54 protein-coding genes and 1 tRNA gene (1 of these 55 running past the window's edge) are annotated in these 55,613 nt (G+C 57.9%); 25 read left to right on the plus strand and 30 right to left on the minus strand.

The window, feature by feature from the left end; genetic code table 11:
* Positions 1-68 precede the first annotated feature (68 nt).
* The 7 genes from ACVWXF_RS03255 to ACVWXF_RS03285 all read right to left on the minus strand — a co-directional run bounded on the left by ACVWXF_RS03255 (position 69) and on the right by ACVWXF_RS03285 (position 2,992).
* Positions 69-344 (minus strand): hypothetical protein, encoded by a 276-nt coding sequence (locus ACVWXF_RS03255; protein WP_011433211.1) that lies wholly within the window; start codon positions 342-344, stop codon positions 69-71.
* A gap of 107 nt (positions 345-451) precedes the next feature.
* Positions 452-832, minus strand: a complete 381-nt coding sequence (locus tag ACVWXF_RS03260) for a hypothetical protein (RefSeq protein WP_457385996.1) — start codon at positions 830-832, stop codon at positions 452-454.
* Between the two features lie 106 nt (positions 833-938).
* Positions 939-1,277: a hypothetical protein gene (locus ACVWXF_RS03265; protein WP_457385998.1), complete on the minus strand. Its 339-nt coding sequence runs from the start codon at positions 1,275-1,277 to the stop codon at positions 939-941.
* Between the two features lie 102 nt (positions 1,278-1,379).
* Positions 1,380-1,452, minus strand: a tRNA-Ala gene (locus ACVWXF_RS03270).
* Positions 1,443-2,084, minus strand: a complete 642-nt coding sequence (locus ACVWXF_RS03275) for a Uma2 family endonuclease (RefSeq protein ID WP_457473619.1) — start codon at positions 2,082-2,084, stop codon at positions 1,443-1,445. Before ACVWXF_RS03275 ends, ACVWXF_RS03270 begins: the two co-directional genes overlap by 10 nt.
* Before the next feature lie 113 nt (positions 2,085-2,197).
* Entirely contained in the window at positions 2,198-2,515 is a 318-nt protein-coding gene (locus ACVWXF_RS03280) for a hypothetical protein (RefSeq protein WP_414342508.1), read from the minus strand.
* 177 nt (positions 2,516-2,692) lie between these two features.
* Entirely contained in the window at positions 2,693-2,992 is a 300-nt protein-coding gene (locus tag ACVWXF_RS03285) for a ferredoxin (RefSeq protein WP_011433206.1), read from the minus strand.
* A gap of 201 nt (positions 2,993-3,193) precedes the next feature.
* Between ACVWXF_RS03285 and ACVWXF_RS03290 the strand changes: the two genes are divergently transcribed.
* From ACVWXF_RS03290 to ACVWXF_RS03320, 7 genes are all read left to right on the plus strand, one after another.
* Positions 3,194-3,340 carry a hypothetical protein gene (locus ACVWXF_RS03290; protein WP_011430273.1) on the plus strand — a complete coding sequence of 49 codons (147 nt, stop codon included), beginning with the start codon at positions 3,194-3,196 and terminating at the stop codon, positions 3,338-3,340.
* 154 nt (positions 3,341-3,494) lie between these two features.
* The gene (locus ACVWXF_RS03295; protein ID WP_457473620.1) at positions 3,495-5,780 is read left to right on the plus strand and encodes a hypothetical protein; all 2,286 of its coding nucleotides are present in this window, start codon (positions 3,495-3,497) and stop codon (positions 5,778-5,780) included.
* A 254-nt stretch (positions 5,781-6,034) separates the two neighbouring features.
* Entirely contained in the window at positions 6,035-8,113 is a 2,079-nt protein-coding gene (locus ACVWXF_RS03300; RefSeq protein WP_457473621.1) for a hypothetical protein, read from the plus strand.
* A gap of 209 nt (positions 8,114-8,322) precedes the next feature.
* Positions 8,323-8,829 carry a pentapeptide repeat-containing protein gene (locus ACVWXF_RS03305; RefSeq protein ID WP_011430277.1) on the plus strand — a complete coding sequence of 169 codons (507 nt, stop codon included), beginning with the start codon at positions 8,323-8,325 and terminating at the stop codon, positions 8,827-8,829.
* Between the two features lie 48 nt (positions 8,830-8,877).
* Positions 8,878-9,483: a hypothetical protein gene (locus ACVWXF_RS03310; RefSeq protein WP_457473622.1), complete on the plus strand. Its 606-nt coding sequence runs from the start codon at positions 8,878-8,880 to the stop codon at positions 9,481-9,483.
* A 138-nt stretch (positions 9,484-9,621) separates the two neighbouring features.
* Positions 9,622-10,257 (plus strand): hypothetical protein, encoded by a 636-nt coding sequence (locus tag ACVWXF_RS03315; RefSeq protein ID WP_457473623.1) that lies wholly within the window; start codon positions 9,622-9,624, stop codon positions 10,255-10,257.
* Between the two features lie 523 nt (positions 10,258-10,780).
* Positions 10,781-12,511 carry a hypothetical protein gene (locus ACVWXF_RS03320; protein ID WP_457473624.1) on the plus strand — a complete coding sequence of 577 codons (1,731 nt, stop codon included), beginning with the start codon at positions 10,781-10,783 and terminating at the stop codon, positions 12,509-12,511.
* 141 nt (positions 12,512-12,652) lie between these two features.
* On the opposite strand, the gene ACVWXF_RS03325 is transcribed toward ACVWXF_RS03320, so the two are convergent.
* Positions 12,653-14,395, minus strand: a complete 1,743-nt coding sequence (locus ACVWXF_RS03325) for a peptidase M8 (RefSeq protein WP_457473625.1) — start codon at positions 14,393-14,395, stop codon at positions 12,653-12,655.
* Between the two features lie 223 nt (positions 14,396-14,618).
* Between ACVWXF_RS03325 and ACVWXF_RS03330 the strand changes: the two genes are divergently transcribed.
* Complete coding sequence (locus ACVWXF_RS03330) at positions 14,619-15,887, plus strand: class I SAM-dependent methyltransferase (protein WP_457473626.1); 1,269 nt, start codon at positions 14,619-14,621, stop codon at positions 15,885-15,887.
* A 128-nt stretch (positions 15,888-16,015) separates the two neighbouring features.
* On the opposite strand, the gene ACVWXF_RS03335 is transcribed toward ACVWXF_RS03330, so the two are convergent.
* From ACVWXF_RS03335 to rpmJ, 13 genes are all read right to left on the minus strand, one after another.
* Positions 16,016-16,456 (minus strand): Hsp20/alpha crystallin family protein, encoded by a 441-nt coding sequence (locus ACVWXF_RS03335; protein WP_011433199.1) that lies wholly within the window; start codon positions 16,454-16,456, stop codon positions 16,016-16,018.
* A 194-nt stretch (positions 16,457-16,650) separates the two neighbouring features.
* The gene (locus ACVWXF_RS03340; RefSeq protein ID WP_457473627.1) at positions 16,651-16,944 is read right to left on the minus strand and encodes a PepSY domain-containing protein; all 294 of its coding nucleotides are present in this window, start codon (positions 16,942-16,944) and stop codon (positions 16,651-16,653) included.
* Positions 16,945-17,011: 67 nt separating this feature from the next.
* Complete coding sequence (gene acnB / locus ACVWXF_RS03345; RefSeq protein WP_457473628.1) at positions 17,012-19,636, minus strand: bifunctional aconitate hydratase 2/2-methylisocitrate dehydratase; 2,625 nt, start codon at positions 19,634-19,636, stop codon at positions 17,012-17,014.
* Positions 19,637-19,738: 102 nt separating this feature from the next.
* Positions 19,739-20,821 (minus strand): peptide chain release factor 1, encoded by a 1,083-nt coding sequence (prfA, locus tag ACVWXF_RS03350; protein WP_011433196.1) that lies wholly within the window; start codon positions 20,819-20,821, stop codon positions 19,739-19,741.
* A 54-nt stretch (positions 20,822-20,875) separates the two neighbouring features.
* Complete coding sequence (rpmE, locus tag ACVWXF_RS03355) at positions 20,876-21,100, minus strand: 50S ribosomal protein L31 (RefSeq protein ID WP_011433195.1); 225 nt, start codon at positions 21,098-21,100, stop codon at positions 20,876-20,878.
* 76 nt (positions 21,101-21,176) lie between these two features.
* Positions 21,177-21,587 carry a 30S ribosomal protein S9 gene (gene rpsI / locus ACVWXF_RS03360; RefSeq protein ID WP_011433194.1) on the minus strand — a complete coding sequence of 137 codons (411 nt, stop codon included), beginning with the start codon at positions 21,585-21,587 and terminating at the stop codon, positions 21,177-21,179.
* Complete coding sequence (gene rplM, locus ACVWXF_RS03365; protein ID WP_011433193.1) at positions 21,584-22,039, minus strand: 50S ribosomal protein L13; 456 nt, start codon at positions 22,037-22,039, stop codon at positions 21,584-21,586. The genes rpsI and rplM overlap by 4 nt, the downstream gene beginning before the upstream one ends.
* 45 nt (positions 22,040-22,084) lie before the next feature.
* Positions 22,085-22,942 (minus strand): tRNA pseudouridine(38-40) synthase TruA, encoded by an 858-nt coding sequence (gene truA, locus ACVWXF_RS03370; protein WP_457473629.1) that lies wholly within the window; start codon positions 22,940-22,942, stop codon positions 22,085-22,087.
* 13 nt (positions 22,943-22,955) lie between these two features.
* Positions 22,956-23,306, minus strand: coding sequence for a 50S ribosomal protein L17 (gene rplQ / locus ACVWXF_RS03375; protein WP_011433191.1), 351 nt, complete (start codon positions 23,304-23,306; stop codon positions 22,956-22,958).
* 95 nt (positions 23,307-23,401) lie between these two features.
* Positions 23,402-24,409 (minus strand): DNA-directed RNA polymerase subunit alpha, encoded by a 1,008-nt coding sequence (locus ACVWXF_RS03380; RefSeq protein ID WP_457473665.1) that lies wholly within the window; start codon positions 24,407-24,409, stop codon positions 23,402-23,404.
* A 134-nt stretch (positions 24,410-24,543) separates the two neighbouring features.
* On the minus strand, positions 24,544-24,930 hold the full coding sequence (rpsK, locus tag ACVWXF_RS03385) for a 30S ribosomal protein S11 (RefSeq protein WP_011433189.1): 387 nt from the start codon (positions 24,928-24,930) through the stop codon (positions 24,544-24,546).
* An 84-nt stretch (positions 24,931-25,014) separates the two neighbouring features.
* Positions 25,015-25,398 carry a 30S ribosomal protein S13 gene (gene rpsM, locus ACVWXF_RS03390; RefSeq protein WP_011433188.1) on the minus strand — a complete coding sequence of 128 codons (384 nt, stop codon included), beginning with the start codon at positions 25,396-25,398 and terminating at the stop codon, positions 25,015-25,017.
* Positions 25,399-25,599: 201 nt separating this feature from the next.
* Entirely contained in the window at positions 25,600-25,716 is a 117-nt protein-coding gene (gene rpmJ / locus ACVWXF_RS03395; protein WP_011433187.1) for a 50S ribosomal protein L36, read from the minus strand.
* Between the two features lie 165 nt (positions 25,717-25,881).
* Here rpmJ and ACVWXF_RS03400 point away from each other — a divergent pair, with 165 nt between their 5' ends.
* Positions 25,882-27,870, plus strand: coding sequence for a carboxypeptidase regulatory-like domain-containing protein (locus tag ACVWXF_RS03400; protein ID WP_457473630.1), 1,989 nt, complete (start codon positions 25,882-25,884; stop codon positions 27,868-27,870).
* Between the two features lie 88 nt (positions 27,871-27,958).
* The gene (locus ACVWXF_RS03405; protein ID WP_457473631.1) at positions 27,959-29,020 is read left to right on the plus strand and encodes a carboxypeptidase-like regulatory domain-containing protein; all 1,062 of its coding nucleotides are present in this window, start codon (positions 27,959-27,961) and stop codon (positions 29,018-29,020) included.
* A gap of 722 nt (positions 29,021-29,742) precedes the next feature.
* Here the strand turns inward: ACVWXF_RS03405 and ACVWXF_RS03410 are convergent.
* Genes ACVWXF_RS03410 through ACVWXF_RS03420 form a run of 3 tightly spaced genes read right to left on the minus strand, consistent with a single transcriptional unit; the run spans position 29,743 to position 32,281 of the window.
* Entirely contained in the window at positions 29,743-30,318 is a 576-nt protein-coding gene (locus tag ACVWXF_RS03410) for a hypothetical protein (RefSeq protein WP_457473632.1), read from the minus strand.
* Positions 30,297-30,755: a thioesterase family protein gene (locus ACVWXF_RS03415; RefSeq protein ID WP_457473633.1), complete on the minus strand. Its 459-nt coding sequence runs from the start codon at positions 30,753-30,755 to the stop codon at positions 30,297-30,299. The genes ACVWXF_RS03410 and ACVWXF_RS03415 overlap by 22 nt, the downstream gene beginning before the upstream one ends.
* Complete coding sequence (locus tag ACVWXF_RS03420; RefSeq protein WP_457473634.1) at positions 30,719-32,281, minus strand: hypothetical protein; 1,563 nt, start codon at positions 32,279-32,281, stop codon at positions 30,719-30,721. Before ACVWXF_RS03420 ends, ACVWXF_RS03415 begins: the two co-directional genes overlap by 37 nt.
* 497 nt (positions 32,282-32,778) lie before the next feature.
* On the opposite strand from ACVWXF_RS03420, the gene ACVWXF_RS03425 reads away from it, so the two are divergent.
* The 3 genes from ACVWXF_RS03425 (at position 32,779) to ACVWXF_RS03435 (ending at position 37,149) form a co-directional block, all read left to right on the plus strand.
* Positions 32,779-34,881 carry a tetratricopeptide repeat protein gene (locus ACVWXF_RS03425; protein ID WP_457473635.1) on the plus strand — a complete coding sequence of 701 codons (2,103 nt, stop codon included), beginning with the start codon at positions 32,779-32,781 and terminating at the stop codon, positions 34,879-34,881.
* A 100-nt stretch (positions 34,882-34,981) separates the two neighbouring features.
* Positions 34,982-36,163, plus strand: coding sequence for a 3-dehydroquinate synthase (gene aroB, locus ACVWXF_RS03430; RefSeq protein WP_457473636.1), 1,182 nt, complete (start codon positions 34,982-34,984; stop codon positions 36,161-36,163).
* Positions 36,142-37,149 carry an aspartate-semialdehyde dehydrogenase gene (locus ACVWXF_RS03435; RefSeq protein WP_457473637.1) on the plus strand — a complete coding sequence of 336 codons (1,008 nt, stop codon included), beginning with the start codon at positions 36,142-36,144 and terminating at the stop codon, positions 37,147-37,149. The genes aroB and ACVWXF_RS03435 overlap by 22 nt, the downstream gene beginning before the upstream one ends.
* Here the strand turns inward: ACVWXF_RS03435 and ACVWXF_RS03440 are convergent.
* Positions 37,146-38,138 carry a DUF7933 domain-containing protein gene (locus ACVWXF_RS03440; RefSeq protein WP_457394360.1) on the minus strand — a complete coding sequence of 331 codons (993 nt, stop codon included), beginning with the start codon at positions 38,136-38,138 and terminating at the stop codon, positions 37,146-37,148. The two genes, ACVWXF_RS03435 and ACVWXF_RS03440, sit on opposite strands and share 4 nt — an antisense overlap.
* A 360-nt stretch (positions 38,139-38,498) precedes the next feature.
* On the opposite strand from ACVWXF_RS03440, the gene ACVWXF_RS03445 reads away from it, so the two are divergent.
* On the plus strand, positions 38,499-39,272 hold the full coding sequence (locus tag ACVWXF_RS03445; protein WP_457473638.1) for a ZIP family metal transporter: 774 nt from the start codon (positions 38,499-38,501) through the stop codon (positions 39,270-39,272).
* 34 nt (positions 39,273-39,306) lie between these two features.
* The gene (locus tag ACVWXF_RS03450; protein ID WP_457473639.1) at positions 39,307-40,089 is read left to right on the plus strand and encodes an alpha/beta hydrolase; all 783 of its coding nucleotides are present in this window, start codon (positions 39,307-39,309) and stop codon (positions 40,087-40,089) included.
* Here ACVWXF_RS03450 and ACVWXF_RS03455 read toward each other — a convergent pair.
* A complete protein-coding gene (locus ACVWXF_RS03455; RefSeq protein WP_457473666.1) occupies positions 40,055-40,747 on the minus strand; it encodes a DUF3598 family protein in 693 nt (230 codons plus the stop codon). The genes ACVWXF_RS03450 and ACVWXF_RS03455 overlap by 35 nt on opposite strands.
* Positions 40,748-41,099: 352 nt before the next feature.
* Between ACVWXF_RS03455 and ACVWXF_RS03460 the strand changes: the two genes are divergently transcribed.
* The 7 genes from ACVWXF_RS03460 to fabG all read left to right on the plus strand — a co-directional run bounded on the left by ACVWXF_RS03460 (position 41,100) and on the right by fabG (position 48,426).
* Positions 41,100-42,251, plus strand: a complete 1,152-nt coding sequence (locus ACVWXF_RS03460) for an ABC transporter substrate-binding protein (RefSeq protein ID WP_457473640.1) — start codon at positions 41,100-41,102, stop codon at positions 42,249-42,251.
* Positions 42,252-42,270: 19 nt separating this feature from the next.
* Complete coding sequence (locus tag ACVWXF_RS03465) at positions 42,271-43,392, plus strand: ABC transporter ATP-binding protein (RefSeq protein ID WP_457473641.1); 1,122 nt, start codon at positions 42,271-42,273, stop codon at positions 43,390-43,392.
* A gap of 28 nt (positions 43,393-43,420) precedes the next feature.
* The gene (locus ACVWXF_RS03470) at positions 43,421-44,314 is read left to right on the plus strand and encodes an ABC transporter permease (RefSeq protein ID WP_099813072.1); all 894 of its coding nucleotides are present in this window, start codon (positions 43,421-43,423) and stop codon (positions 44,312-44,314) included.
* 41 nt (positions 44,315-44,355) lie between these two features.
* Complete coding sequence (locus ACVWXF_RS03475; protein WP_457473642.1) at positions 44,356-45,186, plus strand: ABC transporter permease; 831 nt, start codon at positions 44,356-44,358, stop codon at positions 45,184-45,186.
* 8 nt (positions 45,187-45,194) lie between these two features.
* Positions 45,195-46,178 (plus strand): phosphotransferase enzyme family protein, encoded by a 984-nt coding sequence (locus ACVWXF_RS03480; protein ID WP_457473643.1) that lies wholly within the window; start codon positions 45,195-45,197, stop codon positions 46,176-46,178.
* 21 nt (positions 46,179-46,199) lie between these two features.
* Complete coding sequence (locus tag ACVWXF_RS03485; protein WP_457473644.1) at positions 46,200-47,537, plus strand: aspartate aminotransferase family protein; 1,338 nt, start codon at positions 46,200-46,202, stop codon at positions 47,535-47,537.
* A gap of 106 nt (positions 47,538-47,643) precedes the next feature.
* Entirely contained in the window at positions 47,644-48,426 is a 783-nt protein-coding gene (gene fabG, locus ACVWXF_RS03490) for a 3-oxoacyl-ACP reductase FabG (RefSeq protein ID WP_457473645.1), read from the plus strand.
* A gap of 35 nt (positions 48,427-48,461) precedes the next feature.
* On the opposite strand, the gene ACVWXF_RS03495 is transcribed toward fabG, so the two are convergent.
* From ACVWXF_RS03495 to murC, 3 genes are all read right to left on the minus strand, one after another.
* On the minus strand, positions 48,462-48,728 hold the full coding sequence (locus ACVWXF_RS03495; protein ID WP_414418112.1) for a hypothetical protein: 267 nt from the start codon (positions 48,726-48,728) through the stop codon (positions 48,462-48,464).
* Positions 48,729-48,832: 104 nt separating this feature from the next.
* Positions 48,833-49,819 (minus strand): UDP-N-acetylmuramate dehydrogenase, encoded by a 987-nt coding sequence (murB, locus tag ACVWXF_RS03500; RefSeq protein WP_011433172.1) that lies wholly within the window; start codon positions 49,817-49,819, stop codon positions 48,833-48,835.
* Between the two features lie 29 nt (positions 49,820-49,848).
* Positions 49,849-51,324, minus strand: coding sequence for a UDP-N-acetylmuramate--L-alanine ligase (murC, locus tag ACVWXF_RS03505; RefSeq protein WP_457473646.1), 1,476 nt, complete (start codon positions 51,322-51,324; stop codon positions 49,849-49,851).
* A 294-nt stretch (positions 51,325-51,618) separates the two neighbouring features.
* Between murC and ACVWXF_RS03510 the strand changes: the two genes are divergently transcribed.
* The 3 genes from ACVWXF_RS03510 (at position 51,619) to ACVWXF_RS03520 (ending at position 54,923) form a co-directional block, all read left to right on the plus strand.
* Positions 51,619-52,770 carry an ABC exporter membrane fusion protein gene (locus ACVWXF_RS03510; protein WP_414329074.1) on the plus strand — a complete coding sequence of 384 codons (1,152 nt, stop codon included), beginning with the start codon at positions 51,619-51,621 and terminating at the stop codon, positions 52,768-52,770.
* 9 nt (positions 52,771-52,779) lie between these two features.
* A complete protein-coding gene (gene devC, locus ACVWXF_RS03515; RefSeq protein WP_414342672.1) occupies positions 52,780-53,964 on the plus strand; it encodes an ABC transporter permease DevC in 1,185 nt (394 codons plus the stop codon).
* A 221-nt stretch (positions 53,965-54,185) separates the two neighbouring features.
* Positions 54,186-54,923 carry a DevA family ABC transporter ATP-binding protein gene (locus ACVWXF_RS03520; RefSeq protein ID WP_011433168.1) on the plus strand — a complete coding sequence of 246 codons (738 nt, stop codon included), beginning with the start codon at positions 54,186-54,188 and terminating at the stop codon, positions 54,921-54,923.
* On the opposite strand, the gene ACVWXF_RS03525 is transcribed toward ACVWXF_RS03520, so the two are convergent.
* Positions 54,920-55,613 carry the 3' portion of a GDP-L-fucose synthase family protein gene (locus ACVWXF_RS03525; protein ID WP_457473647.1) on the minus strand. Its footprint extends 278 nt past the window's final position, so the window shows 694 of its 972 coding nt (coding positions 279-972); the start codon falls outside the window, past its right edge; the stop codon is at positions 54,920-54,922. The two genes, ACVWXF_RS03520 and ACVWXF_RS03525, sit on opposite strands and share 4 nt — an antisense overlap.

Genomic DNA, 55,613 nt, shown 5'->3' on the forward strand with positions numbered 1-55,613 from the left:
CTAAATCTCCTCCTGGGAGAAGGATCCGGGGATGGTTACACTAGCAACGCAGAGCGCTTGGGCCCAAGCTACCGCCGTTCCAAAAAGTCGCGGCGCAGATCCCGAATCTCCTGCCGCATCTCCCGCATCTCTTGGGCCATCTCGTCGGTGCGCCGTTCCAGGGCTTCCGTGCGCCGTTCAATGGCTCGGGTGCGCTCGTCAAAGCGATCCAGTGCCTCCCGGAAAAACTGTGCCAGCATCGCCTGCCCTTCCCGCAGCTCTTGAATCAAAACCTGCTGGTTTTGCTGGGCAGCTTGCAACTCCTGGACGGCCCGAATCAGCCACTGCTCTTGCTCAGGTGTCATGGTTACCAAGGCGCTACAGAACAAGGAAATCCTACCACCCTAAATCTCCTCCTGGGAGAAGGATCCGGGGATGGTTACACTAGCAACGCAGAGCGCTTGGGCCCAAGCTACCGCCGTTCCAAAAAGTCGCGGCGTAGATCCCGAATCTCTTGCCGCATCTCCCGCATCTCTTGGGCCATCTCGTCAGTGCGCCGTTCCAAAGCTTCGGTGCGGCGCTCCACAGCTTCCGTGCGCCGTTCAATGGCTCGGGTGCGCTCGTCAAAGCGAGCCATCGACTCGCGGAAAAACTGCGCCAGCATCGCCTGCCCTTCGCGCAGCTCTTGAATGAGAAGCTGCTGGTTTTGTTGGACAAGACGCAGCTCCTGCTGGGCAGCTTGCAGTTCTCTTTGGGAAGCTTGCAACTCTCTTTGGGAAGCTTGCAGTTCTTTTTGGGAAGCTTGTAGCTCCTGGATGGCGCGAATCAGCCACTCCTCTTGCTCAGGTGTCATAGCTGGCGGGCGGTACAGAATAAAAAAATCCTAGCACCCTACATCTCCCCCCTCCCCTTAGAAGAGAAGCTGGGGGGAGTCGCGTCAGCGGCGCGGAGCGTTTGGGCTAGCGTCGTTCCAAAAAATCGCGGCGCAGATCCCGAATCTCTTGCCGCATCTCCCGCATCTCTGCCGCCATCTGGTCGGTGCGCCGTTCCAGTGCTTCTGTGCGGCGTTCGATGGCCCGAGTACGCTCGTCAAACCGATCCATTGACTCGCGAAAGAACTGCGCCAGCATCGCCTGTCCCTCCCGCAGCTCTTGAATCAAAACCTGCTGGTTTTGCTGGACAAGACGCAGCTCCTGCTGGGCAGCTTGCAATTCTTTTTGGGAGGCTTGCAGCTCTCTTTGGGAGGCTTGCAACTCTTGGATGGCTTGAATCAGCCACTGTTCTTGCTCGGGCGTCATGGTTACTGAAACACTACAGAATAAGGAAATCCTACCACCACTAACTCTTCTCTCCTCCTGGGAGAGGGATCGGGGGCAAGGGATCCAAATCCAAAACCTCAATGGAGAGTAGGGAACTCGAATCCCTGACCTCTGCGGTGCGATCGCAGCGCTCTACCAACTGAGCTAACTCCCCGTAGCTTTACCAGAATAACCCGAATCCGCAGCCAAGATCTCCCCCGCCTGCAACTCCAGCCCCACAAAAACCTTCGAGGGCAGCCGCTCGGATCCTTGCAGCTCCAGCACATCGTACCAGCCTTCATGAAGCAGCAGCAGGCTCACCTTCTCCTCCAAGGGATCCACAACCCAATACTCGCCGATCCCCAAAACGCAGTACTCTGCCCGCTTGGCCCGGTAGTCTGCTGCCCGGCTCGACTCACTCACCACCTCCACCACCAGCAGCGGCGGCGGATCCTCCGGGCGAATCAACGCCTCTCTGGATCCCATCTCCTGCCATTGCTCCAAAGGCAGCACCACCCCATCGGGAATCCGCACCGTATCCCACCGGTGGCTGCCCCGCGGCGACTGGATCCCCAAGCCTCCCTGTATCGTTGTCCAGGGCAACTGCTGCCGTGCAATCTCTGCCTCAAAGACTTGGCTGAGAAACTTTTGAATTTGCACATGCCGTCCGGTTGGAAGGGCCATGGGAACCAACTCTCCCGCCACCAGCTCATAGCGGGTATCCCCGCCATCCGAATAAACAAGGTATTCGGCCAACCTCAGGCGAGCTGTTGAGGGTGCAGAAACGGATCCCCTTGCCCAAGCCATACACCGTCTCGGCCAAAAGTTTCTCTGTTGCCATGCTAGCCCTGTATCTCACACAACCCCTCTCTTCCCCTGGGAGCGGGGCTGTGAGCGCTTGGGCCACGGTTGGATGGAAGCTAACGCCGTTCCAGAAAATCGCGGCGCAGATCCCGAATCTCTTGCCGCATCTCTCTCATCTCCTCCGCCATTTGGTCGGTGCGCCGTTCCAGAGCTTCCGTGCGCCGTTCAATAGCCCGGGTGCGCTCGTCAAACCGATCCATTGACTCGCGAAAGAACTGCGCCAGCATTGCCTGTCCCTCCCGCAGCTCTTGAATGAGGAGCTGCTGGTTTTGTTGGACAAGGCGCAGCTCCTGCTGGGCAGCCTGCAATTCTCTTTGGGAGGCTTGTAACTCTTGGATGGCTTGAATCAGCCACTGCTCTTGCTCAGGCGTCATGGTTGTCGGGTGTTGCAGAATAAGGAAATCCTACCACCCTGAATCTCCCCTCTTGCCCTGGGAGAGGGGCTGGGGGTGGCTGTGTCAGCGGCGCGGAGCGCTTGGGCCACCCAAAACAAAAACCCCTCTCTCTTTAATAAAGAGGGGCCGGGGGTGAGGACGGAAATTCAAGCTCGATCAGTAAAGGGCTTCTTCTTGGTGGGTGATGATGGTGCAGTCGGAAGTAGGGTAAGCCACACAGGTCAGCACATAGCCCTGCTCGATCTGATCATCATCCAGGAAGGACTGATCGCTTTGATCCACCGTGCCGCTCACCAGCTTGCCGGCACAGGTCGAACAGGCACCGGCGCGGCAGGAATAGGGCAGCTCGATCCCTTGCTCTTCCGCCACGTCCAAAATGTACTCGTCATCCGGCACATCGATGGTGACGTTTAAGCCTTGCTCCTCGTTGATCAGAGTGACCTTATAGGTAGCCATCCTGGTTGGGTCTCCAGAAAAAACATCCACTCCTCATCCTGCCACCCTTCTGCCCCAGATCAAGCACCCTTTTGTGAGGAAATAGGCAAATCTTCCGGTTTTTTGCAGGTGGATCCGGGAAAGCTTGCCGGGTAAGGGTTCTGGCTGCTCAAGAGGGCTGTTAGCCCGCAGCGTCTGCATGAAGGGTGAACCTCGGCTCCGATGGCAGAACTGCCGCAGATCCCACCGGTCATTCTTCCGCAATCCTCTCTGTTCAACTTGGACTTGGCAGGGATCCCTGTAGCTCCTGGGTTGCACCTGGAAAAAAAATGGCAAGACTTGCCAAGTTGGGCAGATCTGACGGTATGATTTACGGAGTAGCTAGAGCAAGCGCCGAACAGGCGTGTATGCGTCTCCCACCCGACCGTCGAGCCTGAGGCCTTGAGTTGCTTCAGGTCAGGTGATCGGGTAAGGTAAGGGAAGTGTTCAGCCGAACCCTACTTTTTTGGTTAAGAGGAGAAAAATGAACGGAACAATGCAGAGGTGGCTGCTGAAGTCACTTGGTTCTCTGACCTTGGCGTCTGCCGTGGTGCTCTTGCCCGTGATTCTAACGGGCTGCGGTGAAAGCAGTACTAGCCCAACTGTGCCGGTGCCTCCGCCACCGCCGCCCCCGCCTCCCCCAGCACCAACTCCTACGCCGACTCCCACGCCAACCCCGCCAGCAGGAACAGTTAGAGTTACGCCCGAAACCGACATTAACCGGATTATCGCCACTTCTGATCCCACCCAGCCTCTCACGATTGTCCTGGAGCCAGGCGTCTATCGCCAGAACATCGTGATCGACCGCAGCAACGTTAGGGTGCGCGGTGCCACTGGCTTGGTGAGCGATGCTATTGTGGTGGGTGCAGATAGCGGCGCTCCTGTTCAGGTCACTAGCAATGCCAGTGGCGTTGTTCTGGAGAACTTCAGCATTCTCAACACCCGCTCCCTGGCACCGATTGAGTACGGCATTAACGCTGAGGGGGCCACAGAAGTTACTATTACGGGCGTTGACATCGTTCTCTTCCCCACAGTAACCACTCCAGCTTCCCGTGGGGTAGCCATTAGCTTTGGCTCAGCTGCTGCTGGCGCCACCTCTAAGAACCTGACAGTAACCCGCTCCAACCTCTTTGTGGCTGGCGCAGCTGACTCAGCGGGTATTCGCATTGCCGGCGACAACGCAGGCATCAACCTGCGGGTGGAGGCCAACAACATCTTCTTGGGCTACGCCGCAGCTCCCGATGGCGTGCAAACTCAGTTGATTAACGTGGTGCCGCAGGATGTGGGTGCGGGCTCGGCGGCTATTTTCATTGAGCGTGCCGTTACAGGGCTGAGCTTGGTGGCCGTTGATGACAACATCATTGATTCCATAACCCCAACAGCTAACGTCTACGCCATTCGCGACGAGCGAGGCAGCGGCCTCAATGCCGTGGAGCGCCGTAACATCGTTGCTAGAGGCACGAGCTTGGCGTTTAACAGCAACACCAGCAACATTTACCTCTCCATTACCCGCGCCATTGCTGAGGCAGCAGGTCCTAACCAGACAGTAACGGCTGGTCCTGGATCCTTTGAGGATGAGGGCGAGATTGTTCTGCCTGCCGACAGGCCTGGCTTGACCTTGAACTCCGTTGATGGCACGAGCAGAGTGCAGTCAGTCAAGATCCTGGCCGCTGATGCCACGTTGGGCGGAACGGAGGGCAACGGCTTCCGGATTACTGGCATTTCCCCAGATCCGGACGCTATTGGGCCGGCTGCACCTTACCAAGTAGCCATTGGCGAGTGTGACCTAGCCAACCTCACCACCCGCAACGTAAAAGTCTCCTTCAACGATTTCACGCGGCCTCCTACGCAGGTGGGTCCCTACGTCTCTGTGCAAGTCTGCGACTTCTCGCAGGCGGAGGTTTACAACAACCTGCTGCGCGGCTTCACCGTTGCTGGCGTACATGTGGTGTCGGCTGAGCCCAACGCGGTAACCATTCGCGAGAACCTCTTTGAGCCTGCGATTGACAGCCCGGTCTTCATTGCGGCCATTGTGGATCAGCAGACTCAGGCACCGGGAACTCTGGCTCCTTTTGCCACGGCTTCGGTGAGGGGCAACATCTTCCGCCTGCCGCCGCAGGGCACTCTGGCCGTCTACGCTCGTCCCGGCGTTGACCTCACGCCAACCGCGGCGGAGGAGCTGGGCGGAGAAGGCACCATTCTCAAGGCTTTCTTCAACAACACCATCACGCCCACGCCCATTCCTGGCTTTGCCGTGTGCGGTCGCCAAGAAAGCTTGGCGGGAGCCCCGGGCAACCTTCTGAACTTCGTGGATAGCCCGCAGCCGCTGCAACTAGATCCTTTCGCCTCTACTGTCTTTGGCGAGGTGTCGGATGCCCTCTGCGCGGCAGTGGGCTTCGGCCCAGGGGCCAGTCTGCAGTTCCAGCCTGGAGGCGCGCCACCGGCAACGCCTACTCCCACGCCTACGCCTACGCCTCAGCCTGCCGGTGTGAGGATCAGGATCCCAGGCCTGCCTGCCAACGCGGTGGTGACGGTGACGGGGCCAGGCGGTGATCCGGTCATCACCACTTCCACCTCCGTGTCTGAAGACGAGGCTATCTTCCCAGGCCCATTCACCATCCCCTTTGGTGGCCAGATTCAGGTAACTCCCGCCATTCCTTCGCCATCGGCCATCATGGTCGGGGGTACTACCATCAACACCTTTGACAACACCACCAACCCCGGCAGCACCACCTACTTCAACTTCGGGCCTGCCATTCCGGTGAACTAGCCTTTGGCTAGCTTTGCGACAGCGGCCTGCTTCTATTGGGCTGACTGAAAAGTTGCTTGGTGGTGGCAGGTCGCTTTTTCCATCTCGCTTGGCTTGCGCATCTCTTCGTTCGATTGGTTTCCCTGTTGTACTTTTTGGCTTCTGCATGGGTATACTACTAGCAGCTAGGCCTTTGTGGGTTTCCCTGTAGTGAGTTGAGCTGCGCTTGCCAAGGCTTCAACCAGTTGTAGAGCCTTTCTTCTTGGAGATTGATGATGTCTAACCGCAACCTCAAGCACAGCTTGCGTTCCACGCTGGCCTCCTTGGCGCTGGCTTCTTCTCTAACCGGGGTGGTAGCGGCCTGCTCTGCCGACACGCCTACCGTTACGCAGGTTCCTTCCACCATCTCGGCTCAAGTTCCCGAAACCGCTGCTCCCGTTGCCGAGGGCCTCTCCTTCTACTACGACGGGGTGAAAACCTCGGTCACCATCAAAGATGCGGCAGTGCTTTTTGCCGCCTGCAGCCTCAATACTAGCGACACAACCAAGATCGTAGGTTTTGTCAACAACACTCTTAAAGCAGGGCCGATTACGGCCAGCGATGTCACCGGGCTAGGTGACCCTCTCAAGCCGGCCATCTCCGACTTCAACGGCAACGGAGTTGTCAACTGCGAGGATGCCGCCATTTTGTTTGCCGTGTCCACTGTGGGTGTAGACGCGGCCAAGGTCAACGCTTTTGTATCCGGCACCCTGAAGATTCCGGGGGTAAGCGTTACTCAAACTCAGTTGGATACCTTCTTCAAGACTCAACCAACACCGACCCCGACGCCCACGCCGACGCCCACGCCGACGATCAAAACAGTCCTGGTCACCCCTGACGATTTGAAGCTGCCGAGCGGCTCCAGCCAAAGCGTGACGGTGTCGTTGTCCAGTGCGCCACCAGAGAAGGTGACGGTAACGGTGACGCCTTCTAGCGGCATTACAGCTACCCCAACGACCCTGGCTTTTACTCCCACTGTTTTCAGCGGCACGGTGACGGTGGAGAGCACGGCGACCCCAGGCACGACTGGCACCGTCAAGTTCTCTGCTCCGGGCTATGCGGATGGAGTGGTCAATGTTACGGTTGACCAATCGACCAACCTTGTGGTGGATCCTGCCAGCCTGGAAATTCCTGCCAATGGGGCAGAGTCGTTTACGGTCAAGCTGGCCAACGCCCCGACAGCGCCGGTGACGGTAACGGTGACGACTTCTACGCCTGACCTGACCACCACTTCGGCTTCCCTGCTCTTTACGCCGGGCAACTTCAACATCAACCAGACGGTTTTTGTGAGCCCTGGACCGGGGGCCGTTCCAGGAGCGCAATCGGTTCTCTTGAAGGCGGGGCCGTTGGGTCAGTTCAAGCTGCCGGTAACCATTACCCCCGCCTCGAAGAATCCGATTTTCTTCATCGATCCTGTGAATGGGAACGACGGCTTCCCGGGCACGGGCACAGCGGCCAAGCCTTGGCAGACGGTTGCGAGCGCTTTGAACAGTAGCCAACCTTCAGGTTCGCAAGTGGCGGCGGTGGCCAGCGCGGGCAATGACGTGGTGGTTACTATTTTGGGTGGAGTCAATAATGAGCAGCCTAATGTTAACATTATCACACCGACTTTGTTGGCCGGCTCGGTAACGGTGCTGCAAGCTCCATTCCCGAAGACGTTTAAGTTGGATCTGGCGGCTAATGGTAAAACACTGACCCTGAACAGGGGCTACAAGCTGCAGGATATCCAAATTGACTCCAACCTCGGTGGTGGTGGAACGGCAGTAACAATCAATCATCCAACGGCTGGGCTAGCCAGTGTGGATGTCACGTGTGCTGGGGGGGCAGCCACTACATGCGTGGAGGTTAAGGGAGCTGGCTCCCATATCCTTAAGGATGTGAGGGTTGATATGGCGAATTTTGCGGGTAGCATTGGCATTCTGAATAATGATACCAATATCAACCTCACCATTATCGGTGGCAGAGTTCAGACTACCGGTAATGCCGCCGGCGCTGTCACTTTGATCGATTCCAAGGGGGTTCTGACTGTTACGGGCTTGACGGTGGATATGACTAAGGGCGGGCACGCGCAACCCAGTACAGGTATCGTTCTCAGGGCTCCCGGATCCTTTGTTACCGGCTCCACCATCAATGTGAGTAATGACACGGGTGCCAAAGGTATCGACGTCAAACCTTCGGCGAGCCCATCCACTGTTGAAGGTAACACCTTTATTGGCTCCGGTGCCGGAACTGGAGTTAGCGGTAACGTTAACCTCTCCTCTAATGCTCTTCTCAAGAACAACTTTTCGGGAACCTTTACAAACGAAGTTCAATAACAACTTTTTGGGAACCTTTACAGCAAAAGTTCTTCCGTAACTGGCGCTGGAAGCTGTTTCCCCCCCTGCCCCCCAGGGGGGCTTTTTTGTAGGCCCCGGTGCTCTGCATTGCCGACACAACCACCCCTTGCCCCTTTCCGGGAAGTCGGGCTGCAACGGCGGGAGAGGAATTGTGGTAGGCTAGCACCAGCTTGCAGGAAAAGGTGAGTATGGCCAAAAGGATTGTCTGGCTGTTGGGGGTAGGACTGGCGCTGGCAGCCTGTTCCGGCAGGGCGCGGGGCCCTTCTCTATGTGTCAATGCCCGCCAGGTAACGGCGGAGGAGGTATTGGCGGCCAAGGGCAAGAATCTCTCCGGCTGCCAGTTGATTGGGGTGGTGCTCGCTAACGCCAAGCTGGCCGGCGCTGATCTGGGCGAGGCGCTGGTGCAGGGGGGAGTCTTCCTGCAGGCGGATCTGTCGGGGGCCAATTTGGCGGGGGCCTATGTGGAAAACACCGCTTTCAACGGGGCCAAGTTGCGGCGGGCCAACTTGCAGAAAGCCAGGTTTCCCGACTCCAGCCTGGCTGAGGCCGACTTGACAGGGGCCAATTTGCAGGAGGCGGATCTGCGGCGGGCCAACCTCAGGGGGGCAATTCTCAAAGGGGCCAAGCTGGAGGGGGCGCTGACGGACGGGGAGACCATCTGCCCCGATGGGGAGCGCGGCCCCTGCCGCTGGTAGGCCAGGGATCCGGCTAGAATGGGATCCTAAGCCGGTGTAGGGAACCCCATGTCGGAGCGGTTGGAGCGGGTGGAGGCCATCTTGGAAGTCCTGGCCCAGCAGACCCTGGCCAATGCCCAGGCCACTGCCCGGAATACAGAAGCCATCGAGCGTCTTTTTGCAGCCACCGCCCAGAACACAGAGGCCATTGGGCAAGCCTTTGCAGCCATTGGTCAGAACGCAGAGGCCATTGGGCGTGTTTCCACAGTTACTGTCCAGAACACAGAAGCCATCGAGCGTCTTTTTGCAGCCACCGCCCAGAACGCAGAGGCCATTGGGCGTGTTTCCACAGTTACTGTCCAGAACACAGAGGCCATTGAGCGTCTTTTTGCAGCCACCGCCCAGAACACAGAAGCCATTGGGCAAGTTTTTGCAGCCATTGGTCAGAACGCAGAGGCCATTGGGCGTGTTTCCACAGTTACTGTCCAGAACACAGAGGCCATCGAGCGTCTTTTTGCAGCCACCGCCCAAAACACAGAGGCCATTGGGCAAGTTTTTGCAGCCATTGCCCAAACTAGGGAGTCCATCGCTGAGCTGCGGGCCAGCATTGCCGAGCTGCGCCAGGTGGTTGAGCAGCAAAACCGCGCCATTACCTACCTTATGAGCCAAGACTAGGCCCAGAGCCGTGGATCCCCTTCCTTCTCGGCCAGGGTTGGGGAATAATACCCGTTAGTTCCCCTGAGCTGGCCGGCGCCGAACCAAGACTGCAACCGCTACCCCAATTCTTGCTGATCCTTCGCTGGAGATTTGAGAATGTCTGACCGCAACTTCCCAACCAGTTGGCGTGTTTCCCTTGTTTCCTCAGTGTTGGCCGCCGCTCTGGCCGGGCTGATGGCTGCCTGCGGCTCTTCCTCAAGGGGTCCTCTCACGGTTGCCACGCCCACGCCAACTCCGACCCCCACACCAACACCTGTGCCCACTCCAACCCCTACACCAACTCCAACACCCACCCCCACGCCAACTCCGACCCCGACGCCCACCCCGACACCAACACCCACACCCACTGCAACACCCACACCCACTCCCACGCCAACACCGACACCCACGCCCACTCCAACTCCAACACCCACGCCAACACCGACACCCACGCCAACACCGACTCCTGCCGGCCCGCAGATTACGATCCCGGGCTTGCCCGCAGGGGCCACAGTAACCATTCGACAAGCAGATGGCACGGTGATCGCCACCTCCACCTCAGTGTCTGGGAATGTGGCCACCTTCCCCACTTCCTTTACCATCCCCTTTGGCGGCCAGATTCGCATTACCCCTGCCATTCCTTCGCCATCGCCTCTTACGATAGGAACCACCACCCTTAGCACTTTTGACAACACCACCAACCCTGGCAGCACCACCTACTTCAACTTCGGGCCGGGCATCTCAGTGAACTAGCTTGGGGCTGGCCCTAGAAGGGCAATCGGTTTCCATTCAGGAGCATGACTCTAACCCCCAAAACCCTGAACTTTGCTGAATTTACTGAGCTTTAGGCGGTTTGGCAAAAGTCATTGAGAGGGATATAGTAGACCAAGTTTCCCCCTGATCCTTGAGTCCACCGCAACGGTTGCCGGGAAGTGAGGGGGGAAAGCGCTCGGGGGGTATTCCTCAGGGCTTTGCGGGATACCGCCTTCCTGTTTGGACTCCGTCCCGCTGACGCGAACAGAGATAGGCAGGATGCGATCGCTTCTTTCCTGAACCATGTTCAGGAGAGTTCAGCGTGAATGTATCAGGTGCTAGATGGCAACCGGTTGTCTTCTTCTTCAGCTTTGGGAAAGGCACCGTCGCTGTGCTTTTTTGAGCGCCCTTTGTGGGTATACTTGAGACTAGACTCAAGGTTTGCCTTTGAGTTTCCCTGGGGTGAGCTGGGCAGCTCTTGCTAAAGACGTTGACCCTAGCAAGTTTTTGAAGGAGATCTGCCATGGCTTTCCGCAACTCAAAATCCCGCTTTCGTCACCCGATAGCTCCCTTGATTTTGGCTTCCTCCCTCGTAGGAGGAGTGGCTGCTTGTTCCCTTACTTCGGATCCTCCGGCTGTTACTCAGGTTCCCCCGACAATTTCAGCTCAGGCGCCAGAAACAGCAGTGCAGGGCTCTGAGAGCATTGCTTTCTACTACGACGGGGTAAAGACCTCAGTCACCATCAAGGATGCGGCAGTCCTTTTTGCCGCCTGCACCCTCAACACCAACGACTCCGGGAAGATTGTTAACTTTGTCAATAACACGCTCAAGGTGGGGCCGATTACGGCTGCCGACGTGACGGGGTTGGGCGATCCGCTCAAGCCCTCTGTTTCCGACTTTACTGCCGACGGGGTGGTGGACTGCAAGGATGCGGCGGTTTTGTTTGCGGCAATTTCAACAGGTCTTCCGCCGACGGCCAGTAAGATCAATTCCTTCCTTGCCACCACCCTGAAGCTCAGCGGTGTCAGCATCACGCAGCCGAACTTAGATACCTTCTTCAGCGAGCCCACGCCGACACCCACGCCGACCCCGACTCCGACACCGACGCCGACACCGACACCGACACCCACGCCAACACCCACCCCCACGCCAACACCCACCCCCACGCCAACACCGACACCGACACCCACGCCAACACCGACACCTGCTCAGTTCTATGTGCATCCAACCGCAGGCAATGATACTCTTTACCTAGGTACCTCACCTCTCCAGCCGTTCAAAACTGTGAGGAAGGTGCTGGAATCCACTGCAGTTCAGACCGCAGCCAGTCTTGGCGGCGGGACAAATGTGATTGTAAGGATCATTGACGACGGAACGGAGAATGTTAGTGGCACCAACATCAATAGTCTGACTTTGACAGCTGGATCCGTCACGGTGCTTCCTGACAGCGGCGTTAATTTCACACTCAATCTGAACACTAAGCTTTTAACTCTCAACAAAGGCTACAGGCTTCAAGGGTTCAAGATTGAGAGCGGGGATCCCGGTGGTACTGGTACAAAAGCCGCCGCCATCACGCTCGCTGCTGCGGGAACGCCCCTGAAAGACATGCTCATTGATTGTAAAGGTCTTGGCAGTGCTGGTACTGCTGGCGTAGGGTCTGGCGACAGATGTATCGAAGTAACTGCTTCTTCTACCACTCCCGCCACCGTCACCCTCGACAATGTGGATGTTTTGATTAAAGGCAACCAAAACTTCACTGCTGGGATCCGCCACGTGGGGACTAACACAATCCTCAAAGTAATCAATGGCAGCTCGGTTGTGGCTACTGGGCCAGCACCGGGGAACGAGGGTGTCGTGGGCATTTTGGAGGATTCAACTGTCGGATCTGTAGAGATTGAAGGCCCGAACACAGAGGTCAACTTGAGCGCGATCTCACCTGCTACAGGTGATCCCAACGTTGCTATCCTCCTAAAAGGTAGTTCAGGCCCTGCAAGAAAAGTGATAAACTCCGAGATTAAGGTAAAAGAGGCAACTCCAGGTCAAATTGGCGTTTGCGTTGGTAGTAGTATTAACGTAACAGTGCAAGGCAACACCTTTACCAATTCTTCTTCGGGAAACAAAAGCATCGCTATCTGTAAACAATTTGGAAATGTGAATCCTACTCCCCTTCCTCCGGTCAACACGTTCAACAACTTCTCCACGTCCTCCCCGGACAACAGGTTTGTAATTTCCTCCTGCTCTTGCCCCTCCTAACCTTTTCCAGCCCTTTCTCTGGCAGGCCCCTGGCGGGGCCTTTTTTTGTTGCAGCTCCACAACGGGTCGGGCTATCCCTGGGCATTTTGCCAAGGACGAGTTGGGGTAGCGGAGGGCCACCACGCCAAGTCTGGAAGGCTATCAGGGAAGAGGATGGATCTCGCCCCCAATTGGGCCAAAAACAGCGTCGTTGCCAAGGAAGAGCCCCTCCCCTGGGGGCAGGCGGCGCCCTTCTGGAGGCAGGGTATAGGGATCCGCAGCAGACAAATTGACGCCCGTGAACCCCAAGTCCTGCATGGCCGCAGCGGTGATGCGGCTGAGAACAGGGCGTGCAGGTGGCGGTGGCAGCACCGGCGTCATCAGCTCCAACCCTAGGGTTCGCCGCCAGTGACCTTCGGGAGGTGGCTCAACCTCCACCGGCACATTCCCAGATCCGCCCAGGCTGTTGTACTCAGCAGTGGCCTGACGGCCGGCAAAACGCGGGTTGGTGGTGCCGCTGTTGAGGAGAAGAGGACGCCAGTTGGGGACGGTGCCGAACCCCAGAGCATGGCCCAGCTCGTGCAGGACAACGTCAAAGAGGGATCCCCGATCCTCTAAGCGACCCAGATCTGCCGGGTCGATCCCTATCCTGGCATAAGGGATGATGCGGATCCCGGGCCGAAGGGGGCCACAGGGGCCCGCTTGACCCACAACCCTACCCGGACCATCACTCTCAGGGGGGCTGGAGAGGAGCCGGGCGCCGGTTACTTGAACCAAGAGATCATCCACAGGACGATTGACCAGGGGAGTCGGGGGGAAGCCAGCTCCGCAGAAGCCAGCCTCCAGAGTTACGGTTACATCAGGCAGATCCCCGGTGATGATCTGCTCCCAGCGCCGGGCCGCTTGCAGAACGATGTTGCGCTGGGAAGGGCTGAGGCTGTTGTCGATGAATTCAATCTCGATGTTGAAGCCGCCAGCAGAGGGAGTGGGCGAAGCCGTGGGAGAAGGAGTGGGTGCCGGGGCAACCAGAGCAGTCCTAAGCTGGAAAGCACCCGTAGCACCAGGGTCGTAACTGCTAACCCGCACCAAGTAGTTGATTCCAGCTTGCACAACCAAGTCGAGCTGGGAATTCGTACTCCCCCCAAAGTCGTCGTTTTCGGCAATCACCTCCCCGGTAGCCTGGTTAACGATGAAAAGGTAAGTATCGAAGTCGATACTGGAAAGCTGGATCCGCACCGTTTGCCCCGCAGGCGCGCTGAGCAGGAAATCCTGAATGAAGTGAGTAGGACGACGGGGATCCCGAGGGCTACTGGTGGTCAAGCGCCCTGTAACCGCCTGCGGCACCCCCAGGGTGGGGATCCCAGGTGGTGACGGCGAAGGCGAGGCGGTTGGAAGCCCTGTGGGCGGAACAAATCCCGGCCCTGGCAATCTGGCCGCTTGTTCAGGCGTCAGGTTGAGGGGAGGTTGCAGCCGCAAAACGGTGTTGACAAAGGTGTTGATGCGGTTGGCATCGCGGCTCTGCAAGGTGGCAATGGCAAACAAAATGGCGGCATCCCGCACGGTGCCTGGTGTGCCGTCCCCATCAAAGTCAGAAATGGCCACAGGGTTGGGGTTGGCGGTGGTCACCTCAGCTAGGGTGAGGGGGGGCTGTAGCCTCAAGACGTTGTTGACAAAGCTGACAATCTGGCTGGGCTGGGTAATCCCGTTGGCTATGGCAAAGGCAATGGCGGCATCGCGGATGGTTACCGATTGCGGGTTGCCGTCGTAGTAAGCAGCAACTCCTGGAGTGGAGGAAGGGGTCTCTGGCCGACTGATTAGGCTAGGCCCACCGACCAGGCCGCAGGCCGGCAGGATCCCGAAGAGAAAAGTCACCGCTAGCCGAGACAGGCGCCTGCGTGAGCCCATAGGAACAGCCCCTTGCCAGGAAATAACCTTTTGCCTCGATGAGGACAGCAAGCAAACATCAGGGCGGTAGCAATTCTATCAGCTTCAAGGTCATTTGAACATTAACTTTTCCATACTCTCCTTAAGCTAGAGGAACGCCGGAGAAGCCGATAGGTTGCTGGCTATGCAGTACGATAGGGTGCGTGCTAAGAGTGTTGGGATACCCAAAAACAGGAAGACTGCCATGGCAGAGAAAGTTGTGTCCAACCCCGTACAGGCGCAGTTTGACGAGTTTCCCTACCCGAATGTGCCGATTGAGCAGACGGTTACCGACAACCTTGCCTTGTTTGCCAACAGCCTTACGACGGCCAGGTACCTGCGGGATCGCAAGGTGGTATTGCCGGAAGGCAAGGTGATGCTCAATGCCGGCTGTGGCTCCGGTTGGGAAACTTTGGTTTTGGCAACGGCCAACCCCGGCGCTCGCTATGTGGGTGTGGATATTTCGCCGGAGTCCATCAAGATGGCAGAGCAGCGCTTTAAGTTCCATAAGATTGAAAACGCCCGCTTTCATGTTATGGACATTACCGACATGACGGCGCTGGGGGAGGAGTTTGATTTTATTGCCTGCAACGACGTTCTCTACCTACTGGACGACCCGGTTGCCGGTTTGAAAGGCATGCGGCAGGTGCTCAAGCCCGATGGGATCATCCGCACCAATGTTCATAGCCTTTATCAGCGGCAGTTTATCTTCAACATGCAGGATGCGATGGAGCTGCTGGGGGTGATGGACGAGCCGGCAGCCAAAGCGGTGCCCCTGCTACGAGAGGTGATGGAAGCGCTCACCGACGCCAGCTTTGTGAAGAGCCACTGGAACGGCGATGCCATCAAAACCACAGCGGGGATCCTGGCCAACTTCCTGCTGCGCAGCGACAAGGGCTTTACGGTGCCGCAGGTGTTTGAGATGTTGAGGCAGGCCGGCCTCGAGTTTATTAGCATGGTGAATTGGCAGCAGTGGAAGTTGGAGAGGGTCTTGACCAAGCCGGTGCCCTACTCGATGCGGCAACTCAATAAGTTAAGCGAGGAGCAAAAGCTTCACTTCATCGAGCTGATTTTCCCCAACATGACCCGCTTGATCGACTTTTGGTGCGGGCACCCCGGCATTCCCAAGGCTGAGCCGTTTACGAACGACGAATGGTGGAACGGCACCGTACAAGCCCACCCCCTTCTGGTGAAGTTGGATGCCAAGCAGGCTTTTCTCAACGCCATTCGGGACAACGGGCCTGTCAACATCAACGGCTGGCCGGGAGCTGAGGGGAACATTACCATCGATCCTTTCTCGGTGCGCTGGCTGGTGGATGTCTTCGGCCCCTTGCCGGTGCCGGTGCAATCTCTAGTCCACAAGACCATGGAGATTATGGACTGGACGCAGGAAGAAGCGTTTAGTCAAGTGTTGGCCAACCTGAAGTTTTTGGAAGAACGCCTGGTCATCCTCCTGAATTCTCCGCTGCGTTGACATACTCCCCTACGGCTATAGCTTGCTTCTGCTAGGCAGTCGCTGGGGAATCTTTGTTCAACGCAAAAAAGGGCAGGCATACCACCTGCCTTTAGCGGATAACCTTAGGGCAGCCTTAGCTCCCCGCCTTAGGAGACAACACTCACCTTGACCACTTGGGCTTTTTCAGAGTCGGCCTTCGGCAAGGTGAGGGTGAGGATCCCATCTTTGTATTCGGCTTTCACCTGATCGTGTTTGATCCGGTTCGGCAGCGGGATCACCCGTTGGAAGCGCCCGTAACGGAATTCAGTCCGGGTTACCCCTTTGTCTTCAGAGCGCTTCTCAAATCGCCGTTCCCCGGTGATGGAGACCGCTTCGGCTGTCGCTTGGATATCCAAGTCGTTGGGGTTCAAGCCGGGCAGCTCCAGCTTCAGGGTAATGGTTTCGGGATCATCGTGCATCTCCACTGCCGGCATGAAGGCAAAGCCGTCGGCCTCGGTGGTGCGAGGGATCAGCCGGTCGAACATCCGGTTCATTTCCCGTTGAATTTCGTCAATTTCACGAAATGGATCCCAGCGGACAAGAGCCATAGAGCATCCTCCTCCTCTGTTTTGCTTTTTTTGACTTCCACTTCGAGTTTGGAGCTTAGCTTTCGGGGCTCAACTTTAGAGGTATAAGCAAAACCTCTATGCTTCTAGTGTATTCAAATCTATTCCGAGAAGTGTAGGGTTTTCTGGAATGTTTCTTAGGTGTTTACCCTACAGGTTTATCCATCCAAAACCCTCTAGGACTCCGTATGTTTGGGGCGGCGATGAAGTTTTGTGGGTAACCACATACTGAGACCGGTGGCCACCATCACCAGCAGCCCCAGTCCGTTTAAGAACGGGTAAACCGCTTGCAGATCGAGGGGGCCCCACTGCCCTTTGTGGATTTGGATCAGCCAGTAGTAGTCGAAGTTTTGGTTAAGGCGGGCAATTTGATACAGGGATCCCGTTAGCACCGTTACCACCAAAGGCACGGCCAGGATGGGGGCAAGGGTGCGGTGGATGCGGCGGATCCTCTTTGGATTCAGGGCCATTGAGCTTTCTCCAGGGCAATGGGGCGATCCCTGCCATGCTATCAGGGCAGCTAGCCCCTATTCTCGCTCAAGAACGGCTCCTGGACAGCTCCTCCACGTGCTGCCGCGGGATGACCCGTCCTTCGTCCTCAAAGCCAGGGATCTCGTGGAAGTTGAGGTAGCGGTACAGCTCGCCGGCAAAGGGCTGGATCTTGGTGGAGACGATCTCTCGGTACTCCTCAGGGGTGGGGATCCGGCCCAAAAGGGCGCAGGCGGCGGCCAGCTCGGCGGATCCCAGATAAACCCGCGCGTCTTTGCCCATGCGGTTGTTGAAGTTGCGGGTGGAGGTGGACATGACGGTGGCCCCGTCTTCCACGCGGGCTTGGTTGCCCATACACAGGCTGCATCCCGGCATTTCTGTTCTGGCCCCGGCGGCAGCAAAGGTGCCGTATACGCCTTCCGAGCGCAGTTGTGCCTCATCCATGCGGGTGGGCGGACAGATCCAGAATTGGCGCACCTTGGCCCGCCCTTGGCCTTCCAGGATTTTGGCGGCGGCGCGGTAGTGGCCGATGTTGGTCATGCAGGAGCCGATGAAAACTTCGTCAATCTTGATCGGCGTATCGGGGTTGCCGGCGGCGTGTTGGGCATGGACTTCGCTCAGGGTCATCACCTTGTCGGGATCGTTGGGGGCACAGACAATTGGCTCGGTGATGGTGCTGAGGTCGATTTCGATGACTTCGGCGTATTCAGCGTCGGCATCCGCCTCCAGGAGGGTGGGGCTGGCCAGCCAGGCTTCCATTTTGGCGATGCGCCGCAGCAAGGTTCTCGCATCCTGGTAGCCGCGGGCAATCATGTTTTTCAGCAGCACCACGTTGGAGCGCAGATATTCTGAGACCGTCTCGAGGCTCAGCTGGATGGTACAGCCGGCACAGTTGCGCTCTGCCGAGGCATCGGTAAACTCAAAAGCTTGCTCCACCTTCAGATGCGGCAGGCCCTCGATCTCCATGATGCGCCCGGCAAAGACGTTTTTCTTGCCTTTTTTCTCAACGGTGAGCAGCCCCCTCTGAATGGCCACGTAGGGGATGGCATGGACAATGTCCCGCAGGGTGATCCCCGGCTGCAGTTCCCCCTTAAAGCGCACCAGCACCGATTCCGGCATGTCCAAGGGCATCACCCCCATGGCGGCGGCAAAGGCCACCAGACCGGATCCCGCCGGGAAGGAGATCCCCAAGGGGAAGCGGGTGTGGGAGTCGCCCCCGGTGCCGACGGTATCCGGCAGGAGCATGCGGTTGAGCCAGGAGTGGATAATGCCATCGCCGGGACGCAGGACAACGCCCCCGCGGGAAGCGAAAAAGTCGGGCAGCTCTTTGTGGATCTGGATGTCCACCGGCTTGGGATAGGCGGCGGTGTGGCAGAAGCTCTGCAGCACTAGGTCGGCGTTGAAGCCCAGACAGGCCAGCTCCTTCAGCTCATCGCGGGTCATGGGGCCGGTGGTGTCCTGGGATCCCACCGTGGTAATGAGGGGCTCACAACTGGTGCCCGGGCGCACGCCTGGCAGCCCACAGGCTTTGCCCACGATTTTTTGCGCTAGGGTATAGCCTTTGCCGGTGTCTGCCGGTGGAGTGGGGCGGATAAACAAGGTCGAGGGAGGCAAACCCAAGGCTTGGCGGGTTTTGTCGGTGAGGGCACGGCCAATCAACAGGGGAATACGTCCCCCCGCCCGCACTTCGTCGGGGAGAGTCACGGGCCGCAGGGAAAAGGTGGAGAGAACCTGGCCGGCCTCAGAGCGGATCACGCCTTCGTAGGGGCAAATGGTAACCACCATGCCGGTTTCCAGGCGGGAGACATCGCACTGGATGGGCAAGGCCCCGGCATCTTCGGCGGTGTTGAAGAAGATGGGCGCAATGGTGCCCCCCAGGATCACCCCCCCGGCCCGCTTGTTGGGCACATGGGGAATGTCGTGGCCGATGTGCCAGAGCAGCGAGTTGAGGGCGGATTTGCGGGAGGAGCCGGTGCCCACCACATCCCCCACAAAGGCAACGGGATGGCCGCGGCGCTTCAGCTCGGCAATGGTAACCAGGGATCCCGGAGCGCGGGACTCCAGCATGGCTTGGGCGTGGAGGGGGATATCCGGGCGGGTGGTGGCGTGGGCGGCGGGGGAAAGGTCGTCGGTGTTGATCTCGCCGGCAACCTTGAACACCGTCACGGTGATGGCTGCGGCCAGGGGAGCTTTGGCGGTAAACCATTCGCCCTTGGCCCAGGACTCGATCACCTGTTGGGCATAGGCATTGCCGGATTGGCTCAGCTCCAGCACATCGTGAAAGGCATCGAAGATCAGCAGCGTGTGGCTGAGGGCGCGGGCTGCTGCCGCTGCAATCTCACTCCGGGGATCCCGCAACAGATCCAGCAAAACCTGGACGTTGTAGCCCCCCAGCATGGTGCCCAAGAGCTCCACCGCCCGCAGGGGAGTGATCAACGGGGATTCAACCTCCTCCTTGGCCACAGCCGCCAAAAAGCCCGCTTTCACATAGGCGGCTTCATCGACCCCCGGCGGGACGCGCTCTGTTAAGAGGTGCAACAAAAAGGCTTCTTCGCCGGCAGGCGGGGCCTTCAGGAGCTCGCACACCTGGCTGGTCTGGGCAGCGTTTAAGGGCAGCGGCGGGATCCCTTGGGCCTCGCGGGCAGCGGCGTGTTGGCGGTATTCGGCCAGCATGGGGGTTTAGGCACTCGACGTGGGTATTTATTCTACCGCTAGCTCGGCAGAGGAAAGGTCCTCGAGAAGGGATCCCATTCGCTGGCGGTAACTCAGTTTGGCCTAGGATAGCTCCGCCAACAGCTCTTTTTGGTAAAGGCCAATACAAGCCTGGATCAAGTCGTCCAGCTCCCCATCCAAGATGGGCTGCAGAGGGAAATTCTGGTTAAGGCGGTGGTCGGTAACGCGGTTGTCCTTGTAGTTGTAGGTGCGAATTTTTTCCGAGCGGGATCCCGTTCCCACCTGCATGCGCCGAGCAGAGCTGATGGAGGCCTGTTGCTCCTGCAGCTTCATCTCGTAGAGTTTGGCCCGCAAAATCTGCATGGCCCGCTGGCGGTTCTGCAGTTGGGAACGCTCCTCGGTACAAAACACCCGGATCCCGGTGGGCTTGTGGAGAAGATCCACCGCCGTCTCCACCTTGTTCACGTTTTGGCCGCCTGCCCCCCCGGAGCGTGCCGTTTTGATTTCGATGTCTTTCGGGTCGATGACCACCTCCACCTCGTCCACCTCTGGCATCACCGCCACCGTGGCCGTCGAGGTGTGGACACGGCCTTGCGCTTCGGTGACGGGCACCCGCTGCACCCGATGCACGCCAGCTTCAAACTTGAGCTTGCTGTACACCTGATCCCCTTGAATCTCCAGGATCGCCTCTTTGTAGCCCCCCAGCTCTCCTTCCGAGAGGCTCGCCAGACGCACCGACCAGCCCAGCTTTTCGGCGTAGCGGGTGTACATGCGGGCCAGATCCGCCGCCCACAGCGCCGCCTCCTCCCCACCGGTGCCAGCGCGAATCTCCAACATAATGTTCTTGTCGTCGTTGGGATCCCGGGGCAGCAGCAGCAGGGTGAGCTTTTCCTCCAGTTGTTCTTGGCGGGCCCGCAGTTGCTCCAGTTCTGCTCTTGCCATCGCCTCCAGCTCCGGGTCGGAGGCCGATTCCCGCAAAAGTTCTTCCGTCTGTTGCAGATCGCGATTCAGCTTTTGCCAGTCGTGAAAAGCCTGGACGGTGGCCTCCAAGGAGGAGCGGGCCTTGGCAATCCGCTGCAGCTCAGCTGGATCCGTGGCCACGTCCGGATCGGCCAAGCGCACCGTCAGCTCCTGAAAGGTGGCTTCGACATTCTTAAGCTGGTCGATCAGTTGAGCAGAAGCCATAGACTTGCGATACCCAGGAATCCAAGTATTGCCCACACCCAGATGGGGGAACCTCTACTTGGCCTTTTTGCCACCGCTCATGCCGTATTTGCGCATGAACTTCTCCACCCGGCCTTCGCTGTCGATGATCTTCTGGCTGCCGGTGAAAAAGGGATGGTTGCCCGACCAAACATCCACCTTGAGCTCCGGCTTGGTGGATCCCACCGTCATCACCACTTCGCCGTTGCAGATGACTTTGGCTTCTGGATACCACTGCGGGTGCAATCCTTTCTTGGGCATAACCCTTTCCTCCTCTGGGCCTGTTTCTATACCCTTGTCTATCAACATCTTCCTCTAAAAACAACGGCAGGGATCCCTAGCGCTTCGAGTACTGGGGAGCCTTGCGGGCCTTGCGCAGGCCGTATTTCTTCCGCTCCACGGCGCGCGGATCCCGTTTCAGATAACCCTCTACTTTCAAAGGGCCGCGATTGGCCGGATCCACCTCGCAGAGGGCGCGCGCCACCCCCAGCTTGATCGCATCCGCCTGGCCGTGAACGCCGCCGCCATGGGCTCGCACCAGAATATCGTAGGAGTTTTCCAGACCAAGGATCTCCAGCGGCCCCTTCACACTGGCCAGCAGGGCTTCTTGATACTGCAGATACTGGTCTCCCGGCCTGTCGTTGATGATGATTTTGCCCGTGCCGGGCACCAAACGCACGCGGGCAACGGCGGTTTTGCGGCGTCCCGTTCCCCAATAAACGGCTCGTTGGCTGCTCGCTTGAGTCATGCTTTGGCTCCTGGGATCGTGTTGAGGGGATAAACCTGGGGTTGCTGGGCCTCATGAGGGTGGTTTGGCCCGACATAAACTTTCAACTTGGTGAATTGCCGCCGGCCCAAACGGGTGTGGGGCAACATTCCCTTGACCGCTTTTTCCACCACCCGCTCCGGCAGGCGCGCCTGCAGTTGGGCAAAGGTTTCCACTTTCATGCCGCCAGGACGGCCAGAGTGGCGGCGGTAGAGCTTTTGGGTGCGCTTTTTGCCAGTGACCACCACTTTCTCAGCGTTGATCACAATTACATAGTCCCCCGTATCCAGGTGAGGGGTGAAGTCCGGTTTATGCTTACCCCGCAAGAGGGTGGCCACAGCGGCGGCCAAGCGGCCCAGGCGCTGATTGGCAGCATCCACCAGATACCAGCGGGGCGCCAGAGTCTCGGGGTTGGGAAGGGGAGTTTTGTTCATGGCAGGCAAGGAAACATATCAGGACAAGCTTGGAGATCGCCCAGATCAACCGCAGGAATGGGCCAACGCAGCCGGCGACCGGAGGGCGGAGGGAGGCTCTGTGGGCAAGGCCCAAAAGGGCGGCGAGTGGGCGAACTGTTGACCGAAGGGATCCGCAGCATAGCCCACATCCGTCAGGCACAGCCCTTGCGGAGGAGCGCTGTAGCGGGTGCGCATCTGGCTCCAGTCGTTGTGTTGCCACAGGTGGACAAATTGGGCTGGGCTGAGCTGGCCCCGGCCCACCACCTCTAGGGATCCCACCAAGAGCCGCATCATCCGGTAGAGGAAGCCGCTGGCCTGCACCTCAATGCTGATCAAGTCCCCCAGCCGCTGGCAGAGCACCTCCTGCACCTGTACCCGCGAGTGGGGCCGCTCCGATCCCCGCCGCCGGAAGGCTTCCAAGCTGTGCTCCCCCAGCAGGGAATTCAGGGCTTCCGCCATCGGCTCCACCTGCAGAGGCCAACGCACTTGCCAGCTAAAGAGGCGCCAGAACACATCCGGTCGCTCCCGATTCAGAATGAGGTAGCGGTAACGGCGCCAGCGAGCCGAAAAGCGGGCGTGCCAGGAGTCAGGCACTTGAGCAGAAGCCAGCACTACCACATCTTCCGGCAGACAGTCGTTCAGCACCCTCGACCACTCCGCCGCAGGGATGCCGGAGGTGGTGTCGAAGTGGGCCACCTGGCCTGCAGCATGAACCCCCGTATCGGTGCGACCGGCCCCATAGAGGGTTACCGGATGCCCCGCCCGCGACGCAATCGCCTCCTCCAGCACCCCTTGCACGGTACGGCGGGCTGCCTGGCGCTGCCAGCCATAGAACCTGCTGCCGAGGTACTGAATTCTCAGGGCAATGCGACGGTACGGCATGGATCCCTTTCCGCTACACCAGCTCGATGACCGCCATTTCTGCTCCATCCCCCCGCCGATGCACGGTGCGCAAGATGCGGGTATAGCCACCGGGCCGATCCCGGTAGCGCTCAGGAGCCTGCTCAAACAGGGAGCGCACCAGCTCCTTGTCGTAGATGTAGGCCAGCGCCTGTCGCCGCGCCGCCAGGGATCCCTCTTTGGCCAGGGTGATCATCTTCTCGGTGGTGGCCCGAATGGCTTTGGCGCGGGCTTTGGTGGTGGTGATCCGCCCTTCCCGCAGCAGAGCCGTGGTCAGCGCCCGCATCAGGGCCTTGCGCTGGTCGGCGGGCTTATTGAGGTGGGGGGTACGACGGCGGTGGCGCATGGTAACCTCTGTCTTGTGTCCTACACTCTTCGGGGATCCTTGCGTTTTGACGCGGTTGTGCTAGCGGTGCAGATGCTTGAGACGGAACCTAAACTCTAGGCCTTGCCTTTTTCGCGGGTGCGGGGCAGTGTCAGACCAAAGCGGGCTTTCAAAGCCTGCACCACCTCTTCGGCAGACTTCTGGCCAAAGTTTTTGATCTCCAGCAGATCTTCCTCGGTATAGAGCAGCAGATCGGCCACCGTGTTGATCTGAGCTCGCTTCAGACAGTTGTAGGCCCGTACCGAGAGCTGTAGCTCCTCGATGGGGATCTGGTTTTTTTGGTTGTCCTCGGCTGGCTGGGGCGGCACAGGAGCATCGAAGCTGACCTCCTGCAGCGGTGCGAACAAGCCCACCAAAATGCGGGCCGCTTGGCTGAGGGCCTCTTGCGGGGTGAGGCTGCCGTTGGTCCAGACTTCCAATATTAGCCGATCTTTTTCCAAAGATTGGCCGACCCGGGCTGCTTCCACGGCGTAGTTCACCTTGCGCACCGGCATGAAGACAGAGTCGATCTGCAGAAAATCGATTGCCATCGCCTTGCTGTCAGAGTAATCGACGGCGCGGTAGCCATGTCCCCGGCCAATCATGAACTCCATTTCCAAAATCGCCCCTTCCGCCAGGGTGGCAATGTGGTGACGGGGGTTGATCACCTCCACATCGCTGGGCAATTGCAGCTTCTCAGCAGTAACTTCCCCTGGCCCCTGAGCCACCAAGCGGCCCACCTGAGTCTCGGGGGAACTGGAGCGCAGCACCAGCTCCTTCATGTTTAGAAGGATCTCCATCACGTCTTCCCGCACCCCCGGCACCGTGGAAAACTCGTGGGTCACCCCGGCAATGCGTACAGCAGTCACCGCCGTCCCTTCTAGATTGGAGAGCAACACCCGCCGCAAAGCGTTGCCCACCGTGATCCCTTGGCCGCGCTCCAGTGGCCCCAGAGCAAATTTGCCGTAGTGAACGCCGTTATCATCCCGATGAGATTCAACACACTCGGTCTGGTAGGCAACAGCGCTTGCGCTCGCTCTGCTGCCCAGAGAGTGGGAGAGGGTTCGGCTGGTTTGAATCGTCATGGTGGCCCCGTCCGTCTGGCTCGACATCCGTTTGGAGAACTGATGAAACTTCGAGGTCATCTCACGCTTGGGCAGACCTGTAGCTCTGGAGCAAACTCCTACAGACGCTCGACCGGCCCTCAACGCGGGATCCTTTAGACACGCCGCCGCTTGGGGGGACGGCAACCGTTGTGGGGAATGGGGGTAATATCTCGAATAAGGGTAATTTCCAGGCCCGTTGCCTGTAGAGCGCGAATGGCGGTTTCCCGACCGGCTCCCGGCCCGCTCACCATCACTTCGATCTGGCGCATGCCGTTCTCCATGGCTTGACGCGCCGCACTTTCTGCTGCCATTTGGGCGGCGAAGGGAGTGCCCTTTTTGGCCCCTTTGAAGCCCGTAGAACCTGCCGAGGCCCAAGACACCACATCGCCGTTGGGATCCGTGATGGTGACGATGGTGTTGTTGAAGGTGGACTGAATGTAGGCCACCCCATTGGGGATGTTCTTTTTGACTTTACGTCCGCGCCGTTGCTGCCGAGCCATGATCCAGGTGTCCTTGCAATCGACTGTTTGGGGTTGGGATTCGGGATGGTGGAAGAGTTTTGCCTTCCGCGCAAAGCCGAGCGACTACTTCTTGGCAGGAGCTTTCTTCTTGCCGGCCACCGTTTTCCTGACCCCCTTTCGGGTGCGGGCGTTGGTGCGGGTGCGCTGACCACGCACGGGCAGACCCAGGCGATGGCGACGACCTCGATAGGTGCCGATGTCGATCAGCCGCTTGATGTTCATCGCCTCCTGGCGGCGCAGATCCCCTTCTACCTGGTATTCGCCCTCCACCACCGTTCGCAGGGCGGCCACCTCAGCGTCGGTGAGGTCGCGGGTACGAGTATCCGGATTGATGCCGGTCTTCGCCAAAATTTGGCGGGAGCGGGTCAGCCCAATGCCGTAAATATAGGTCAGGGCAATCTCCACTCGCTTTTCTCGGGGGATGTCAACTCCCGCAATCCGTGCCATAGTCAGGAGTACCTTATCGAAATCAAATCAAACCAAGTTGCCCGCCTGAGATGGGATTTTTATTCAGGGGGATGTGGCCGTGGAGATGCTGGTCTTGGGATCTATGCTCGCCGAGAGATCTGGCCAAAGTTTTGCTCAGTTGTGTCGGAAGCCTTTGCCTCTGTCTCCCGTTGCAGGCTGAACCCACCCACCATCGACCCTCTAGCCCTGCCGCTGCTTGTGCTTCGGGTTGGAAGAACAGATCACCATCACCCGACCATGGCGGCGGATGACTCGGCATTTCTCACAGATCCGACGGACGGAAGGCCGCACCTTCATGGTTGATCCTGACAAAACCAGCGAATATCCATTCTATGTTCGTCTGGGCAACCTGTCAAAATGTGTTTGGGTTTGCTGACAGCGAGCGGACAGTCGGGTTGGCTATGCTGGTTGGGCGAGGATCTCCTGAGTCAAAGTAGGCGCGACTGTGGGGTGGAGAAGGCCATGCGGTGGCAATGGCTGGTTGTGCTGAGCAGCGTGCTGGGGCTGGGATCCCCCGTGCTGGGGCAAGGGATCCCTTTGCCGGCAGCAGGCTCCTCCTCTGCGGTGGAGAACTTTTCGACGGACGGGAACGGCCTGAGGACAGAGGGGGATTGGCTTTTGCCCTTGCGCAGCTCTGCCGATCGCATCGATGGGGTACCGGATCGGGGCTGGGTCGCGGTTGGGCTGTTGGAGGAGCAGGCGGTGACTCTGCTGGATGGGGCCAGCGGGGATCCCTTGTGGCAGGCGGCGGTGGGGTTTGCCCCCAGTGTGGTGCGGGTGGATGAGGCGCGGCAGGTGGTCTATGCCTCTGGCCCCAATGCCCCTGGGCTGGTGGCCCTCGATCTGCTGACGGGGGAGCTGATTCAGGCTTATGGGTTGCCGGCAGGGGTTTTGGATATTGCCGTGGATGCGGCCACAGGGCGGGTTTTTGCCTCCCTGCCCTCTGCCCAGAGTTTGGCGGTGATGGCTGCTCCCCTTCGCAGCAGCGGTGCGGAGCACAAACGCCAAAGCGACCCCTCAGAGCAGCCGCAAGCCCGCAATTTGCCGATGCCCGGCCCCCCTTTGGCGCTGGCCTATGATGCGCAGCGGGGATCCCTGTTTGTGGGTCTAGCCGGGGAGGATCCCCTCAGTTTGCTGGTGGTCAACCCAGACAATGGGGAGTTGTTGGCCCGTTGGCGCGGCGGCAATACTCCGGAAGCGATGGCTTTGGATGCCGAACGGCAACGCTTGGTGGTGCTCAACTCCGGCAGCCAAGATCTAACAGTGCTGGATCTGAGCCGCAGCGGCGAGGCCCTGCAGCGGGTTGGCCTGGATTGGCGACCGACGCGGCTGGCCCTTTCCCCGGATGGACGTTGGGCTTACGTGACCTCCCGCGATAGCGACCGCCTGCAGCTGGTGGATTTACAGACGGGGCGATTGGTGGCCTCGCTGCGGCTGCAGGGACAGCCGACGGGTCTGGTGATGTTAGATGGTCGGGATCTGTGGGTGGTGGCAGCAGGGATCCCAGCTTTGCGCCGTTTGCAGGATACTCAGGCTCAAGTTGGCGACGGCGGGACAGAGGTCCTGAACGGGGGAGTCCCCTCTCCAGGCAACCGCGGTGTGGTGACCGGGCGGGTGCTGGATATTGCCGGCCAACCTGTTCAGACGGGGGTTTTGCACTTGGCCGCCACGCCAACCCAACCCCAGCAAACCGTCCGCATTGCTGCCGACGGCACTTATGTGCTGCCGGAACTGCCGGCTGGCCTGTATTTGGTGGATGTGGAGGTGCCGGGTTTTCCGCTGACCAGCACCCAGGTGGAAGTCCGGGCCGGCTTTGTCTCCACTCAGGATATTCGCCTGCCGCCAGGGGAACCGACCCGCCAGCCGGAGGGCATTGGCCTTTTGCCGGATGAACCCGTTTACTCGGATGAGCTGGCCCGCCACCTCAGCATGGCCCTGAAGGAGTTGCAGCCCCAGCGACCGGTGATCCTCTTGAAGGGGCCTTTGGGGCCGGATCCTCGGTTTGAGCCGCTTCTGCCCCTCACCCAGGGCCTAACGTTGTTGGATCGGGATGAGCGCTACACCGCCGACTTGGCCAAGCTGAAGGCCATCGGGGATGCCCTGGGATTGCGCTACATCCTTTTGACCCAGATGCAGATCTCGCGGGACTACAACCGCCAGGGCAACTCTCTGCTGAATACAGCCTTACGCTTTGTGGCCCCGACGGTGCCGGTGGAAATTCCCAACTTCACCCCCAACCAGCTGCGCAGCCGCGGGGTGGTGGTGGTGGTGGACTTGCAGAGGGATCGGCCTGGGGATCGGGCTCGCTACTACGAAGCCTATGGGCGGGATGATGTGGGCGGGGATCCGATGTTTGAAGATGCGGCAGCGGGCCTGTTTCGGCTGCAGGTGCGCAACATGGTGCCGGTGTTTGTCCAACAATGGCAAGCCAACAACCCCTTTTCGGGGTGAGGATCCCTGCAGCAGGATCTTGCCCTGTTCGCGTCAGGGGTGCGGAGCAGAATAGAACCGACTGCTACTACCGGATGCAACCTTCGCCATGCCTTTTTTCTTCTTTCATCCTCTCCGGCACAGGATTAGCTATCGCTACGCAACGCTCTCGCGAACAGGCAGTCTGGCCCTCTGCGGCTGGCTGGCACTGGCTTCAGGAGCGCTGGCTCAGGCTCCGGCCACCCCCATTCCGCGGTTGACGCCGTTGTTTCCCTCCCAAAACAGAGGGCAGCCCCAGGGAACGGCGCGGCTGGTGGGGCAGGTGAGCAACAGCGTGGGACAACCTGTGGCGGGGGCACAGGTGCAGTTGGAGGGCATGGAGAACCCCAATCAGCCGATTCAAACCGATGAGCGGGGCGCTTTTGAGCTAGACCATGCCCCAGCCGGGCGTTGGCTGTTGACGGTGTGGCACCCCGACTATGAAAAGGCAGAGCAGGAGATCCTGCTGCAAGGGGGCCTGACCACCCCTGTGGATGTGGTTTTGCAGGTGCCCATTCGGCCTCAACCCCGCCGTCGCCTTGGCATTTTGGGGGTGGGAGGGTTGGAGCACACCCAACTGTTGGGCCAGCGCCTGGCCATAGAGGCAGTGCGTCTGGGCTTGATCCCCAACGGCGAGAAGGTGGTGCCCCTGGACAACCGTCGCATTCAGCCCATTTTGCAGAAGGTGGGCTGGCCCATCTACGAGCTGTTTGAGTGGGATCGCCGCAAGCCGGAGGCGGTGGGCCAATTTTTCGATTACCTGGGCCTGGAAGCCATCGTCATCGCCCGCGTCGATGTCCTCACTCGACCAGCTTCGCCAACGGAGCTGAGCCTGCGTTCCCGCAGCCGCCTGGAACTGTGGCGGTTTGATGAGCAAGGCAACCTGGTGGCGGATGTCTTGGCCGAGGCCAGTCGCGATCAGGTGGAGCGGAGCAACCTCAATGCTGCCGAGCTGGCCCAGCTTTATCAAATCCAAGTCACCCAGATGGCTGCTGAGGTGGGATCCCGCTGGAAGGAGCATCACCCGCTGGCCCAGTACCTAGAACTGGCTCAGGGAGAAGCCCCACCCCCACGCTCTCGCCTGGATACGGCTGTGGAGCTGCGCATCCCCTCTGCCACACCGACTCCCTAGGTCTTAAGCAGAACAGCTCCGGGATCTCTTCTGTTGTCGTGAAAGAGATTGTCCTCTGAGTTCGTCTAGCAACGACGGGAGGAGCCGCCCGAAGAGTGGCGAGAAGAGCTGCCCCCCGATGAAGGGCGGGAGGAGGAGCCGAAAGAGCCAGAAGAGCGCGAGGAGCCGCCACAACAGGAGCTTGCAAAGCTTGGATCTGGTTTTGCAGTTGTCTGCAGCGACGCTGCCTGCGCCAGTACATTGTGCCGCCGATTATCCCTGCAGCACCTGCCCCCACCCCTACCAACGGCCAGGGCGAAGGGGGAGCATGACTCTAGTCAATAATAAGCTCAACTATACTGAAAATAATGTATAATATGTTCAGTACGGATTACTACCAGTTGATCTTTCTGTTTACTTTCGAGTCTGCCAACATGGTAGCCAAAGCAAAGCAGAAAATTGGTAGTAAGACGACACGGAAACTGCGCTTTGGGTATTCTACTCAAAGCTTTGCGGGATACCGCCATTCTGTTTGGACTCCGTCCCGCTAACGCGAATGGAGACAAACAGAATGCTATCGCTGCATAGTTGAACAGTGATGTTCAGCAGTGTTCAGCGTAAATGTATCAGGCGGGTAGGTCATGCCTCTGTTGAATTGCTGCCCGGCGCTGCAGCCGGCCTGACCGCGTCAGCGCTGCAGTTCCCCCACAGCACTTTTCTCCTGAGGCCAGCTTTCCCATTGGCTATTTCTGCCGGGGATCCCCCCCGGTTGCCCGCAGGACTCTGTCCCACCGGCGCGATAGGGCGAGCCACCCCAGTTTCAAGGCCAGCCCCAGCACCTGCCAGCCGCGCAACCGGATCACCAGGGATCCCCATCCGTGCCAACCGATGCGAGCGAAGGTCAAGCGCAGGTGTTGGGCCAACTGAGGGGGTAGAGCGGCGATTAGTCCCAAGCATTGCCCCGTCAAAGCCGGATCGGCAAAGCCAATTTCCACCCCTCCTTGCCAAGATTGGATGTGGAGCTGCTTGCCCAGCTTCCACAGGTAGGGCCAATCTCTGGGGGAGCAACGTTCTCCCCGCTGCGCCGGCCAACGGCCGCGAAGGCGCAGGGATCCCCAACGCCATTCCCAACCACGGCGGCTGCCCCGCACAGTCCACCCCCCCCACCCGTGCCATTTCCAGATCCAGGCAAGGGGGCCCTGCCAGGGTTTGCGGTAGCGCAGAATGAGCTGTTGAGGCCAGAACAAGAGAGTTCCCACAAAGACGGCCAGCAGCAATCCCAAAGGACTCCGTCCCGCTAACGCGAACAGCTTGAGCACCGACTGGGATCCTCCGCGGTCAATCCATAGCGGGCCAGAAAACGGGGCAAATCGACCACCAGGCAGGTGTAGGATCCCTGCATCACCAGCCGCTCCTGTTGGGTAATCTCGACCTGAAACCGAATGCGTCTTCCCTCCACGGCCACGACTTCGACCCGAACCTGCAAGGGATCCCCCGCCACCGCTGCCGACCGATGTTCCAAGGCAAAGCGGATCCCGACCGCCGCTTCCTCCGGCTCGTAGAAGGGCTGCAAGGTGTTGTGGCCGCACCGCTCGATCAACGTCAACAGAGCTGGGGATCCGATCACCTTCACACCGGGGTTGCCCAGAGCCTCAGCGGTTTGTTCTGGGCCGAGGATCCCTTGCCAGGTGCCGAGGGTGCCCAGGGGAACAGGTTTCATCAGCGGGCGGGGGCGCGCCTTCTCCCAGAGTGCCATAGGCTCCAGCCTTGCCAGAGCAGGAGAATCAACGCCAGGATCCCGACCACCCCGGCCAGCACCAGCGCCCGTTCCAGGCGGGTGGCATGGAAGCCGGTTACCGTCCAATCGCGGCTGAGGTTGGATCCCAGAATGGCGAGCGTGGCCAGAGCCAAACCAAGGACTCCGTCCCGCTGCCGCGAATGGATCCCTGGAGATTCCGCCCCTCTTCCCTCCTGCTGCAGGAGGATGGGCTGCAGCGCCGCCAGGATCAAAGCAGTCATCAAAGCTCCCAATAGGAAGGCCGCTTGCGGCTGAGCGTGAATGAAGTAGCCCACCCCCACCGGCAAAGCCAGGCTGGCCAGCGTCAGAGCGATCCCCGTCTGCAGGGGTTTGTCTGGCCCGTATAGCCAGTGAATGAGCGCCGCCAGCGCCATGGCCGCCATTCCCAGGTACAGCGCCGCCGACACATAGGGTTGGGTGAGGTCGATCCCGGCAACCTGCAGGTTGAACTGGTGCAACAGGTTTTGCAGCAGAGGGCGAGCCGACAAAAACAAAGCGGCCATGGCCCCCCAACGGCTGGGAAAAGCCAGACACCCCAGCCCCAAGAGCGCCGCCCCGTAGGATCCCCCCAATCGCAGCGCCAGCAGCGCTCCTCCGCCCACCAGCGTTAGGCCCACGCAGGCCTGCCAGAGCAGCCATCCTTGTTGCTCGGCAACGCTGACGCGACTGGCTGAAGCCTCCGGCCCGCTGACGCCAGCAGGTTCCCCTGCCGGCGCAGGGATCCCCCGTCCCGTCTGGTTCTCCAAGGCAAGCAAGGCCCACGAGAGCAGCACCCCTGCCCCGTAGAGCAAGGCCCAGAAGGGATCCTGGTATAGGCCGTTGCGGGTCAAGGCCAAGGCCAGCGCCAACGCCACCAGCCACCCCACCCCATGCCCCACTGCCGACAGCAGCCCGGGGGAGTCTTCTGAGGCGGTCAAGAGCGGCACAGTGCCTGCCACCAAGCTGAGGGCGGCCAGCCCCACCGGCAACAGCACCTGCCAAGGGAGATCCGGCTGGGATCCCATCTCCAGCAGGCGAGATCCCCAGGTTATGGCGGCAATGCCGCTCCACCCCTGGCCCAGCGCCATCAGCAACGACAGGGCTTCCGCTGCGGCCAAGACCCCCAGCAAAGGGATCCCCACCAAGCCCATCCCCAGGCCGCAGCCCCACAGAAAGAGCATTCCATGCTGCTCCGCAACGCTGATGCGACCGGGGGAGCCGACAGCCAGACTTTGCCAGGCCGCCAAACTGAGCAACAGCACCACCAGCCCTTGCCCGGCCCGACCGCAGCCACTCAACCCCAGTAAACCCACCCCCACCAGGCCCCCCAACAACAAAGCCAGGGGGATCAGATCCGGCAACTGACCCAGCCAGCACCCCAGCGCCGCCAAGGCCACCAAGCCCAGCCCCACTGCCGGTTGCCAGCGGCGAACGGATCCCCAGCGGCGATATCGAATCGCTTCCAACAGCAAGACCACCAAGCCAATCGCGGCCGCAATCGCCAAAACTCCACCCAGCACGTGCTCCCTGATACATTCACGCTGAACTCTCCTGAACATGGTTCAGGAAAGAAGCGATCGCATCCTGCCTATCTCTGAGCAGGAAGGCGGTATCCCGCAAAGCCCTGAGGAATACCCCCCGAGCGCTTTCCCCCTTCACTTCCCGGCAACCGTTGCGGTGGACTCAAGGATCAGGGGGAAACTTGGTCTACTATATCCCTCTCAATGACTTTTGCCAAACCGCCTAAAGCTCAGTAAATTCAGCAAAGTTCAGGGTTTTGGGGGTTAGAGGCATGCTCCTTTCAAGCCCTGCACCAACTATCGCCTATCGTTGTCCGCTCATCATCGCCATTCGCAGAAGCGTCGCGTAGGGATAAGGTTTGCTCCTTGCCCCAGACTCGGTGGAGGGCAGTGCCCCGCACCGCTAGTGCGTTTGCGTTTGTGAAAGCGTCGCGTGGCGATAACGCAAAGATAAGCTGGAGAAGATCAGCGAGCGGGCGTTCATGTCTTCAGAGCATTACAAGTTCGACCTTTTCTTGCGCTACCACCGAGAGCAAGCCCGGTGGGCGCGTCAACTGGCGGAGCGGCTGGATCGCGAGGGTTTCAAAGTCTGGTTTGACCGCTGGATGCTGCAGCCGGGGGATAACCGCAAGCTGGAGCTGCAACTGGCCATCGAACAATGCCGCTGGGTGGGAGTGGTGGCCTCTCCAGAGTTTGTTGCCGATCCCTGGCCAAGGGATGAGCTGTACAGCGGGTTTCCCCATGCCCCGGCACGACAAAACCAGCGCCTGCTGACGCTGCTGCACACCCCCACTGAGCTACCCCGCCCCCTGGAAGAGGCGCCCCTGCTGGATTTTACTGGCTCAGAAGAGGATCCGGTGCTGTTTGAGTACCGCGCCTTGGAGCTAATGCACTTTTTGGATCCCAGCTTCCCTGCCCCCGGGGATCTGCAGCGGTTCCGGCTGCAATACCGCCGCCGTGAGGGGAAAGAGTCCCTGGAAGATGAAGAGGTGCGGGGATTTCAGGCCTTTTTGCGGGCCATCCAGATGGCCATCCTGCGCATTGCCACGGGCGAAACCCCCTCCGCCACGCCAGAAGAAGGAGCGCGTCAGATCGCCATTTTGCAGTTCATTCAGCGGCTGTTTCAGTGGAACAGTGCCGACATCCAATTCGAGCGGGGGGAAGACTGGCGTCGCCGCGGCAACCTGACGGAAGCCCTGGCCGCCTACGACCGGGCTCTGAACATGGATCCCAACTTCGCCCTGGCTTGGAGCCGCCGTGGGGATGTGCTGGTGCAGCTGGCCCGCTACCGCGAGGCGGTGGACAGCTACAACGGATCCCTGAGCATCAACCCCTACGACGAAGAAACCCGGCTGCGCCTAGCCCTGATTCTGGGGCGCCTGGGGCAGTACAAGTCGGCGGTGGTTAACTACGACAAGGTGCTGGAGAGCAACCCGGAAGATGCTCTGGCCTGGCACAATCGCGGCATCCGCCTGCTGCAACTGAAGCGGTCTAAGCTGGCCCTGAACAGCCTGAACAAGGCGCTGCGCTACAACCCCAAGCAGCCCCGCACCTGGCTGGCCCGTGGGATCGTGCTGCGGCGGCTGCGTCGGCCTAGCTCGGCAGCGGCTAGTTTTGCGCGGGTTTTGAAGCTCAACCCCAGAAGTGCGCGGGTTTGGCGCTACCAAGGCAATGCCCTCTTCCACTGCCACCGGCTGCGCTCGGCTGTCGAGTGTTACAAGCGCTCGCTGCGGCTGCGTCGCCGGGATCCCATAACCCTGCACAACTTGGGGGTGGCCCTGCTGCGCTTGGGGCAGTATCGGCTGGCCAGCAAGGCCCTAGAACGCGCTCTGCGCTACGATGCCGACAACTACAAAAGCTGGTACGCCCGCGGTGTGGCCTTCCAGAAATTGGGCTACCTGAAAGAAGCCTGTATCCACTTCGAGGAAGCCCTCAAGATCAAGCCGGAGCACTTTCCGGCCCGCTATGCCTTGGCGGTAGCTCAGCAGGAGCTGGGGCAATATGAGGCCAGCCTACGGCATTTCCAGCGCTTGGTGCAGCAGCGTCCCGGCAGTTCTGCCTGCTGGTTTGGCCAGATCACCAGCCTGCGGCGTCTGGGCCGGCTGGAAGAAGCCCGTGCCGCCTGCCAGCAGATGCTCCGCCTCAACGAACGGGATCCCTGGGGCTGGTTTGCCCTGGGGTTGATCTACAGCGAGCTGAGGGATCCCGAACAAGCTGTGCAAGCCTACTCGCGGGTTTTGCAGCTCACCCCAGAAGATGCTGTGGCCCTCAACAACCGCGCCTGGGAAGCCTTGAAACTGGGGAAGCTGGAACCTGCCCTGGCAGACGCCCAACAGGCCACGCACCTGGATCCGCAGCGGCCCGCCTTTTGGCACACCCTGGGGCTGATTCAACTGCGGGCCGGCCAGCGAGAAGCCGCCCAGGCCAGCTTGCGGCGCTGTCTGGAGCTGGATCCGCAATTTCAGCCGGCCCAAGCTGCTTTGCAGGATTTGGCCCAAGAAGACTCGGCCTCCCCGGCGGGAATGGCTCTGCCGGAATTGGAAACCCTCACTCCCCAACCGCAGCCGGTTGACCCCAACCCCTAGCAGGATCCCCTGGGCTTTCAGACCCCAAGGACAATGCCTGCAGCAGGCAGACGGGAGCAGAACATGCCACACTGGATCCCGCCCCCCAGGACCGACACGCATGGATCCCTATCTGATCCCTGTCAAGCTTCCCCACAGCTCCTACGATATTCTCCTCCAGTCTGCCGAAGGCCCCCCTGGCCACAGCCTCATCCAGCTGGGATCCCAAATGCGAGCTAGAGGGCTTTCCGGCAGGGCTCTGGTGGTGAGCCATCCCGGCATTGCCAAACACTTTGCCGAGAAGTTGCTGCAGGGGCTGCAACAAGCGGGGTTTGCCGCCCACCTCTGCCTATTGCCTGCCGGCGAACGCTACAAAACCCTGCGCTCGGTGGCCAAGATCTACGACGCCGCCCTAGCCTTTGGCCTGGAGCGCTCCTCCACCTTGGTGGCTCTAGGAGGGGGGGTCATTGGCGACATAGTGGGGTTTGCCGCCGCCACTTGGCTGCGCGGGATCCCTTTTGTGCAGGTGCCCACCTCCCTCTTGGCGATGGTGGATGCGGCCATCGGCGGCAAGACCGGCGTCAACCATCCCCAGGGGAAAAACTTGATCGGGGCGTTTTATCAGCCGCGCCTGGTGTGGATTGACCCGACGGTGCTGAAAACTCTGCCCCCACGGGAGTTTACTTCGGCTTTGGCAGAGGTGATCAAATACGGCGTGATTCAGGCTGCCGATGTGTTTGAGTTTTTGGAAGATCGACCCCAACTGAGCCGCTACACCGACTTTGCCCCTGACGATCTGCACTATCTGTTGCGGCGCTCTGCCGAGTGCAAAGCCTGGGTGGTGCAGCAGGACGAGAAAGAAGCGGGCCTGCGGGCCATCCTCAACTACGGCCACACCCTCGGCCATGCCCTAGAAGCTGCCACCGGCTACCGCCGCTATCTGCACGGAGAAGCTGTCGCCATCGGCATGGTGGCTGCCGGGGAGATCGCCCGCCGCCTGGGTTGGTGGAGCGCCGCCGAGGCGGAGCGGCAACGACGCCTGATCGAGAAAGCAGGACTGCCCAGCCGGTGGCCGGCCGGGATCCCTTGGGAGGCAGTGCTGCAGGCAATGCAGGCCGACAAGAAAGTCAAACAGGGGCGGATTCGCTTCGTTCTGCCCCGCCGCATCGGCCAGGCCGAGCTGACCGATCAAGTCGAGCTGGCAGAGGTGCAGGCTGCTTTGGCCTCGATTACAGCCACCTCTGGAACCCTAGAATTAGGAAAACCTAAGGACAAGAAAGCATGGCACGGCAACAACGGGTAGCCATTTTGGGAGCAACAGGGGCAGTAGGGGCAGAGCTGCTGATGCTGCTGGAAGAGCGCCACTTTCCTGTAGCCGACCTAAAGCTTTTGGCCTCTCCCCGCTCTGCAGGCACTTATCTAACCTTCAAGGGGGAGCGGATCCCGGTTGAGCCGGTTTCAGAAGCGGCCTTCCGGGGCCTGGATCTGGTGCTGGCCTCTGCCGGAGCAAGTGTTTCCAAAGCCTGGGCCAGAACCATCGTCGAGGCGGGGGCGGTGCTGATTGACAACTCCAGCGCCTTTCGCCTGGATCCCAATGTTCCGCTGGTGGTGCCGGAGGTCAACCCCCAGGAAGCCTTCCGTCACCAAGGGATCATTGCCAATCCCAACTGCACCACCATCCTAATGTGCGTGGCCATCTACCCCCTGCATCGCTACATCCCGCTGCGCCGCGTGGTGGCCGCCACCTATCAATCGGCCAGTGGGGCCGGGGCCCGCGCCATGGTGGAGCTGCAAGAGCAAACCCACGCCTACCTCCAGGGGCAGCCGTTGCAGCCCCAGGTGTTCCCTTACCCCATTGCCTTCAACCTCTTCCTCCACAACAGCCCCCTGCAAGAGAACGGCTACTGCCAGGAAGAGATGAAAATGGTCAACGAATCCCGCAAGATTATGGGATCCCCCAACCTGCGGCTGACAGCTACCTGTGTGCGGGTGCCGGTGCTACGTACCCACGCTGAGGCCCTCAACCTGGAGTTTGAACAGCCCTTCCCTGTGGAAAAAGCCCGGCAAATCCTGGCCCAGGCCCCTGGGGTGGTGCTCATTGAAGATTGGCAGCAGAACCGCTTTCCCATGCCCATCGACGTGGCCGGCAGGGATGAAGTGGCGGTGGGCCGCATCCGCCAGGACATCTCCGAGCCCAAGGCCCTGGAGCTGTGGCTGTGCGGGGATCAAATCCGCAAAGGTGCGGCCCTCAACGCCGTTCAAATTGCCGAGCTGCTTTTGAAGGACTAATTCACCACAACCGTCCAGGTTACCGGTCCTGCTGTGGCAGGGGCGGCCTGAGCGTTGGTCAATGTTACTGGGGAGTTGGGGTAGGTGTAGGTGCCGGGTGAGGTCAGAGGTCCCGTTTGGACAGGGATGGTCACTGTGCAGGTTGCGCCGACAGCCACTTGTCCTCCGGTGAATTGAATGGTGTTCCCACCCACCGACGCTGTGAGGGTAGCTCCAGCACCACAGGAAGCAGGTAAGGGAGGAGGTGCACCAGGCCCTACGGTTAAAGGCGGCGCTCCCGGCAAGGTGTGGTTAAAGGCCAAGCCCGTCAATGGAATGGCAGCGTTGTTGGTTATTGTAAACGTCAGAGTTCCATTCCCGGTAACGGGAGCTGGGCCGATTGGGCCAAGCGGGTTGGGAGCAAAGGCCATGGTAAAGGTGGGAGCTGGCACCGTTACCGTTAAGTTGATAGCCGCAGCGGTGGCATTAGGCGCTTGGTTGCTGCTCAGGGTTACCGCGGGGCTGGTCAGGGATCCCGCTGTCGTGGCTGTAACCTGGAGATCCAGGCTGATGGTGCAGCTAGCGTTGGCTGCCAATGAGCCGTTGACCAGCAAGATGGAAGTTGCTCCTGGTGCAGCTGCCAGCGTCCCGCCACAGCCGTTGTTGAGGTTGTTGGGAGTGGCAACGATCAAGCCGGCAGGCAGGGGATCGGAAAAGGCTAGACCCGTCAGCGGCAGAGCGGCTGTGTTGGTGATCGTGTAGGTCAGAGTTGTTTTGGCAGTAGGGCCGGCAGCTACCGAGGTGGGGCTAAATGCCTTGGTAAAAGTCGGGGCACCCGGTGTGGGCGTAGGTGTCGGGGTTGGGGTGGGTGTTGGAGTTGGGGTCGGTGTGAGTGTCGGTGTAGGTGTCGGAGTTGGAGTCGGTGTAGGTGTAGGCACTGTCGTCCCACCGCTTCCGCCGTCACCGCAGCCGGTCAGCCCCAGACAGGCCGCTCCTAGACTCAAGGCCACAAGAGAGAGTTGTAACTGCTTTTTTCTTCATCGCTCTCTCACTCCTCGTCACTATCGGACTTGACTTTAGTTTTTATCGACCTGTCTTGCTGCAGTGTACTCCAGTCCAATTGCTGTTCAGGACGCTTCTGTGCCGAGGCAATTTACAATTATTGTAATAAACCTTGGCTTAGCTGGCAAACTCCAACTAGGGAATAGCTCCTTCAGACTTGCTCTTAGGTACCTTGCTTGTAAGCACAAAATCTGGCGCTCCAAGCCAACTTTCAGAACCTCGCCTATGCCGCTCGAGCCAGCAATGTTCACACAACGTTGGAAAGGGAGGAGAATTGAGAAGCATTCGGCCTTTGTGGAGAGGGGCTTGTGCATCCAATCGCGATGGGATCCCTGGCTAGCTTTATCGCCGGCTTGGCGACGGGGCTGGGGGCTTTGCCGGCCCTTTTTCTTCCCTCGCTCTCCGAAAGGGTACAAGGGATCCTGCTGGGGTTTGGGGGTGGGGTGATGCTGGCGGCCACCTCGTTTTCGCTGGTGGTGCCGGGCACCGAGGCAGCCATGGCGCTGGGGTATTCCCAGTTTGGAGCGGCGGTGGCGATGGCGGCGGGCCTGTTGTTGGGGGCAATCTTCCTGGAGAGTGCCCACCGCTTTTTTCCCCACGAGCACTTTTTCAAAGGGGTTGAAGGGGAGAACCGCGCCCATTTGAAGCGGATTTGGCTTTTTATCATTGCCATTGCCCTGCACAATTTCCCGGAAGGCTTGGCGGTGGGAGTGGGTTTCGCTACCGGCCAAGTCGGCGATGGGTTGGCGTTGGCGTTGGGGATCGGCTTGCAGAACATGCCAGAAGGGCTGGTGGTGGCTTTGTCACTGGTGGGCCAGGGGTACTCGCGGCGGTTTGCTTTTGCCATTGCCCTGGTGACCGGGCTGGTGGAGCCCATCGGCGGGATCCTGGGAGCAACGGTGGTCTCTCTGGCGCAGCCCCTACTACCCTGGGGCATGGCTTTTGCGGCGGGGGCGATGTTGTTTGTCATTTCCGATGAGATCATCCCTGAGTCCCACCGGCAGGGGTTAGAGCAGGAGGGCACCTTTGGGGTCATCAGTGGGTTTGTGGTGATGATGCTGCTGGATGTCGCCCTGGGTTAAAAAGGGATCCCGCAAGTCCTGAGGCGAGGTTTTGATGCTAAGCAATGAGCCTTTTTTGTGGCGGGGAAGAGGGGGGCACGCCTGTCTGCTGCTGCACGGGTTGGGAGGTGGCATCTACGAGCTGCAGTGGCTGGCAGAGCGGCTGTTGGCGGCTGGCCTGACGGTGCAGGGATTTAACTATCCCGGCCATGACCGCCCGGCCCATCGCATGCCCCCTTCCCGCTGGACGGAGTGGTACGGGCGGGCTTTGGAGCATTACCTGGCTTTGCGGCAGGAGTACCCGCGCGTTTCCTTGGTGGGCTTTTCCACCGGCTGTCTGCTGGCTTTGCACCTGGCTTTTGCCCATCCTGTTTACAAATTGGTGCTGCTGGCGCCGTTTTTCGCCATTCGCCACCACTGGTACTATCTTTTTCGCCCAGAGCAGTACCTGAACAGCCTGGGGTGGTTGTTGGAGGATGTCCCCCGCTTCCATCTGCCCATTCGGGACGGGGATGTCCGCGCTTTGGCGGAAAAGGTAGCCTATTTTCGCAGCTTCAATCTGTCGGCAGTGCGCAGCGCCCTCGAGCTCATCGAGCGGGTCAAGGGGGAAGTGGCCGGCATCCGGGTTCCCACCCTGATCCTGCAATCCCGCCAAGATATGGTGGTGGACCCCGACCAGGCAATGTGGCTCTATCAAGAGCTGGGATCCGAGGAGAAGATCTTGTCTTGGCTGGAGCACTCCGACCACATCCTCACTTTGGACGGGGAGCGGGAAACGGTGTTTGACCAGGTTTGCGCCTTCCTCAACCAGGATCCTTCTGCGCCCGGATCAGCGTAACCCGCTGCCAAGCACCGCGGGCATCGTAGTCCCGGATCAAACGCAAGAGACAATGGCAGTCTTCCGACTGCGGAAACCAGCTCAGGCTTACCGAAAAGCTGCGATCCCGGTGGGCGGTAGGGATGGGCAAGGGATCCGGCCCGCCAATCCACAGCCCTCCCGGCAAGGGATCCCAGTTGCTCAACCACTCTGCCCCCGAGCAGTCCACCTCGGTTTCGGCAAACCGGCCCTCGGCAACCGCAAAGCTCTGGGCGATCCCCCGCCATCTCCCTTGGAGGCAGGCTCTCAGCTGCTCTCTGCTCAGGGGTGCACAGTCTGCAACGGGATCCAAAGCTTGGCCGCGCCGCTCCAGGATCGCGGTTACCTCTACCAGACGACCTTGGGCATCCCACTGTTGCACCAGCCGCGCCTTGCGATCCCCCCAGAGAAAGCCCTGCTCGACGGCAAAATCACTAAACGGCGCCAGCTGCAGCCGCCCATTGGAAAAAGATCCATCGGGGAAAAAGCGCAATCCCGGCGAGAAATCCTGGTAGACCCAGCTCTGGGAGCTTTCGGGAGTGGGGGATCCCTGTAGGGGGTAGTAGGCGTTGGTTTGGCGGATCGCGCTCCCTGCCGCTTTACAAACGCAACAAACGCATGACTCTGAGAGCAGATTGATAGCTCCTCGACATTGGCTATCTGGAGGCTCCTAACATATCACCTCTGCCCTTGTACTCGCTTCGCACACTGTACTGACATCAGTATCTCTCCAAAGCCCTCTGTACTTTGCAAAAGCTGCATCGTGGAGGTAGCAGTAAAGTCGTTGCCAACGAGACAATAGCTTCTTACTTACAGCCACGCACCTACACGCACCTATAACTAACATGGCGCTATATTCCCCCATGGCAAGAACAAGATTAGATGAGACACGATTACCCCACAATCTCCTAGGGAAATGTGCCCTAAGCTACAGATCGTTCATCATTGTTGGAGATACGGTACAGGGGAATCTTGACTTGCAGGGCTTGGTCATGAGCATTTCTAGAAGGTCGGTAGTTAAGAGCATTGCTGCAGGTGTAGGTGTTGCAATTAGCGGTGGCTTTTTGAGGCAGTACCAAGAGGCTTTTGCCGCGCGAGAGAAAGAGATGAATATTCTGTGCTGGGAGGGTTACAACTCTGCGCAGGTTCTTGATCCCTTCCGCCAACGGTACAGTGCAACGGTGAAAGCTGAAACCTTAACCAATGATCCCACAATGATCAATCGCTTGCGAGCAGGCGAGACTAGAGTTTGGGATCTAATCAATGTGAACAACCCTTGGGCACGAGAGGTCATGTATCCGGAAAACCTGATTAAACCTCTTCCCCGTAAGGAGTTTGAGTATTATTTTGAGTCCATGCTTCCTCAATTTCGTCCCCCCTACAAGTGGGCGATGGATGCTACTGGAACAGAGTTGTTGGGTATGGCTCAGCGCTTTGGTCCCTTTTCCTTTGTGGTCAATACCAACAAGATTAGTCGCAAAACAGCTGAGGAAGAGGGCTGGGAGCTGTTCAACGACTCGGCATTAGCTGGTCGTTACGGTATTCTGGAGTCAGATGACTGGAATGTCTTTCACATCTTCTTGGTAGCAGGGATTGATCCCTTTAAGCAGCATTCTGAAGAGGAGATGTCCAGGTTTTTTGAGACTGCCAAAACCTTGTTTCGTAATGCAAAGCTGATTGGGGATATCGCTGCGATGAACCAAGCTTTAGTCTCAGGGGAGATTGACTTGCAATTCACTGGTGGGACATACTCTGTTTCACCTGCTAGGGCGGAGGGCTTCCTAGAACTACGCGGCATCACTCCACTCAAAGGGCCAATGCCTGGAAATAAAGGGGGAATCGCCTGGATTGAGATTACATCTGTAGTTAATAACCCACAGCTCTCACCGCTTGCATTCGAGTTTCTCAAGTATATTCAGGAACCAGAAATCGCTCACCGCGTTGCCTTTGCGGAGGGAACATTTAACCCGGTTACCCAGATGGGAAATCCAGATTGCTTCAAATTATTCACCAAAGAACAGCTAGAGGCAATCCAGTGGGATAGTCTTGAAGAAGAAATGGCTCGCTCTACAGAGTATAACATCGTTCCTGACTACAGCAAAGCCTTAGATTTGATGAATGCAGCCAAACGCTTGCGGACATAGCGCAGAGGGGTGGCAGCACATGGATGCCGTCAAGCTACAGAGCCAAGAGTTTTCCACTCAGAGAAGCTATTCCTCAACACCAGTTCTACAGTTAATAGGGGTATCTAAAGCATTTGGTTCATTTGTGGCTGTTCACAAAGTAGACCTAGATGTCTATGAGGGGGAATTCTTAACTTTGGTGGGTCCTTCGGGATCTGGAAAGACAACTTTACTTCGCATGCTTGCGGGCATGGAAGTGCCTTCCCAAGGAAATATCATCCTGCGAGGCAATCGTATCAATGACTTGCCTCCAAACTTGCGTCCTACCTGTCTAGTGTTTCAATCTCTAGCTCTCTTTCCCCATAAAACTGTAGGAGAAAACATTGAGTTTCCTCTAAAGGTTCGAGGAGTCGGTGCTCCTGAACGCCGTCGCCGAGCCTTAGAGCTTATGGCTACTGTACACCTGCCTGAAAACTATTACCGCAGGAATGTCATGCACTGCTCGGGAGGAGAAAAACAGAGAGTTGCCCTAGCCCGCGCGTTAGCTTTTGATCCCGAAGTCTTACTTTTTGATGAGCCGCTTTCTGCTATTGACTATAGATTGAAAAAGGTTTTGCAAAAAGAGCTTAAGGAGCTTCATCAAGCGACAAGGAAGACTTTTGTCTATGTCACTCACTCCCTAGAGGAAGCAATGGTGATGTCTGATCGGATTGCTGTCATGCACCAAGGAAGATTAATTCAGGTCGGCTCACCAGAGGAGATTTACGAGCGTCCAGCAGATCGGTTTGTTGCAGAGTTCATGGGAGATGTAAATATTATCAGGGTAAAACGTAGAGAGAAGGATTTGATTTGGTCAGGAGAGGATGTTGATGGATCTTTTTGTGTTCTCCCACCTCCTGGTGAACCAGATATTTGCTCTGCTTATATAGTAATCCGACCTGAACGCCTGCGAGTTTTACGTCCTCATGAAACTGCAGATAATATTCTTATCGGAGAGATTCATAACAGATATGACTTGGGCTCGAGGATTCAATATCAAGTAAGGGTTGGAGAGAAAATGATGCTAGTCGAGGTTTCACGTTCTCAGGCTTCTAGTCTATCATTACAGATGGAGGTTACCTTAGGGTGGAATGCTAGTGATGCGTTTACAGTAGTGAGTTAGGTGAAATGGTAAGCAATTTAGGGTAATTATGACAACAGCTCTGCCGTCTTTATTGGAGAATCGCGGGAAAGCATCTTTGTCGCCCGCTCTTCTGGCGATACCTAGCCTTGTTCTTCTGGGAGTGGGCTTTTTCTTGCCACTGTGCGTGATTTTACTCTACTCATTTGCAACTCCTCGTAGCTTTGAATTGCTGAGATCCTTCACGCTAGTAAATTATAGCGAGCTGATTAGGGCCGAAAATAGCATTTGGAGATCTTTCATTTGGTCTAACGGTCTCGCACTTGCTACCTGTTGTCTGTTATTCCTTTTTACCTACCCTATAGCTCATGGTTTATGCCGTGTTTTCGGTCACTGGGCTGGTCTGGTTACCAATCTCTTCATCTTTCCTCTTTTCATTTCCGAGAATGTTCGCCTTCATGGATGGGTGCTATTCTTCATTAAAGGTGGGGTTCTCAACGGAACAATCGAAGCTTTGGGATGGCAAGGTGGACTAGAAGTTCTGTACCAGCCCGGAATGATATTGGCAGGAATGATCTATACCCATTTTCCATTTATGCTCTTTCCTGTTACCTTAGGGTTAGCAATGGTTCCTCGCGACCTCTGCGATGCTGCTGCAGATTTAGGGGCTAATCGATGGCAGATTTGGCGAGAAGTAGAATTGCCTATTGCATTACCCGGAATCTTGGTTGGGATGTTGCTTACATTTGTTTTAGCTTTCGGTGCTTTAACGGAGGCCCGAATTTTGGGAGGTCAATCTGTAATTGTGATTGCCCATGATGTAGAGCATGCCTTTACCTATGCTCAGAATTGGCCTTTGGGGTCTGCACTTTCTGTTCTGTTGACACTATGGATTGGTGGTCTTGTTATGGCTATCTTCTCTAAAGTTGATTTAGATCGAATTTTAGGTAAGAAAGAGATATAGCTGAGATAGAAGCTAGAGATCTAGAGCACTTTGAGACTTTTATGAAACTTCCTGGTCGGCGGAAATCTGAAATCCTCACATGGGTATGGACAGGATTTGCTCTCCTGACCATTTACTTGCCATTATTCTGTACTGTTCTAGCTAGCTTTTCCAGAGCCCGCTATTTTACTTTTCCTATTCGCTCATTTTCTACTCGGTGGTGGGAACAAACGCTTGAATCGCTGGAAATTCACACAATAATTACTAACTCTCTTCTAATTGCTTTTTCTGTTACACTTCTTTCCGTAGGGATTGCTTTCTGCGGGTCTCTGGCCTTTGCTAGGTTCAATTGGCGAGGGCGTAAGCTTTTTCAGAAAGTACTTGTTCTGCCTATTTTTTTTCCACAACCTGTGCTTGGACTTGCATTACTACTGTTCTTTAACACTTTTGGAATTGAAACCTCTTGGCGTACAGCAATCTTTGCTCACTTGGTCTGGATAGCTCCAGTTGCAACACTAGTTATGGCCATTCAGGTCTACGGGTTTGATGCTAGTCTAGAGGAAGCAGCTTATGATCTAGGTTGTTCCAACTTGCAGGTTTTTAGAGAGATTACACTACCTCTACTCTGGCCAGGTATTCAATCAGGAGCTCTCTTTTCTTTTCTACTTTCTTGGGGCAACTTCCCGCTGTCACTGTATACATCTGGAGCCGACTCTACGATTCCAGAGTGGCTCTACAGTAAAATGGTGGCAGGATATACACCAATGGTGCCAGTTCTGGGAACTATATCGACTCTGGGTGCAGCAACTATCTTCCTTATGAGCGGCTTACTCTTTGTCTTGATTCGTCGCCTTCAACTTCATCAGCTTTCCCGGCAGGATGCTACAAAGTGAGGTAATCAATGTATACCGACGAATTTATTCGACAAATCAAAGAAGGGCTCTATCAATTGTTACCATCTTGGGGTGTGAATCTCGCAGCGGAGATAGATCTGCTCAATATATCAGAGAACGCTACTTTTCTAGCGAGGAACACAGGACTTGATCAGGATTTGGTATTCCGTGTATATCGCCCTGGTTATCATGACCTTCAGGAAATAGAGTCAGAGTTGCTTTGGATTGAGGCAATCAGGAAAGATACAAGAGTAAAAACTCCAAGTATTATTCCCTTGAGGGATGGGAAGTTAGTTGGAGAGATTAAACAAGAAAATGTGATCCTTTACGTGGTTGCTTTTGAATTTGTCGATGGAGATTCACCCTCCGAAGGCGCAGATTTGGTTACACACTTTTACAACCTAGGTGTGATTACTGCTAGACTTCACAAGCACGCTCGGGTCTGGTGTTTACCCCCCTCATTCAAACGTAAAACCTGGGATTTTGAGATGACACTTGGGTCAGTAAAGATTTGGGGTGATTACCGAGCAGCACCAGGTCTCACGCATGAGGGAACGAATCTGTTAGAACGAACTGTTGAAGTCTTACGCAAGTTGCTGGAGCCTCTGAGTCAGCCAGAAAACTTTGGACTCATCCATGCTGACCTTCGACTTACTAATCTACTGGTAAATGATGATGGAATTTATGTCATAGATTTTGACGATTGTGGATTTAGCTGGTTTCTCTATGACTTTGCTGCAGCAGCTTCGTTTATCGAACATAAGCCTTATCTTCCAGATTTACAAGCGGCCTGGGTAGAGGGATATAGAACCGAACTCCCTCTGACAGACGTTCAAGTTGCTCAAATACCCGTCTTTGTCATGCTGCGTCGAATTCTTCTAACTGCCTGGATTGCTTCCCATTCTGAAACCCCGACGGCTCGGGAGCTAGGGGAGTCCTATACTTCTGGAACGCTAGAATTAGCAGAAAGGTTTCTTCAGTGCTATGCTTGAATAGATGCAATGGCAATGACTATGAAAGACAAAAAGGAAATACTCGCTCTGAATGCGTTTGCTTTAGAATCCGCAGATCTTTCCACTTTTGAAGATAATTTAGCCGAGCTCCTGCGAAGACGAGAGCAGATATTTGGATCCCTCTCAGTCCTCTTCTACCAGCGTCCTCTGCATATTGTCAGTGCCAGAGGTTGCTCAATTCTTGCTGCTGACGGTACTCGCTATCTGGATTTCTACAATAACGTACCTTCGGTTGGTCACTGTCATCCTCGAGTTACTAAGGCAGTATGCGATCAGATCCAAAGGCTAAACATTAACACTCGTTACCTTTATAGAATTCTCAATGACTACGCGGAGAAGCTGCTATCTTTATTTCCTCCTGAACTATCAAATCTGGTTTTAACATGTACGGGCAGTGAGAGTAATGATTTGGCGTTGCGAATTGTTCGTTACTTCACAAAGGGAGAAGGTTTTATTGTATCCAGCAATGCTTACCATGGGAATACAGCGGCAGTTACAGAAGTTTCGCCAGCTTCTTACCGCCAGGGCTCACTGCCACGTTACGTTCGTACGGTGCCTCCTCCAGATCCTCTCTACTATGGCTTGGATGTTGGGAAAGGCTTCGCGGAAGCAGTGGCTGCTGAGATCCAGGATCTCCAACAAGCAGGAATTCCCTTTGCGGGGCTTTTAGTGGACACAATCTTTTCGAGCGATGGTGTTTATGTAGATCCGCCAGGATTTCTGCAGGCGGCTGTGGATGTCGTCCATGAAGCAGGTGGATTGTGGATTGCTGATGAAGTGCAACCTGGGTTTGGCCGCACAGGGACGATGTGGGGCTTTGAACGCCATGGTGTAGTTCCCGATCTGGTGACTCTGGGCAAGGCCATGGGAAACGGCTTTCCTATGGCAGGGATTGTTACTCGCCCTGAGTATCTCCGGGCTTTCAGCGAACATTTTGGCTACTTCAATACTTTTGCAGGCAATCCTGTTGCGGCAGCAGCAGGTCTAGCTGTCTTGGAAGTGATTGAGGAAGAGGGCCTTGTAGAAAATGCTTCTTGGCTAGGGACTAAACTGCGTTCATGGATACAAGACCTATCAACTCATTACCCAGTCATAGGAGGAGTGAGGGGTGCAGGCCTTTATCTGGGAATAGATATAGTTGATCCCAAAGACGGTAGGCCAGATGTAAGACGAGCAACGCGTATCATTAATGCCCTATGCGAGGAGAAGCAGATTTTGATAGGAGCTACTGGAAGTCTTGGGCACATCCTGAAGATCCGTCCGCCTCTCTGTCTTCAATCTCCAGAAGCAGAGCTATTTGCAGAAGCTTTGGAGGATGTGTGTAGGGCTTTGCTCTAAAACCTGTTGACACGACAGACAGGCCAAGTTTGACTTATGCCAACCTAGCTAGAAGTAGTAGTTGCTATTACTTTGTCTGTTCCTAACTTCGACTTGAGGAGAAAAAATGTTTAGGTCTCTAGCTGGACGCACAGTAATTGTCACAGGGGGAAGTCGCGGCATTGGACGTGGTTTGGTCAAGCGTTTTGCCGAAGTAGGAGCTAATGTGTTAGTTGTTTCTCGACATCTGGAGCAAGCGGAAACCTTGGCCTCAGTATTGGGTTCAAACGTATCGGCCTTTGCGGCAGATGTTACAAATCCTGAGTCCTGCCATGCTTTTGCATCTACAGCACTTAAGCGGTATGGACACATTGACATACTGTGTGCTAATGCAGGAATCTTCCCAGTAGCTAAACTGGATGTCATGACCTCAGAAGACTTTGATCTTGTTCTCAGCACTAACCTCAAGGGAATGTTTCTGAGTATTTCTGCAGTCTTGCCAGCGATGAAGCAGCAGCAGTGGGGACGAATCATCGTAACTTCTTCAATCACTGGGCCCATCACTGGGTATCCGGGGTGGAGTCATTATGGAGCCTCTAAAGCCGGACAGTTAGGGTTTATTCGCACCGCCGCCATTGAGCTTGCTCCCTGGAACATCACTATCAATGCTGTGATGCCAGGCAACATCCACACAGAAGGATTGGACAGCTTAGGGGCTGACTATTTGGCTAAGATGGCAGCCTCGATTCCTATGAAACGTCTAGGTAGTGTTGAGGATGTTGCTAACGCAGCACTCTTTTTTGCTTCTGAAGAGGCTGCTTACATTACAGGCCAAACTCTCGTCGTTGATGGAGGGCAAGTTCTCCCGGAGTCACTCATGGCTTTAGAAGAGATGAAAGAAATGTTTTAGACACGTTCTGGGTAACGATAATCACCGCGACTGATTTAGTCGTTGTGTCGGTCTAGAGAGGGATCCCAGTCCAGATCTTCGTGGCGGTGCTCCCGTTCCCAGCGATGCACCCAGTCCCAAATGCGATAGTGCTGCTCGGCGGTGAGTTGCTTGGGATCCTGGGCCAAAGCGGCAGCCTCTTCCGGGGTGAGCAAAGCAGCCAAGCTGCCGATCTCCACCAAATAGCGGCGTTCTTCCGCAGTGGTGTGGGACTGATTGAGCCGTCGAATTAAACGACGTAAGGTGGCTGCATCTTGACTCATAAGCCGATAGGCGAACATCTACAAAAGGCGGTAAGAACAGTTTAAGAGCAGAATCATCAAAATCACCAAAAGAAAACAGTCCAAATTGTCTGCCCAATGCTCCTCTAATCCTCAAAGGATCCCAGAATGCGCACTTCCGGCTCCAAAAGCACCGACCATTGCTGATAGACCTTTTCCTGGGCCAAGCGAATCAAGCGGTAAATGTCCTTGGCACTCGCCTGATGGCAATTGAGGATGAAGTTGGCATGGCGCTCTGAAATTTGGGCCCCACCGATGCGGTACCCCTTCAACCCCACCTGCTCGATGAGCCAGCCGGCAGGGTGAGATTCGGGGTTGCGAAAGACGCTGCCACAACTGGGCAAATGATAGGGCTGAGAGCTTAGGCGTTGGTTGAGGTAGCGCTGGGTTTCCCACTGCACCTGGGACGGATCCCTGCTTGGGATCAACTGCAGCGTCGCTCCTGTCACCGTCCAGGGGGAGTCCTGTAGGCGAGAGCGGCGATAGCCAAATTGCAGATCGGCAGGTTCTAGGCGGCAGGGCTCTTGTTCCTCGTCCAAAATCTGCACTTCCACCAGCACATCCGCCATGGCGCGTCCGTGGGCACCCGCATTCATCACCACGGCTCCCCCCAGGGTGCCCGGGATCCCAATCGCCCACTCCAACCCACTCCAGCCTTGCCTGGCGGCGGCCCGCGACAGATTGACCAAAGGCTCTCCGGCAGCGGCCCAAATTCTCCCCCCTTCCAGCAGTTGGATCCCCCGCAAACGGCGGGTACCGATCACCAGCCCCTTCAACCCCGCATCGCTGATGAGCAGATTGCTGCCTGCCCCTAACAGCGTCGTGGGGATCCCTTCTGCTCGCGCCCAAGCCAAACACTGCTGCAGCTCCAGATGGCTACGGGGCTCACAATACCACTCCGCTTTGCCGCCCACGCGAAAGGTGGTCAGAGGAGCCAACGGGATCCCCGATTGAATTCGTCCAGATAGCAGAGCCGCCGGCCCGCGGGGGAGAAGCCTGTCTTCAGCGGTAAGACTTGCCGCCTCAGACTCACAGGAACCGTCCCGCTGAGGCACCACCGGAGCCGTCGTCATGATTCAATACCTCAGAAGCAGCTATCTTTTCAGCTGAAGTTTGGATTTTTGGCTTGCCCAGGCTGTTCCCTCACCTGAGCCGCATATGCCCGCATCGTAGCGATTATCTGCTGATTTAAGTCCCCTGCGCCCAAAAAAACGGCGAGATCTCCAGGCTGCAGGACGGACGGCAACACCTCCGGCAATCGCGGCAAAGACGACACATAGCGCACATGGGGATGGTGCTCCGCCACCGCCACGGCCAAGCGCAAGCTGTCGGAACCCTCAGGCGCCGGCTCTCCCGCTCCATACGTAGGCACGATCACCACCACGTCCGCCTCCCCAAAGCAGCGGGCAAAATCCTGGAACAAGGCAGCCAAACGGCTGTGGCGATGAGGCTGAAACACGGCCACCACCCGCCGCTGTTGCAGACGGGCTGCCTGCAGAGTGGCCCGAATCTCGCTGGGATGGTGGGCATAGTCGTCGATAAAGGTGACTCCACCCACTTCCCCCTTGTGCTCAAAGCGGCGATGCGCCCCCCGAAATTGCGCCAAAGCTGAGGCAATCACCGCAAACTCCAAGCCCAACTGTCGCCCAACGGCAACCGCCGCCAGGGCATTGCTGAGGTTGTGGGATCCCAGCACCTGCAACTGGAGCTGGCCGAGCAGGGATCCCCTTTCCCAAATCTCGGCGCAGGTGAAACTGGCAGTGTAGAGGATTTGGCGAGCTTGGTACTGGGCTTGGGGATGACCGGTCAGGCTGTAGCCCACATCCACCGCCAGGTGAGCCGCCACGTTGGGACAGTCCAGACAGGCCACCAGGGTTTGGCTTTGCTGCCCATACTGTTGAAAAGCCCGGATCACCTGCCCCAAATCGGCGTAGTGATCGGGGTGATCCAGCTCAATGTTGGTGATCACCCCAATCTTGGGATAGAGCCGCACCAAGGATCCATCCGACTCATCCACCTCCGCCACCCAATACTCCCCCTGGCCCAGACGGGCATTGCCATCCCAGGCATCCACTTCCCCGCCGATAATCAAGGTGGGATCCCAGCCCGCCGAGAGCAACACATAGCCGATCATGCTGCTGGTGGTGGTTTTGCCGTGAGTGCCGGCCACCCCAATGCCAGAGCGACGGTTAAACAGAGCCGCCAACAAGTCTGCCCGGTGCCAAACCGTCAATCCCTTGCCCAGGGCAGCAGCCAATTCTGGATTGGTGGGGCGAATGGCGCTGGAATAGACCACCTGGGGATCCCCGACCAACCCCTCCAAGCTGTGGCCCTGAAAGAAGCGCACCCCCAAAGCTTCCAGGCGGCGGGTACGGCCATTGGCGACAATGTCGGATCCGGAAACGCGAAACCCTTGTTTAGCCAGGATATAGGCCAGGGCCGACATCCCCACTCCACCAATGCCCACAAAGTGATAGGTGGACAGCAAGGGATCTAGGGGATCCAAATGCAGGGGCGGAGGCTGAGACCGAACCGGCAACGGCGGGATGGGATCCCCTCCTCCAACTGTTTCCACCATCGCAACTCCACCCCACTCCTAAAACCGCCACACTCCAAAAAAAGGACTGCGTTCTGCTGACTACAAACAGGTTCGAACAGGCCACATCATATCAGGAATCCCCAGAGCTAGGTAGGCTGCGCCCCACCGGTTGCCGTGATCTGCCGGCACCTTGGGGAACCCACAGGGGGTGAAAATACGGTGAAGACAAGCAATATAGAATACGGCTGGACATTTTCATCCCAAAAACTTTACACTTATTTAAGAAAAAGAGGCGGCGTTTGTCGTCTGCAAAGCCACAGCGGGTAAAAGGCCATGAACCCACGAGCGCTTTGGTCGCTGGCAGGAGTCGGGCTGCTTGGTTGTGCCGGTCTGGCATGGCTGGGATTGAGCCAACAGGGAGCCACACAGTCGGTATCGGGAAGTGCAGAGGCAACGGTGGAAATGCGGCTGCCTCCGCAAGTTGGTGCTTTGGGTCGCCTGGAGCCGGAGGGGGAAGTGCTGCGCATTGCCGGTTCCCCCGGAGAACGGCTGGGAGAGCTGCTGGTGGCCGAGGGGGATCGCGTGGTGGCAGGCCAAGTGCTGGCCCGCTTGGAAAGCTACGCCGAGCGGTTGGCGGAGCGAGAGTACGCTGCCGCCCAACTTCAAGAGGCCCGCGCCCGGTTGCAGGCCGAGACCCGTTTCAGTCAGGCCCAAATCCAAGAGGCACGCACCCGCCTCAGCCGTCTGGACGAGCCGCAACAGATGCAAATCCGCTCCCAGGAAGCGGTGGTGGAACGTATCCGGGCAGAACTGGCCGATGCCGAGGCCAATCTGGCCCGCTTTCAGGAGCTCTGGCAGGAAGGAGCAATCTCGCAACAAGAGCTGGATCAACGCCGGCTGCTGGTGCGGCAACGACAGGAGGACTTGCGGGCTGCCGAAGCCACCCTGAGCCAACTGCGCCTGGCCCGTGAGCGGGATCTGCTCAATGCCCAAGCCCAAGTCCAAGCTGCCGAGGCAGGACTGAGTCTGGCCCAAGCCCAAGTCCAACTGGGATCCCTGGCCCGCAATCTGGAACTGGCAGAAGCTCGCCTAGAGCGCACCCTCATCCGCGCTCCCCGTGCTGGACAGGTGCTCAAGATCCACACCCGCCCTGGAGAGGTCATCCCCGCCGGCGAGGGCATTCTCGAGCTGGGCAACACTGACCAAATGATGGTGGTGGCCGAGGTCTACGAAACAGACATCTTGCGGGTTCGGCCAGGCCAGCAGGCCACCATTAGCAACCGCGCTCTGCCAGAAACCCTGCAGGGCCGAGTGGAGCGGGTAGGCCTGCAGATTGGCAAGAAAGATGTGCTCAACACCGACCCAGCTGCCGATGTGGATGCCCGTGTGGTAGAGGTGTATATCCGCCTGGATCCGGAGAGCAGCGCCCGCGTGGCTGGCCTGACCAACCTGCAGGTGAATGTGGCCATCGATGTCGAGGGGTAGGCTCAGCCCATGTACAGCCTGTTCAGTGTGGCTTTTATCGCCCATCGGATCCCGTTGGCCTGGCTGCAGTTGACGCGGGAGAAGATCCGCCTGCTGGTGGCCCTGGCGGGCATTGCCTTTGCTTGCATCTTGATGTTCATGCAGTTGGGCTTCCAAGACAGCCTGCTGGAAAGTGCCATCCGCTTCCACGTGGCCCTGAAGGGAGAGATCTTCCTGGTCAGCCCTCAGTCCAACGCCCTGATTGCCATGAACACCTTCTCCCAGCGGCGACTCTATCAGGCTTTGGGCTTTGAGGGGGTGCGGGCCATCTCGCCTGTCTATGTGGGCTTTGCCCTCTGGAAAAACCCAGAGACCCGCCGTACCCGCAGCATTTTTGTGGTAGGAGTGGATCCCTCGGCTGATCTGTTGGACTTGCCGGAACTGACGCCGGACAAGCTGGAAGAGATCAAAAAGGCGGACGTGGTGCTTTTTGACCGCCGCTCCCGCAGCGAGTTTGGCCCCATCCCAGAGTGGTTTGAGTCCGGGCGAGAGGTGGTTACTGAGGTGGGAAACCGCCGCGTCCAGGTGGGGGGCCTGTTTGAGATGGGGGCCACCTTCGGAGCCGACGGCACCATTCTCACCAGCGATCTCAATTTCCTGCGCATTTTTCCGCAGCGGGGGCGCGGCCTAGTGGATATCGGCGTGGTGCAGCTTCAGCCGGGTGTGGATCCGGATCCCTTGGTGCGGCAGATGCGAGCTTTGCTGCCGGAAGATGTGCGGGTGCTCTCACGGGCGGAGTTTATCGATATGGAGCAAACCTACTGGGAAGAGGGCACAGCCATCGGCTTTATTTTCGGCCTGGGGGTGGGCATGGGCTTTATTGTCGGCATTGTGATTGTCTATCAAATTCTCTACACCGATGTGTCGGATCACCTGGCAGAATATGCCACCCTCAAGGCCATGGGCTATACCGATACCTACCTGCTGGGGGTGGTATTTCAAGAGGCGATCCTGCTGGCCGGCTTGGGGTACATTCCTGCCTTTGCCCTGTCGGTTCTGCTCTACGATTTGACGGCCAATGCCACGTTGCTGCCTATTGCCATGACCTTCAACCGGGCAGTGCTGGTGCTGGGGCTGGCGGTGAGCATGTGTTTCATCTCAGGAGCGATTGCCGTGCGACGGCTGCGGGCAGCCGATCCTGCCGACATTTTCTAGAGTTTTGGCCATGGGTGAAGCGCTAGGGTGTTGAGCAATAGTCTGTCAAAGGGGGCTGGATGGATGGTGAAGGGTTTGAACTAAACTGTCTAAAAACTGCTGGGATCCTCATCAACGCTCTCCGGCCAAAGGTTTCTAAATGGTCTCATCTCAACGCTCCAAATGACGGCCTAAGTGGTCAATGAGTTGTCAACGCAAAGTTTTGAGATTTTGAGTTTCCTATGCTGACTCCTCTTCTCGATCAAGCTGCCCTTGCTTCTGCCCAGAATGCCGTTGAGCCAGTGGTGAAAGCCGAAGGTGTAAACCACTATTTCGGCGAGGGATCCCTGCGCAAGCAGATTCTCTTCGACATTAGCTTTGCCCTGCAGCCAGGGGAGATCGTGCTGCTGACTGGCCCTTCCGGCTCCGGCAAAACCACCCTGCTGACGCTGCTGGGGGCCTTGCGCTCGGTGCAGGAGGGCAGCTTGCGGGTGTTGGGACAGGAGCTGCGGGGAGCTCAGCCCAGTACTCTCATTCAAATCCGCCGCCAGGTCGGGTACATTTTCCAGGCCCATAACCTGCTGCGATCCCTGACGGCAGCCCAAAACGTGCGCATGGCCCTGGAGCTGCACAACGGCCTCTCTCCTCAGGAAGCCCAGCAGCGAGCGGAAGCAATGCTGGCGGCGGTGGGCCTGGGGGATCGCGTCCACTACTACCCGGAACAGCTTTCCGGCGGACAAAAGCAGCGGGTGGCCATTGCCCGCGCCTTGGTTAGCCATCCCAAGCTGGTGCTGGCGGACGAGCCCACGGCAGCCCTAGATAGTAAGTCGGGCCGCGAGGTGGTGACCCTGATGGAGAAGCTGGCGCGGGAGCAGGGCTGCACCATCCTGATGGTGACCCACGACAACCGCATCCTGGACATCGCGGATCGGGTGCTGCACATGGAAGATGGCCGGCTGGAGAGCCAAGCCGTTGCCTAACTTTGCCCAGCACAGGCGTGGCAGCGGTACCAGTCAATGGTGCGCTGCAGCCCTTCCCGCAAGCCGACTTTGGCCACAAAACCCATCCTCTCTCGGGCCTTGGAGACATCCAGACAGCGGCGGGGTTGGCCATTGGGCTTGTCCGTTTGCCAGCGGATCTCTCCCCGGAACTCCATCAGCTCGCAGATGAGGGCAATCAGATCCCGGATGGAGATCTCTTCACCGGTGCCCAGGTTCAAGGGATCCGCCCCGTTGTAGAGCTGGGTGGCCATGACAATGCCGCGGGCCGCATCTTCGGCATAGAAAAACTCGCGGGTGGGGCTGCCATCCCCCCACACTTCGACGTAGTTTTGGCCCCGTTGCTGTGCTTCGTGCACTTTGCGGATCAAAGCTGGGATGACGTGGGAGCTTTCGGGGTCGAAGTTGTCCATGGGGCCATAGAGGTTCACCGGCAGCAGGTAGATGCCGTTGAAGCCGTACTGCTGTCGGTAGGCTTGCAGTTGCACCAGCAGGGCTTTCTTGGCGATGCCGTAGGGGGCGTTGGTCTCTTCCGGGTAGCCGTTCCAGAGATCCTCTTCCTTGAAGGGGACGGGGGTGAACTTGGGGTAGGCGCAGATGGTGCCCACGCAGACAAACTTCTCCACCCCGGCCAGGTAGGCGGCGTGGATGAGCTGGGATCCCATGATGAGG

It is taken from the genome of Thermostichus sp. MS-CIW-40 (assembly GCF_054058315.1).

What these genes read in the sequence shown, in the direction of transcription:
- ACVWXF_RS03450 (WP_457473639.1), top strand. Translation starts at nt 39,307, where the DNA reads ATGCTAAGCAATGAGCCTTTTTTGTGGCGGGGAAGAGGGGGGCACGCC.
- ACVWXF_RS03305 (WP_011430277.1), top strand. Translation starts at nt 8,323, where the DNA reads ATGGCCAAAAGGATTGTCTGGCTGTTGGGGGTAGGACTGGCGCTGGCA.
- ACVWXF_RS03380 (WP_457473665.1), bottom strand. Translation starts at nt 24,409, where the DNA reads ATGACGATTCAAACCAGCCGAACCCTCTCCCACTCTCTGGGCAGCAGA.
- ACVWXF_RS03415 (WP_457473633.1), bottom strand. Translation starts at nt 30,755, where the DNA reads ATGGCACTCTGGGAGAAGGCGCGCCCCCGCCCGCTGATGAAACCTGTT.
- ACVWXF_RS03520 (WP_011433168.1), top strand. Translation starts at nt 54,186, where the DNA reads ATGCTGACTCCTCTTCTCGATCAAGCTGCCCTTGCTTCTGCCCAGAAT.
- devC (WP_414342672.1), top strand. Translation starts at nt 52,780, where the DNA reads ATGTACAGCCTGTTCAGTGTGGCTTTTATCGCCCATCGGATCCCGTTG.
- ACVWXF_RS03260 (WP_457385996.1), bottom strand. Translation starts at nt 832, where the DNA reads ATGACACCTGAGCAAGAGGAGTGGCTGATTCGCGCCATCCAGGAGCTA.
- ACVWXF_RS03255 (WP_011433211.1), bottom strand. Translation starts at nt 344, where the DNA reads ATGACACCTGAGCAAGAGCAGTGGCTGATTCGGGCCGTCCAGGAGTTG.
- rplQ (WP_011433191.1), bottom strand. Translation starts at nt 23,306, where the DNA reads ATGCGCCACCGCCGTCGTACCCCCCACCTCAATAAGCCCGCCGACCAG.
- ACVWXF_RS03435 (WP_457473637.1), top strand. Translation starts at nt 36,142, where the DNA reads ATGGCACGGCAACAACGGGTAGCCATTTTGGGAGCAACAGGGGCAGTA.
- ACVWXF_RS03295 (WP_457473620.1), top strand. Translation starts at nt 3,495, where the DNA reads ATGAACGGAACAATGCAGAGGTGGCTGCTGAAGTCACTTGGTTCTCTG.
- aroB (WP_457473636.1), top strand. Translation starts at nt 34,982, where the DNA reads ATGGATCCCTATCTGATCCCTGTCAAGCTTCCCCACAGCTCCTACGAT.
- ACVWXF_RS03400 (WP_457473630.1), top strand. Translation starts at nt 25,882, where the DNA reads ATGCGGTGGCAATGGCTGGTTGTGCTGAGCAGCGTGCTGGGGCTGGGA.
- ACVWXF_RS03425 (WP_457473635.1), top strand. Translation starts at nt 32,779, where the DNA reads ATGTCTTCAGAGCATTACAAGTTCGACCTTTTCTTGCGCTACCACCGA.
- ACVWXF_RS03300 (WP_457473621.1), top strand. Translation starts at nt 6,035, where the DNA reads ATGTCTAACCGCAACCTCAAGCACAGCTTGCGTTCCACGCTGGCCTCC.
- fabG (WP_457473645.1), top strand. Translation starts at nt 47,644, where the DNA reads ATGTTTAGGTCTCTAGCTGGACGCACAGTAATTGTCACAGGGGGAAGT.
- prfA (WP_011433196.1), bottom strand. Translation starts at nt 20,821, where the DNA reads ATGGCTTCTGCTCAACTGATCGACCAGCTTAAGAATGTCGAAGCCACC.
- ACVWXF_RS03265 (WP_457385998.1), bottom strand. Translation starts at nt 1,277, where the DNA reads ATGACGCCCGAGCAAGAACAGTGGCTGATTCAAGCCATCCAAGAGTTG.
- ACVWXF_RS03340 (WP_457473627.1), bottom strand. Translation starts at nt 16,944, where the DNA reads ATGGCCCTGAATCCAAAGAGGATCCGCCGCATCCACCGCACCCTTGCC.
- rpsI (WP_011433194.1), bottom strand. Translation starts at nt 21,587, where the DNA reads ATGACTCAAGCGAGCAGCCAACGAGCCGTTTATTGGGGAACGGGACGC.
- ACVWXF_RS03275 (WP_457473619.1), bottom strand. Translation starts at nt 2,084, where the DNA reads ATGGCTTGGGCAAGGGGATCCGTTTCTGCACCCTCAACAGCTCGCCTG.
- ACVWXF_RS03310 (WP_457473622.1), top strand. Translation starts at nt 8,878, where the DNA reads ATGTCGGAGCGGTTGGAGCGGGTGGAGGCCATCTTGGAAGTCCTGGCC.
- murC (WP_457473646.1), bottom strand. Translation starts at nt 51,324, where the DNA reads ATGGTGGAAACAGTTGGAGGAGGGGATCCCATCCCGCCGTTGCCGGTT.
- ACVWXF_RS03315 (WP_457473623.1), top strand. Translation starts at nt 9,622, where the DNA reads ATGTCTGACCGCAACTTCCCAACCAGTTGGCGTGTTTCCCTTGTTTCC.
- ACVWXF_RS03280 (WP_414342508.1), bottom strand. Translation starts at nt 2,515, where the DNA reads ATGACGCCTGAGCAAGAGCAGTGGCTGATTCAAGCCATCCAAGAGTTA.
- ACVWXF_RS03320 (WP_457473624.1), top strand. Translation starts at nt 10,781, where the DNA reads ATGGCTTTCCGCAACTCAAAATCCCGCTTTCGTCACCCGATAGCTCCC.
- murB (WP_011433172.1), bottom strand. Translation starts at nt 49,819, where the DNA reads ATGACGACGGCTCCGGTGGTGCCTCAGCGGGACGGTTCCTGTGAGTCT.
- ACVWXF_RS03480 (WP_457473643.1), top strand. Translation starts at nt 45,195, where the DNA reads ATGTATACCGACGAATTTATTCGACAAATCAAAGAAGGGCTCTATCAA.
- ACVWXF_RS03510 (WP_414329074.1), top strand. Translation starts at nt 51,619, where the DNA reads ATGAACCCACGAGCGCTTTGGTCGCTGGCAGGAGTCGGGCTGCTTGGT.
- rpsK (WP_011433189.1), bottom strand. Translation starts at nt 24,930, where the DNA reads ATGGCTCGGCAGCAACGGCGCGGACGTAAAGTCAAAAAGAACATCCCC.
- ACVWXF_RS03470 (WP_099813072.1), top strand. Translation starts at nt 43,421, where the DNA reads ATGACAACAGCTCTGCCGTCTTTATTGGAGAATCGCGGGAAAGCATCT.
- ACVWXF_RS03475 (WP_457473642.1), top strand. Translation starts at nt 44,356, where the DNA reads ATGAAACTTCCTGGTCGGCGGAAATCTGAAATCCTCACATGGGTATGG.
- ACVWXF_RS03465 (WP_457473641.1), top strand. Translation starts at nt 42,271, where the DNA reads ATGGATGCCGTCAAGCTACAGAGCCAAGAGTTTTCCACTCAGAGAAGC.
- rpsM (WP_011433188.1), bottom strand. Translation starts at nt 25,398, where the DNA reads ATGGCACGGATTGCGGGAGTTGACATCCCCCGAGAAAAGCGAGTGGAG.
- ACVWXF_RS03485 (WP_457473644.1), top strand. Translation starts at nt 46,200, where the DNA reads ATGAAAGACAAAAAGGAAATACTCGCTCTGAATGCGTTTGCTTTAGAA.
- ACVWXF_RS03405 (WP_457473631.1), top strand. Translation starts at nt 27,959, where the DNA reads ATGCCTTTTTTCTTCTTTCATCCTCTCCGGCACAGGATTAGCTATCGC.
- ACVWXF_RS03335 (WP_011433199.1), bottom strand. Translation starts at nt 16,456, where the DNA reads ATGGCTCTTGTCCGCTGGGATCCATTTCGTGAAATTGACGAAATTCAA.
- ACVWXF_RS03325 (WP_457473625.1), bottom strand. Translation starts at nt 14,395, where the DNA reads ATGGGCTCACGCAGGCGCCTGTCTCGGCTAGCGGTGACTTTTCTCTTC.
- ACVWXF_RS03290 (WP_011430273.1), top strand. Translation starts at nt 3,194, where the DNA reads ATGGCAGAACTGCCGCAGATCCCACCGGTCATTCTTCCGCAATCCTCT.
- truA (WP_457473629.1), bottom strand. Translation starts at nt 22,942, where the DNA reads ATGCCGTACCGTCGCATTGCCCTGAGAATTCAGTACCTCGGCAGCAGG.
- ACVWXF_RS03460 (WP_457473640.1), top strand. Translation starts at nt 41,100, where the DNA reads ATGAGCATTTCTAGAAGGTCGGTAGTTAAGAGCATTGCTGCAGGTGTA.
- rpmJ (WP_011433187.1), bottom strand. Translation starts at nt 25,716, where the DNA reads ATGAAGGTGCGGCCTTCCGTCCGTCGGATCTGTGAGAAATGCCGAGTC.
- ACVWXF_RS03495 (WP_414418112.1), bottom strand. Translation starts at nt 48,728, where the DNA reads ATGAGTCAAGATGCAGCCACCTTACGTCGTTTAATTCGACGGCTCAAT.
- rpmE (WP_011433195.1), bottom strand. Translation starts at nt 21,100, where the DNA reads ATGCCCAAGAAAGGATTGCACCCGCAGTGGTATCCAGAAGCCAAAGTC.
- ACVWXF_RS03285 (WP_011433206.1), bottom strand. Translation starts at nt 2,992, where the DNA reads ATGGCTACCTATAAGGTCACTCTGATCAACGAGGAGCAAGGCTTAAAC.
- acnB (WP_457473628.1), bottom strand. Translation starts at nt 19,636, where the DNA reads ATGCTGGCCGAATACCGCCAACACGCCGCTGCCCGCGAGGCCCAAGGG.
- ACVWXF_RS03330 (WP_457473626.1), top strand. Translation starts at nt 14,619, where the DNA reads ATGGCAGAGAAAGTTGTGTCCAACCCCGTACAGGCGCAGTTTGACGAG.
- rplM (WP_011433193.1), bottom strand. Translation starts at nt 22,039, where the DNA reads ATGAACAAAACTCCCCTTCCCAACCCCGAGACTCTGGCGCCCCGCTGG.